The sequence below is a fragment of the Phycisphaerae bacterium genome (assembly GCA_019636475.1).
Taxonomy (GTDB): Bacteria; Planctomycetota; Phycisphaerae; order UBA1845; family UTPLA1; genus JADJRI01.
Window position 1 is genome coordinate 1 of sequence record JAHBXN010000015.1, and the last position, 57,671, is coordinate 57,671.

The 57,671-nt window shown below is 58.2% G+C and carries 54 protein-coding genes and 1 tRNA gene; 31 read left to right on the top strand and 24 right to left on the bottom strand.

All coding sequences use genetic code 11. From position 1 onward, the window contains the following. Nucleotides 1-235: 235 nt before the first annotated feature. From KF841_16430 to KF841_16465, 8 genes are all read left to right on the top strand, one after another. Entirely contained in the window at nt 236-1,072 is an 837-nt protein-coding gene (locus KF841_16430; GenBank protein MBX3396943.1) for a sugar phosphate isomerase/epimerase, read from the top strand. Nucleotides 1,073-1,161: 89 nt separating this feature from the next. Beyond that, on the top strand, nt 1,162-2,478 hold the full coding sequence (locus KF841_16435; protein ID MBX3396944.1) for an alkaline phosphatase family protein: 1,317 nt from the start codon (nt 1,162-1,164) through the stop codon (nt 2,476-2,478). 143 nt (nt 2,479-2,621) lie between these two features. After that, entirely contained in the window at nt 2,622-3,347 is a 726-nt protein-coding gene (locus tag KF841_16440) for an ABC transporter ATP-binding protein (protein ID MBX3396945.1), read from the top strand. Between the two features lie 72 nt (nt 3,348-3,419). Beyond that, on the top strand, nt 3,420-4,589 hold the full coding sequence (locus KF841_16445; protein MBX3396946.1) for an ABC transporter permease: 1,170 nt from the start codon (nt 3,420-3,422) through the stop codon (nt 4,587-4,589). Nucleotides 4,590-4,625: 36 nt separating this feature from the next. After that, nucleotides 4,626-5,810: an ABC transporter permease gene (locus KF841_16450; protein MBX3396947.1), complete on the top strand. Its 1,185-nt coding sequence runs from the start codon at nt 4,626-4,628 to the stop codon at nt 5,808-5,810. Between the two features lie 52 nt (nt 5,811-5,862). Continuing rightward, a complete protein-coding gene (locus KF841_16455; protein MBX3396948.1) occupies nt 5,863-7,035 on the top strand; it encodes an ABC transporter permease in 1,173 nt (390 codons plus the stop codon). Between the two features lie 3 nt (nt 7,036-7,038). Beyond that, nucleotides 7,039-8,208: an ABC transporter permease gene (locus KF841_16460; protein ID MBX3396949.1), complete on the top strand. Its 1,170-nt coding sequence runs from the start codon at nt 7,039-7,041 to the stop codon at nt 8,206-8,208. Nucleotides 8,209-8,234: 26 nt separating this feature from the next. Further along, nucleotides 8,235-9,476 (top strand): efflux RND transporter periplasmic adaptor subunit, encoded by a 1,242-nt coding sequence (locus KF841_16465; GenBank protein ID MBX3396950.1) that lies wholly within the window; start codon nt 8,235-8,237, stop codon nt 9,474-9,476. Between the two features lie 314 nt (nt 9,477-9,790). Here KF841_16465 and tpx read toward each other — a convergent pair whose 3' ends face one another. Further along, nucleotides 9,791-10,303: a thiol peroxidase gene (gene tpx / locus KF841_16470; protein MBX3396951.1), complete on the bottom strand. Its 513-nt coding sequence runs from the start codon at nt 10,301-10,303 to the stop codon at nt 9,791-9,793. Nucleotides 10,304-10,551: 248 nt separating this feature from the next. Here tpx and trxA point away from each other — a divergent pair, with 248 nt between their 5' ends. Beyond that, nucleotides 10,552-10,881 (top strand): thioredoxin, encoded by a 330-nt coding sequence (gene trxA, locus KF841_16475; GenBank protein ID MBX3396952.1) that lies wholly within the window; start codon nt 10,552-10,554, stop codon nt 10,879-10,881. 57 nt (nt 10,882-10,938) lie between these two features. Here the strand turns inward: trxA and KF841_16480 are convergent, their stop codons facing one another. Together KF841_16480 and KF841_16485 are read right to left on the bottom strand one after the other, a co-directional pair. Continuing rightward, nucleotides 10,939-11,934, bottom strand: coding sequence for an ATP-grasp domain-containing protein (locus tag KF841_16480; GenBank protein ID MBX3396953.1), 996 nt, complete (start codon nt 11,932-11,934; stop codon nt 10,939-10,941). A gap of 59 nt (nt 11,935-11,993) precedes the next feature. Then, complete coding sequence (locus KF841_16485; protein ID MBX3396954.1) at nt 11,994-13,040, bottom strand: putative zinc-binding metallopeptidase; 1,047 nt, start codon at nt 13,038-13,040, stop codon at nt 11,994-11,996. A 176-nt stretch (nt 13,041-13,216) separates the two neighbouring features. On the opposite strand from KF841_16485, the gene KF841_16490 reads away from it, so the two are divergent. From KF841_16490 to KF841_16500, 3 genes are all read left to right on the top strand, one after another. Next, nucleotides 13,217-14,470 carry an NADH-quinone oxidoreductase subunit D gene (locus KF841_16490; GenBank protein MBX3396955.1) on the top strand — a complete coding sequence of 418 codons (1,254 nt, stop codon included), beginning with the start codon at nt 13,217-13,219 and terminating at the stop codon, nt 14,468-14,470. Nucleotides 14,471-14,620: 150 nt separating this feature from the next. Continuing rightward, a complete protein-coding gene (locus KF841_16495; GenBank protein ID MBX3396956.1) occupies nt 14,621-16,261 on the top strand; it encodes an FAD-dependent oxidoreductase in 1,641 nt (546 codons plus the stop codon). Nucleotides 16,262-16,385: 124 nt separating this feature from the next. Continuing rightward, nucleotides 16,386-17,390: a class I SAM-dependent methyltransferase gene (locus KF841_16500; protein MBX3396957.1), complete on the top strand. Its 1,005-nt coding sequence runs from the start codon at nt 16,386-16,388 to the stop codon at nt 17,388-17,390. 9 nt (nt 17,391-17,399) lie between these two features. Here the strand turns inward: KF841_16500 and KF841_16505 are convergent, their stop codons facing one another. From KF841_16505 to KF841_16520, 4 genes are all read right to left on the bottom strand, one after another. Continuing rightward, the gene (locus KF841_16505) at nt 17,400-18,074 is read right to left on the bottom strand and encodes an amino acid ABC transporter ATP-binding protein (protein ID MBX3396958.1); all 675 of its coding nucleotides are present in this window, start codon (nt 18,072-18,074) and stop codon (nt 17,400-17,402) included. A gap of 108 nt (nt 18,075-18,182) precedes the next feature. Next, nucleotides 18,183-19,811 carry an ABC transporter permease subunit gene (locus tag KF841_16510; GenBank protein ID MBX3396959.1) on the bottom strand — a complete coding sequence of 543 codons (1,629 nt, stop codon included), beginning with the start codon at nt 19,809-19,811 and terminating at the stop codon, nt 18,183-18,185. 109 nt (nt 19,812-19,920) lie between these two features. Next, complete coding sequence (locus KF841_16515) at nt 19,921-21,396, bottom strand: NHL repeat-containing protein (protein ID MBX3396960.1); 1,476 nt, start codon at nt 21,394-21,396, stop codon at nt 19,921-19,923. A gap of 331 nt (nt 21,397-21,727) precedes the next feature. Next, entirely contained in the window at nt 21,728-22,204 is a 477-nt protein-coding gene (locus tag KF841_16520) for a hypothetical protein (GenBank protein ID MBX3396961.1), read from the bottom strand. Nucleotides 22,205-22,803: 599 nt separating this feature from the next. Between KF841_16520 and KF841_16525 the strand changes: the two genes are divergently transcribed. Beyond that, nucleotides 22,804-22,876: transfer RNA gene (locus KF841_16525), tRNA-Glu, on the top strand. Between the two features lie 3 nt (nt 22,877-22,879). On the opposite strand, the gene KF841_16530 is transcribed toward KF841_16525, so the two are convergent. Continuing rightward, nucleotides 22,880-23,218 (bottom strand): hypothetical protein, encoded by a 339-nt coding sequence (locus KF841_16530; GenBank protein MBX3396962.1) that lies wholly within the window; start codon nt 23,216-23,218, stop codon nt 22,880-22,882. 427 nt (nt 23,219-23,645) lie between these two features. Between KF841_16530 and KF841_16535 the strand changes: the two genes are divergently transcribed. After that, nucleotides 23,646-24,242, top strand: coding sequence for a phospholipase D family protein (locus tag KF841_16535; protein ID MBX3396963.1), 597 nt, complete (start codon nt 23,646-23,648; stop codon nt 24,240-24,242). A 78-nt stretch (nt 24,243-24,320) separates the two neighbouring features. Here KF841_16535 and KF841_16540 read toward each other — a convergent pair whose 3' ends face one another. Next, a complete protein-coding gene (locus tag KF841_16540) occupies nt 24,321-24,833 on the bottom strand; it encodes a VanZ family protein (protein MBX3396964.1) in 513 nt (170 codons plus the stop codon). Between the two features lie 326 nt (nt 24,834-25,159). Here KF841_16540 and rnhA point away from each other — a divergent pair, with 326 nt between their 5' ends. Together rnhA and KF841_16550 are read left to right on the top strand one after the other, a co-directional pair. Further along, nucleotides 25,160-25,606, top strand: coding sequence for a ribonuclease HI (gene rnhA / locus KF841_16545; GenBank protein ID MBX3396965.1), 447 nt, complete (start codon nt 25,160-25,162; stop codon nt 25,604-25,606). Between the two features lie 115 nt (nt 25,607-25,721). Then, entirely contained in the window at nt 25,722-26,540 is an 819-nt protein-coding gene (locus KF841_16550) for a class I SAM-dependent methyltransferase (protein MBX3396966.1), read from the top strand. Here KF841_16550 and KF841_16555 read toward each other — a convergent pair. Beyond that, nucleotides 26,457-27,059, bottom strand: a complete 603-nt coding sequence (locus KF841_16555) for a DUF4405 domain-containing protein (protein MBX3396967.1) — start codon at nt 27,057-27,059, stop codon at nt 26,457-26,459. The genes KF841_16550 and KF841_16555 overlap by 84 nt on opposite strands. A gap of 458 nt (nt 27,060-27,517) precedes the next feature. On the opposite strand from KF841_16555, the gene KF841_16560 reads away from it, so the two are divergent. From KF841_16560 to KF841_16585, 6 genes are all read left to right on the top strand, one after another. Beyond that, nucleotides 27,518-28,144 carry a hypothetical protein gene (locus KF841_16560; protein ID MBX3396968.1) on the top strand — a complete coding sequence of 209 codons (627 nt, stop codon included), beginning with the start codon at nt 27,518-27,520 and terminating at the stop codon, nt 28,142-28,144. Between the two features lie 8 nt (nt 28,145-28,152). Then, complete coding sequence (locus KF841_16565; GenBank protein MBX3396969.1) at nt 28,153-29,190, top strand: cytochrome c; 1,038 nt, start codon at nt 28,153-28,155, stop codon at nt 29,188-29,190. Between the two features lie 78 nt (nt 29,191-29,268). Beyond that, nucleotides 29,269-30,729, top strand: a complete 1,461-nt coding sequence (locus KF841_16570; protein MBX3396970.1) for a cbb3-type cytochrome c oxidase subunit I — start codon at nt 29,269-29,271, stop codon at nt 30,727-30,729. Nucleotides 30,730-30,825: 96 nt separating this feature from the next. Continuing rightward, on the top strand, nt 30,826-31,518 hold the full coding sequence (locus KF841_16575) for a cbb3-type cytochrome c oxidase subunit II (protein ID MBX3396971.1): 693 nt from the start codon (nt 30,826-30,828) through the stop codon (nt 31,516-31,518). Continuing rightward, nucleotides 31,518-31,829 (top strand): hypothetical protein, encoded by a 312-nt coding sequence (locus tag KF841_16580; GenBank protein ID MBX3396972.1) that lies wholly within the window; start codon nt 31,518-31,520, stop codon nt 31,827-31,829. The genes KF841_16575 and KF841_16580 overlap by 1 nt, the downstream gene beginning before the upstream one ends. 3 nt (nt 31,830-31,832) lie before the next feature. Next, nucleotides 31,833-32,006: a hypothetical protein gene (locus tag KF841_16585; GenBank protein ID MBX3396973.1), complete on the top strand. Its 174-nt coding sequence runs from the start codon at nt 31,833-31,835 to the stop codon at nt 32,004-32,006. Between the two features lie 33 nt (nt 32,007-32,039). Here the strand turns inward: KF841_16585 and KF841_16590 are convergent, their stop codons facing one another. Then, nucleotides 32,040-32,597, bottom strand: a complete 558-nt coding sequence (locus KF841_16590; protein MBX3396974.1) for a cysteine dioxygenase family protein — start codon at nt 32,595-32,597, stop codon at nt 32,040-32,042. A gap of 116 nt (nt 32,598-32,713) precedes the next feature. Between KF841_16590 and KF841_16595 the strand changes: the two genes are divergently transcribed. Continuing rightward, on the top strand, nt 32,714-34,078 hold the full coding sequence (locus KF841_16595; protein MBX3396975.1) for a sigma 54-interacting transcriptional regulator: 1,365 nt from the start codon (nt 32,714-32,716) through the stop codon (nt 34,076-34,078). A 37-nt stretch (nt 34,079-34,115) separates the two neighbouring features. Here the strand turns inward: KF841_16595 and KF841_16600 are convergent, their stop codons facing one another. The 6 genes from KF841_16600 to KF841_16625 all read right to left on the bottom strand — a co-directional run bounded on the left by KF841_16600 (nt 34,116) and on the right by KF841_16625 (nt 39,936). Beyond that, nucleotides 34,116-34,508, bottom strand: coding sequence for a DUF2237 domain-containing protein (locus tag KF841_16600; protein ID MBX3396976.1), 393 nt, complete (start codon nt 34,506-34,508; stop codon nt 34,116-34,118). Beyond that, nucleotides 34,505-35,149: a GNAT family N-acetyltransferase gene (locus KF841_16605; GenBank protein ID MBX3396977.1), complete on the bottom strand. Its 645-nt coding sequence runs from the start codon at nt 35,147-35,149 to the stop codon at nt 34,505-34,507. The genes KF841_16600 and KF841_16605 overlap by 4 nt, the downstream gene beginning before the upstream one ends. A gap of 224 nt (nt 35,150-35,373) precedes the next feature. After that, nucleotides 35,374-38,274: a M56 family metallopeptidase gene (locus tag KF841_16610; GenBank protein MBX3396978.1), complete on the bottom strand. Its 2,901-nt coding sequence runs from the start codon at nt 38,272-38,274 to the stop codon at nt 35,374-35,376. 2 nt (nt 38,275-38,276) lie between these two features. Beyond that, complete coding sequence (locus tag KF841_16615) at nt 38,277-38,690, bottom strand: BlaI/MecI/CopY family transcriptional regulator (GenBank protein ID MBX3396979.1); 414 nt, start codon at nt 38,688-38,690, stop codon at nt 38,277-38,279. Between the two features lie 231 nt (nt 38,691-38,921). Beyond that, a complete protein-coding gene (locus KF841_16620) occupies nt 38,922-39,407 on the bottom strand; it encodes a hypothetical protein (protein MBX3396980.1) in 486 nt (161 codons plus the stop codon). 163 nt (nt 39,408-39,570) lie between these two features. Further along, nucleotides 39,571-39,936 (bottom strand): STAS domain-containing protein, encoded by a 366-nt coding sequence (locus KF841_16625; GenBank protein ID MBX3396981.1) that lies wholly within the window; start codon nt 39,934-39,936, stop codon nt 39,571-39,573. Between the two features lie 110 nt (nt 39,937-40,046). Here KF841_16625 and tsaB point away from each other — a divergent pair, with 110 nt between their 5' ends. Continuing rightward, nucleotides 40,047-40,796, top strand: coding sequence for a tRNA (adenosine(37)-N6)-threonylcarbamoyltransferase complex dimerization subunit type 1 TsaB (gene tsaB, locus KF841_16630; GenBank protein ID MBX3396982.1), 750 nt, complete (start codon nt 40,047-40,049; stop codon nt 40,794-40,796). Here tsaB and KF841_16635 read toward each other — a convergent pair. The 6 genes from KF841_16635 to KF841_16660 form a co-directional block, all read right to left on the bottom strand. Beyond that, a complete protein-coding gene (locus KF841_16635) occupies nt 40,783-40,983 on the bottom strand; it encodes a hypothetical protein (protein ID MBX3396983.1) in 201 nt (66 codons plus the stop codon). The genes tsaB and KF841_16635 overlap by 14 nt on opposite strands. A gap of 56 nt (nt 40,984-41,039) precedes the next feature. Further along, complete coding sequence (locus KF841_16640; GenBank protein MBX3396984.1) at nt 41,040-41,573, bottom strand: NADH-quinone oxidoreductase subunit C; 534 nt, start codon at nt 41,571-41,573, stop codon at nt 41,040-41,042. A gap of 5 nt (nt 41,574-41,578) precedes the next feature. Further along, nucleotides 41,579-42,139 (bottom strand): NADH-quinone oxidoreductase subunit NuoB, encoded by a 561-nt coding sequence (gene nuoB / locus KF841_16645; GenBank protein MBX3396985.1) that lies wholly within the window; start codon nt 42,137-42,139, stop codon nt 41,579-41,581. A 71-nt stretch (nt 42,140-42,210) separates the two neighbouring features. After that, a complete protein-coding gene (locus KF841_16650) occupies nt 42,211-42,639 on the bottom strand; it encodes an NADH-quinone oxidoreductase subunit A (GenBank protein ID MBX3396986.1) in 429 nt (142 codons plus the stop codon). A gap of 48 nt (nt 42,640-42,687) precedes the next feature. Further along, nucleotides 42,688-44,898: a GreA/GreB family elongation factor gene (locus KF841_16655; protein MBX3396987.1), complete on the bottom strand. Its 2,211-nt coding sequence runs from the start codon at nt 44,896-44,898 to the stop codon at nt 42,688-42,690. A gap of 163 nt (nt 44,899-45,061) precedes the next feature. Next, nucleotides 45,062-45,811, bottom strand: a complete 750-nt coding sequence (locus KF841_16660) for a hypothetical protein (GenBank protein MBX3396988.1) — start codon at nt 45,809-45,811, stop codon at nt 45,062-45,064. A gap of 243 nt (nt 45,812-46,054) precedes the next feature. Between KF841_16660 and KF841_16665 the strand changes: the two genes are divergently transcribed. The 7 genes from KF841_16665 to KF841_16695 all read left to right on the top strand — a co-directional run bounded on the left by KF841_16665 (nt 46,055) and on the right by KF841_16695 (nt 55,524). Next, complete coding sequence (locus tag KF841_16665; GenBank protein ID MBX3396989.1) at nt 46,055-47,494, top strand: amidohydrolase family protein; 1,440 nt, start codon at nt 46,055-46,057, stop codon at nt 47,492-47,494. Between the two features lie 221 nt (nt 47,495-47,715). Beyond that, the gene (locus tag KF841_16670) at nt 47,716-48,885 is read left to right on the top strand and encodes an amidohydrolase family protein (protein MBX3396990.1); all 1,170 of its coding nucleotides are present in this window, start codon (nt 47,716-47,718) and stop codon (nt 48,883-48,885) included. 261 nt (nt 48,886-49,146) lie between these two features. After that, a complete protein-coding gene (locus tag KF841_16675; protein ID MBX3396991.1) occupies nt 49,147-51,150 on the top strand; it encodes a CocE/NonD family hydrolase in 2,004 nt (667 codons plus the stop codon). A gap of 28 nt (nt 51,151-51,178) precedes the next feature. Then, entirely contained in the window at nt 51,179-52,162 is a 984-nt protein-coding gene (locus KF841_16680) for an ATP-binding cassette domain-containing protein (GenBank protein MBX3396992.1), read from the top strand. Continuing rightward, entirely contained in the window at nt 52,159-52,968 is an 810-nt protein-coding gene (locus tag KF841_16685) for an ABC-2 family transporter protein (protein MBX3396993.1), read from the top strand. Before KF841_16680 ends, KF841_16685 begins: the two co-directional genes overlap by 4 nt. A gap of 3 nt (nt 52,969-52,971) precedes the next feature. Further along, on the top strand, nt 52,972-53,772 hold the full coding sequence (locus tag KF841_16690; protein MBX3396994.1) for an ABC-2 family transporter protein: 801 nt from the start codon (nt 52,972-52,974) through the stop codon (nt 53,770-53,772). Between the two features lie 144 nt (nt 53,773-53,916). Then, the gene (locus KF841_16695) at nt 53,917-55,524 is read left to right on the top strand and encodes a SpoIIE family protein phosphatase (protein ID MBX3396995.1); all 1,608 of its coding nucleotides are present in this window, start codon (nt 53,917-53,919) and stop codon (nt 55,522-55,524) included. Between the two features lie 25 nt (nt 55,525-55,549). Here the strand turns inward: KF841_16695 and KF841_16700 are convergent, their stop codons facing one another. Beyond that, entirely contained in the window at nt 55,550-57,022 is a 1,473-nt protein-coding gene (locus KF841_16700) for a hypothetical protein (GenBank protein ID MBX3396996.1), read from the bottom strand. Nucleotides 57,023-57,671: the final 649 nt, after the last annotated feature.

The window sequence follows — 57,671 nt, forward strand, 5'->3', positions numbered from 1 at the left end:
CGACGGGCGCCGCGAGGCGCCCTCCTACCCGATTGTTCATCGCGGATGTCACGTTCCAGGGATTCACGATTGATCGATTTGCTTTGGCAAAATATCCGGGCGGCGACCTGGGACCTCGGCCCACCGCCCACCGCCCACCGCCCACCGCCTGCGAACATGTGATTGTCCAATCTCTCCGAGTGTCCTCCCCAGCCCGATCTTTGGCAGATGGCTCGGCCGCCTTTATCATGCCCTCATGTCATTTGAACTCGGTTACAACACCAACGGCTTTGCGACGCATCGACTCGAAGATGCCATCAACGTGCTTTCAGAGCTTGGCTACGAATCGGTCGCCATCACCCTCGATTACCATGCTTTGAACCCCTATTCTCCCGACATAAATCAGCAGACCCAGGTCATCAGGCAGTTGTTGCAATCGCGGAACATGTGCTGCGTCATCGAAACCGGGTCGCGCTTCCTGCTCGACCCCTTCCGTAAGCATTGGCCGACGCTGATCACTGCCAATGAAGAGAATCGCAACCGGCGGCTGGATTTTCTTTACCGCGCGATCGAGATCGCCGCGGAGCTGGATGCCGAGGCGGTGAGTTTCTGGTCCGGTGCGGCCGACCCTCTTTTGTCGGTTGAGGATTCATGGAACCTGCTCGTTGACGGATGTGACGCGTTGCTCGCCAGAGCGGTTCAGCAGGACGTGTATCTCGCGTTTGAGCCGGAGCCCGGTATGTTCGTCGAGCGCATGGACCAGTTCGCCCGCCTCGCGGACGAGTTAAACCATCCGCGCTTCGGACTCACACTCGACGTAGGACATCTGCACTGCCTCAGCGACGGACTGCCCGCCAACCGAATCAGGGAGTTCGCTAACAGGCTGTTTAACGTCCACATCGAGGATATGCGCGTCGGCCGACACGAACACCTGCCGTTCGGCGAAGGCGAAATTCTCTTTGAACCGATCTTCACGGCCCTTCGTGAAACAAATTACGTCGGCACCATCAATGTCGAGCTCAGCCGCCACAGCCATGACGCCGTTGAGACGGCTCGATCCGCATTTGAGTTTCTCTCCAGATTGAATCGTTAGCGTGAATATCCCGCGTTATCCGTGGTCGATCGCCGGTGCGGCGACCTCACCGGACTTACGCAACATCTGACTTACACCGGTTTTGCCCTATGCCCACTCCATCGCTCATTCTCATCTCGATGCCTGGTCTGCGGCCGCGCGATCTCCAACACATGCCGCGACTCCGGCGAATGGCCGAAACCGGCGACTGCCGCGATTTTATTCCGTCTTTTCCGTGCGTGACTTCGCCCATTCAGGCAGCCATGGCAACGGGCAACCCCGCCTCATCGCACGGCATCATTGGCAACGGATTCTACCATCGCGAGAGGGACGCCGTTGAACTCTGGGTGGGCCGTAATGGGCTGGTTCAGGGCGGGCAAATCTGGGATGTTCTCGCGAGCAGAGGTGTCACTTCGGCGGCATGGCATCTCCAGAACATCAAGGACGCCGCGGCCACTTTCATCGTGACGCCGGAGCCCCGGCACCACGAGGACGGCCGCACCGAACTCTGGTGTTACTCCAAGCCCGATCATCTCTATGAGGACCTGCTGAGAGATCTCGGCCATTTCCCGCTGATGAATTACTGGGGACCGATGACGAGCATCAAATCATCGGAGTGGATCGTCAACGCGTCGCTCTGGTTAATTCAACGCGAGCGGCCGCAATTCAATGCCATCTACTTTCCCCATCTGGACTACGCGGCACAAAAATTCGGACCCGACCATCCCGCGGCTGCGGCGGCATGCCGCGAGGCCGACGAGCAAATCGGCCGGCTCGTCGATGGCCTCTCGGCGATCGGCCTGTCTGACGCGGCCTTTCTCGTTGTCGGTGAGTATGCCATTACCGATGTGTCGCGTGTCATCTATCCGAACCGCCTGCTTCGGGACGCGGGCATGGTCAAGGTGAATTCCCGTCCGGATGGCGAATACCTGGTCACGAGCGAAAGCCTCGCCTTTGCAGTCGTCGATCACCAGTTCGCGCATGTGTATGTGAAGGACCCCACCGACATCGATGCGGCCGCTGGCATTTTTGAGGGCATGGACGGCATTGCCCAGGTGCTCGTCGGCGCGGAGCGCGCAACGGTCGGCGTCAATCATCCTCGTAGCGGCGAAGTGGTTTTGATCTGCGAGCCCGACACATGGCTTGCCTATTACTGGTGGTTCGACTGCGATTTCGCCCCTCCTTTCGCCCGAACCGTCGATATCCACGCCAAACCCGGTTATGACCCGGTCGAATTGTTCATTGACATGCCCGCCCGCCAGACTCCGCTCGATGCGACACGGGTCATGGGCAGCCACGGCGCGCCCGCCGAGTCGCCGGAACAGTTCGGAGCGATCGTCGCGTCCTTCGCAGCCATGCTGCCGCTGGAAGGTCCCGTGCGAGATACCGACATACGCAGTATGATTGATCAGGCATTTCTCGGTTAGTTCGGCCGCGTGAACCTGAAATAAATAGCGGTTTCCTCATCCATCCGCTCGCGGACTGGAGTCTTTCATTGGTGCAAGGACGAACTCCGCCTACAATATCTTCTGTGCGCGACATTGCAGGCCCGCTGGATGCGGAGGTTTGAATGAACGGAACGGACATCGAAGTACGCGATCTAAAGAAGGTTTACTACAAGGATCGCATGGAAATTCCGGTCTTGGATGGACTTAACCTGACGATCGGCGCCGGCGAGTTCGTGGCGCTGATGGGTCCGAGCGGTTCCGGCAAATCAACACTCCTGCATCTGGTCGGCGGGTTGGATACCGTCACCGGCGGGAGTGTCCGCGTCGGTGCATCGCACCTGGAGAACATGAGCGAACGTGAAAGAACCGCTTGGCGCAGCCGGCACATCGGATTCATCTTTCAGATGTATCACCTGGTCCCCGTTCTGACGGCCGCGCAGAATGTCGAATTACCGCTGCTGCTTTTCAAGATGCCGTCGCACGAACGCAAGGAGCGTGTAGCCACCGCGCTCTCGATTGTCGGCTTGGGCGACCGTATGGATCACCGGCCGAACCAGCTTTCCGGTGGTCAGGAGCAGCGCGTCGCAATCGCGCGGGCGATCGTGACGGACCCCGATGCCATACTGGCGGATGAGCCCACCGGCGATCTGGATGCCAAAACATCGGAAGAGATTCTCGAACTTCTGAACCTCCTGAACATTGAGTTCAACAAGACGATTCTGATGGTCACGCACGACCCGCGTGCTGCCGGGCATGCAAGCCGGACCGTCCATCTGGAAAAAGGCGTTTTGGAGCGCGAAGAGTTTAACACCAATCGCCCGCATATCCGTTCAACGACTGCGGTCTAGTCTTTTTCCGAACCAGCATGACACAAGCACAGGCAATCCGCCGACCTTGGGCAATTCGCCGGGACTGAAGGCATGACTCTGACATACGTCCTGATGCAGAATCTACGCCGCAATCCGTTGCGAATCGGATTGACTGCCGTCGCGTTCGCCCTGCCGATGGCGATATTTGTCGCAGCCATCTCTCTTGTCGTGGCGATGGCGCAGGCCGCGGCCAGCATGGAGAAAGAGCTGCGTCTTGGCGTCCATCACAAGACCTCGCTTGTGAATGCTTTGCCGGAGGGCATGCGACGAAAAATCGAGGCGCTCGATCCTGACCGCCGACGATTGACCGCCGTCTGTGGCATGCGATGGTTCGGCGGCCGTGTGCCGAATACTCAGAACACGTTGACGAGTCTTGCGGCCGACGCGGACACCTTTCCGATCGTCTATTCAGACACGCACATGCAGCCCGCTGAAATTGACGAATGGAATCGAAACCGTCAGGCATGTGTGGTGGGCATGAGTCCCGCCGAGCAGTACGGCTGGAAAGTGGGAGATCGAATCACGCTTGAAAGCACGATACCACCCTACACGCAGCTTGAATTCAAAATTGTGAAGGTGCTTCAGAACAAGGAACGTGCCAATTTCTTTTGGTTCCGCCGCGATTTTCTGGTCGAATCCTGGAAGGCGCTCAACTACGACGATCCCCGGTGCAATATCTTCTGGGTCAAATGCAAATCGGCAGACGACATGCACTCCCTTCAAAAGGAGATCGATGCCCTCTTTGCCAACACGCCCGATGAAACCAAAAGCGAAGACGAAAACACCTTCGGCGCGAACTTTATCCAGGCCGCCGGAAACATCCCCGGACTCATGCAGGTCATGTCCATTGTCGTGGTCGTCGTCATTGCGATGGTTGCCGGCAATACGATGATGATGAGCTTCCGCGAGCGAACACGGGAGTTGGCCGTCTTCAAGGCGATCGGATTCCAATCCGGCCGGGTGTTCCGAATTGTGCTGGCCGAGAGCGTATTGCTCGCAGTCGGCGGCTCGCTGGTCGGAATTCTGCCCGTGACGCTCTATTTACTCTGGTATCCGATCAAGTTGCGGCAGGCTGGACCTGTCGGAATTCTGGAAGTGTCCTGGATCGCGGTGATCGGCTCGATGGTGATCGCCCTGCTTGTCGGCCTGCTTGCGGGCTTCTGGCCCGCCTTTCAGGCACTACGGCTTCGAACAACGGATGCCCTGCGCCGCGTTGCATGATCCCGGGGCGAGCCCAGAGCGTGAAGGAAATTACGAATGGCCCTGCCGGTCAATTACCATTGGAGAAACCTGTTTGTCCGAAAGGCGACGACCGTTCTCACCATCCTGGTCATCGCGGCGGTCGTCGGCGTCTTCACATGGATGCTCGGATTCCGATCCGCCGTGCAAGGCTCGCTCGATGTCGCTGGTGACCCGCAAAAAATCATCGTCCTGAAGAAGGGCGCGACGGCAGAGAGCAACAGCGCCATCACGATCGAGGATTTCAACAAACTGACGCAACTCTCCGCTGCCGAACGTCAATCCGCGACGGGCCAGGTCCTTCTCAGCCCGGAGATGATCGTTCAGGTGAACCTGCCTCGACTGCGCGACGGCGGCGCGACATTTGCCAACGTCGCCGTACGCGGCGTGACGGAAGATGCCTTCGCGGTCCATCCCAATGTTCGGCCATTGGGACCGCGATTCTCCACCGCCGAGCGCGAGGTTATCGTCGGACTGGCGGCGTCCAGGCTTTTTGGAGGTCTGAAGATTGGTGACGTCGTCAACCTCGGTTACGGCGGCGATCGCGGTTACAAAGTCGTCGGATATTTCTCGGCCGACGGCGGACCGATGGAGAGCGAGATCTGGGGATACCTGCCTTCTCTGATGAATGCCTACAATCGTACGATGTACTCGTCAGTGTCCCTGCGGCTCGCGACAGGCGCCGATGCAGATTCCGTAATCGCGACGATTGACGGTCCGTCGATTCAACTGGCGGGCAAGACCGAAAAGGACTACTGGGCGGAACAGACGACGCTCATGCAGTTTTACCTGTCGGTTGTCGGGGCGCTGGTAGGCGTCATGTCCATGGCAGCCGTCTTTGCCATCGCAAACACGATGTACTCCGTCGTGGCCGGTCGCACGCGGGAAATCGCGATGCTTCGAACGATCGGTTTCGCAGGACGACAGATTTTGACCGGCCTTGTCCTGGAATCCGTCATGATTGCAATCCTGGGCGGCGTGCTCGGCTGCCTCGGGTGTGCCGCCTGGCTGCAATTTGCCGGTAATACGAAGGATATGTTCGGAGCGACCACCTTCTCCTCGCTCGCATTTGAAATACATCTCACGCCGCTCATCGCGATCGGCGCAATGACGATGGTCACCGTCCTGGGCGTTCTCGGGGCGTTAATGCCCGGTTTACGAGCCGCCCGAATTGAGGTTCTTACCGCACTCCGAGAAGTTTGATTCCTTCAGTGGCAAGTGCCCGCTTCGGCACCCAAAATCCCATAGAGTGACAGTGAATCTTCGAATCATCTACCTCTATCGCAATCTTGCCCGAAACCCCCTTCGGACGGTTTTGACCTGCTTTGCGGTCGCACTCCCCATCGTCATCTACGTCATGTCGATGTCGGTTGTGGATGGAATCGGCCGTTTCCTTGACAACTCCACCCGGCAGCTTCGGCTGGCGGTCACTCAGAAAACCTCAATTGTGAATCCTCTGCCGGAGGGCTATCGAGCCAAGATCGAATCGCTCGATCCATCGAAGACGCGCATCACAGCGGCTTGCGGCCTGAGATACATTGGCGGTCAACGAAAAAACGATCCGACGCCGCTTTCGACGCTCGCCGTCGATCATGACGCGTTCGTCGCCGCTTTTCCCGAGCACAATCTGACACCCGAGGAAATCGAAGCATGGTACAAGGACAAACAGGCCATCATGATCGGGCGCGGAACGGCTGGCGACATGGGTTGGAAGGTCGGAGACCGCATTGTCATGCTGCCGTCGATTCCGCCATATCGCGAAATCGAGTTCAACGTCGTTTCGACGCTTCAAAATGCGACGGACATCGTAACCAACTGGTGTCGTCGAGATTACTTCGAGGAAATAGCCAAGCAGGAGGGCGCGTTTCCTGGACAGGTCACCTTCTTTTTCGTGAAGTGTGCAACGCAGGCCGATCTGGACTTCTATCGTCAGGAAATCGACCGCCTGTTCGCCGGGTCGCCGGACGAAACCAAGACCCAGGACGAAAAAACCTTCATGAACGAGTTCATCACTCAGCAGTTCGATTTACCGACCAACCTTTCTCTGCTGTCCGCGCTGACGGTGTTTGTCGCGGTCATGGCGGCAGCGAACACCATGAGCATGAACTTCCGCGACCGCATCAATGAGATGGCAACGTTGAAATCGCTGGGCTTCGGTGGCGGATTTGCATTTGCCTTGATCCAGACCGAGAGCCTGTTGCTCTGCGGGCTGGGCGGCCTGATCGGTACAGCCGGCCCTTTCCTGGCTTTTCGTTATACCGCGCTGAAAAACTGGTCTGTGCCCCTGATTCAATCACTTGAAGTCCGCAATTCCACCTGCATGAAGGGAATGGCGATTGCGCTGATCATCGGCGTCGTTGCCGCGATGTGGCCGGGCTGGCTCGCATTTCGAATGAAGGTGGTGTCGTCACTTCGCGATCTGGGATGACCCATGGTCCTGCCTGTCACATACAACTGGCGGAATCTCTTCGTGCGAAAGCTGAGCACCTTGCTCACGTTTGCCGTCGTCACCATCGTCGTCGGCGTCCTTGCAATCCTTCTTTCATTTGCCGAAGGCATCAAGGCTTCCCTGCGGGCCAGCGGTTCGAGCCGGAACATCCTGGTGTTGAAGACCGGCGCGACGGCCGAAAGCACGAGCATGATCAGTCCGGACGAGTCGAGCAGGCTTCTCCAGGTTCCGGGCATCGCCCGCGATCAGAGCGGCGCGCCGTTGATCAGCCGAGAGTTGTGCGTGCAGACTTCCATTCCGCGCCGCAACAGCGGGAACATGGCCAATGTGGCGGTACGCGGTGTCGAGCCGATCGCAAAACAGGTGCACGAGGAAATCCGGCTGACCCGGGGTCGGTGGTTTAATGAGAGCTCCCCGGAAATCATCGTCGGCAAAGCTGCGGCAGATCGATATGCCAACCTGGAAATAGGGGGAACGATCGAGCTCGGCCGAACATCGAGCACCAACTACACGATCGTCGGAATCTTCGAAGCCGCTGGCGGAGCGCTCGAAAGCGAGATTTGGGCGTCGCGAACCATGCTCGCTAACGCGTATGGGCGCTCATTTGTTTCGAGCGTTCTGCTGCACATGCAGGACGGCGCCGACATCCAGGCAGCAATTGATTACATCCGAGGACCCGCCGTTCGGCTCACGTCCAAAACTGAAACCGACTACTATGGCGACCTCTCCTCCAAATCGCTGGAAATCGTGACGCTGACGACCATCCTGATCACTCTGATGGCCGCAGGCGCAGTATTTGCCGTCGCAAACACGATGTACGCCGCGGTCGACGGCCGCCGCCGTGAAATTGCCATGCTTCGCACCATCGGCTTTACAAAGGCCGCAATACTCACCTCATTTGTCATCGAATCGCTGATGATTTGTCTCGTGGCATGCACATTTGGACTGCTCGCGGCTTCATTTATCAGCGGATCACGTCAGGATTTCTTATCGGACACCACCTGGACGGTCCTTGCCTATGAACTCCGGATCACGCCGACGATTGTCGTGTCCGCCTTATCTGTATCGATGCTCGTTGGAATCATCGGAGCCATCGCTCCGGCCGCGAAGGCGTCCAGAATCAGCATACTCGAGGCCCTGCGTAAAGCCTGATTTCCCGCTACAATCGTAACAGACCTATGTCGACTCAACCGGATATCCGCGCGCAGATTCGATCGCTCACCATCCCCAAGGAGCAACGACCTGCCGCGGGCAAACCCGAGCAGGCAGCGAAGACTCGATCATTCACCTGGCTCTACGTCATGCTTGCGGTCGCGGCTGCGGCTTTCGTGGTCTACCGCTATGTTCCGGTCGAGTTTGCGTCTTCGATCTTCTCCGGGTCTTCGACAGCCGCGTCTCCCGTTACATTCGTGACTGTCACAGAACGAGCGGCGGACGAGCCGATACCCGTCCACACTGCGTCGGGAAAAATCGTGTCCGACCGCAAGGTCAGCGTGACGACGAAGGTCTCCGGACAGATCACTGAACTTCTGTTCGAACAGGGCGACAAAATCGTCAAAGGGCAGGTGCTTGCTCGGATTGAGCGCGTGCTGCCGAAGGCCCGCCGCGATGAGGCGGCTGCAGCGCTGCAAAAATCGATGGCTGCTCTCGAGTTTCAGAAAGTCAACTTCGAGCGAGTGAAGAAGCTTCACGACAGCGAAAACGCGCCGGACATCGAGTTCGCCGAGGCTGTTCGCGCTCTCGACGAAGCCCAGGCACAGGTTAAACAGGACCAGGCGACTCTGGAATATGCCGAAAAAGTTTTGCGGGATTGCGAAGTCGTTGCCCCGATCAGCGGCGTGATTCTTGAGAGGAATGTCGAAGTCGGTGATTTCGTGGCGGCCGAGGGCGGCATCGGGGCGAACGCCAACGCGCAGTTCGGCACGATCGCGGATATGTCCGTTCTCCGGGTCGAAGTCGATATCAGCGAACTCGACATCTCGCGGATCAGCCGAAACATGCGATGCCGCATCACACCGGACGCCTACAAGAATCGCCGCTTCGACGGCTATGTTATGTGGATCGATCCGGGCGCGAATTACTCCAAGGCGACGGTTCAGGTCAAGGTGCGAATTGAGAATCCCGACGATTCGCTGCGTGTCGAAGGCGTGGCACAGGTTGTGTTTTACTCTGATGAAACAAACTCCGGCGGCAGCGGCACGGGAAGAATCTGGATTCCGTCCACAGCCTGCGCGAGTTCCAATGACGGCAAATCCGGACGCGTCTTTGTCTTGATCGATGGACATCTGAAAGCCACGGCCGTGACACTCGGCGCATCGGCCCCAGGCCAGGTCGAGATCCTGAGCGGATTGGCGGCCGGGCAAAACATCGCGGCCTCAGACGTCGAGAAACTCAGCGACGGGCAGCGAATCAAAAATTAGCCCGGCTTACCCCCGCCGCCGGCATCCAGCGAGTTGAAAACCACCGGGTCGCCGACTGTCACGGGCGGTCCGCGGAAAAACATCAAAGCACGAGGAAAGTCGAAGTGCCCGGGAGCGCACACTCCGCGCATTAACCCTGTGGAAAATGAAACCGCCCATCTTCCGGCAGGAAGACAGGCGGGTCTGATTAAAGTCACTTGAACCGGCTCGCGTCGAATTGCCGCCCACGCGCCTTGCGGGAGCAGCGGACAGCAGATGCCGGAAGCCGGCCCGCTTCGGATTCTCGCAGGCATACCATCGGCCTGCAAAGAGAATCAGCCGGCGACCTCCTTGGCAACCTTCAGCACGGCCTCATAGTTCGGATGCTCGGCGACCTCTTTCACGTACTCAGCATACTTGATCTTGTCATCCGAGCCGACAACAAAAGCTGCTCGGCAGTTGATGCGATGTTCGGGAATCAACGTGCCGTACTTCCTTCCGAAGTCCGCGTGCTTGGCATCGCTCAGGACCTTGAATTTCGTTGTATCGATGCCTTCGGCGCCGCAGAATCGAGCCATCGCCACGGGCAGGTCGAAGCTGATCGTATAGAATTCAACATTCGGAAGGTGTGCGATTTCCTTGTAAAAGCGACGGGTCTGTTCGGCACAGACCGGCGTATCGAGCGACGGCACCACGCTGTAAATCCGAGTCTTGCCTTTGCCCTCTGAGAGCTTCCAATCGGTCACCAGATTGCTGCGAACGACGGCATCGGGCGCGATATCGCCGACTTTCAGTTCCGGACCTTCGAGTGACAGTGGGTTGCCTTTGAGCGTACAGGTTCTGCTCATGTTCCGTTCTCCGTTCTGCTGATCAGGTGTTGGATTCTTCGTACGGATCTCGCGATGTAACGCGGGGAATCGTAGTTGCATCAGAAGAGATGGTCAATGGTTTCGATGCGCCGAACGCCGCGATCGGCCTTCAGGGTGCTGCGTTTTGACTTGCGGGCGTCGGATTACTAGAATCCCGCCCGAAACATGCGAATTCACGCAGGCGATGGCGCCTGCCGGAGTCTGACAGAATAGCAGGAGTTACTGCCATGGCCGGCCAGAATACGCTTACATTCAGCGACAGCAATTTTGAGCAGGAAGTTCTCCAATCCTCAACGCCGGTCCTTGTGGATTTCTGGGCCGAGTGGTGCATGCCCTGCCGGGCGCTGGGACCCGTCATCGACGAGATCGCCAATGACTACGCCGGAAAGGTGAAAGTCGGCAAGCTGGACACCGACAGCAATCAGGAAACATCCGCTAAATTCGGAATACAGAGCATACCCACCGTACTGGTCTTCAGGAATGGTGAAATCGTCAAGCGATTCAGCGGACTTCGCCCCAAGAAAGACCTCGCTGCCGCGCTCGATGCAATCATCTGATACCGTAGCGCCAACCACCTGCAACAGGTTGAGAAATCTCACGTGAAGACTGAGAGGCTATTCCAGTCCCGCGTGATAGCGCGTTCCGAGTTGAATGATCCGGGTCAGGAGTGACTCATAATCGACACCGGCCATCAGCGCCGATTCCGCGAATTCCTCATCAATCGCGATCTGCGGATTAGGATTTGACTCGATGACATACACCCGCCCGTCCGCGGTCATGCGCAGATCGATTCGCGCATAGCCGCTCTGGTTCAGCACGCGATAGGCTCGCTTGCATAGATGGATGATCCGCTTTACGTCGGACTCCGTGAGATTCTCAGCCGCCCCCGTCTTCAGGCCGATTCGCTGCTGATAATTCGTGTCCCATTTGATCTTGCTGGTCGCGATATTGGCGGCTCCGTCCGGCAATTTCTCGAAGATCATCTCCCAGATGGGAAACGCCTCGATTCGCTGATTTCCCAGTAGCGCCACGTACAGCTCTCGTCCCTCAACATACTCTTCAATGATGGCGTCATTGGAGAGTTCATGATGAATGAAAGCGATCCGCTCGTTGAGCTTCTCGTCGTCATGCACGACCGACGCCTGCGCAATTCCCACCGAGCCGTGAGCCGTCGCGGATTTGACGATCAGCGGAAACTGCATTCGCGCAGGCCGCCTTGTCTTCTTCAGGTACGGAACCACGTAAAAGTCCGGCACGAGGATGCGATGATGCCTCAGAATCTTCCGTTGCAGCGCCTTGCTCGTGGCAAACAGAAGGCCGCGAGGATTGCAACCCGTATACGGCTGGCGGATTAATTCGAGATAGCCCAGCACATAGGGCACGTAAAAGTCCAGCCCGCGAAATTCCTCGAGCAGATTGAAAACGACATGTGGTTTACGGATGCTGATCGCCTCGCGGATGACATTCAGCTCGCTCGCGACTACCAAAGGCTCCGCATCGTGCCCCAGGCGTTTCAGCGCCTGCAGGACATGGTACTCCGTCTTGCAGGACATCATCTCCTGCTCGCTCAGGCCCGCGTCGCTCTTCGGCGGAACGCAGCCGGCCTGCATCATGACCGAAATGCGGAGCTTCTTGGGCATACACAAACGACTGGAAACCGCGATCGCGCCTACAGCATCATGCGATGCCGTCCGTCATGTATGTAATTCATCGTCTTAACCGTCAGCAAAACCGTAGCTTCAATCTCCGTGTGAGGTTGCGTGCGTGTGAGTCGAAGATTCAGCTTGCGACATCGATCTATCATCTGCTTCAGAACCTGATCAATCGTGTATTGATAGGCATCTGTCCATCGCGCCACAATGCGTCGTGTCTGGCGGCGCATCCGCTGCAGGAAACGCGCAGCCGACTCATTTGAGGCGTACTCCGGCGAATCTGAAAACAGCTTTCGCAGGTCACGATCGAAGAAATCCGGCAAATCAGTGCCATAGCGGCGGCGCTTCGCATCGTAATGAGCCTGCAATGTGAGTGTCAGCTTCTCCACTGGTTCGGTTCGTCTTCGAGACCGAACCGTCGGTGGCTGTCCGGCCAGTTCCTTCATCAAGGCATCGACATATCGCAGCTTCTTCAGCGCCGGCCAGTTGCAGTATTTGCGCTCCCAGTCCATTCCCGGCGTCAACCACACGGCGAACGTCTCCGCAAAATCCTCCGCCGGATGGCTCTGGGCGTACCAGTCCTCGATATGAAATACATAGCGGCGGCTGTGCGGCTTCGGCTGGTAGAACTCGGGATAGCTCTTCGACCACGAGCCGAAAACCTTGCGATAATCCCGACGCTTATGAAGCCGATACCCGTTATCGATCGCGTGGCCGACCTCATGCCGGATGATCTTCAGGCACGACTCGGCTGATTCCCCTTCGGCCAGCAACATGATCTTGCGTTCCAGTTCCGTCAGTCGCGGATGCGCCAGATAAAACGGTACCGCGATGCCCGGAACGCCATCAGGGGTGAACCATTCCGTTGATAGCCAGAAATGCGGCCGGAACTTCAGCCCCCGGCTCCGGAGTTCCGTGAGCACCTGCCTGATATGCCCCTCCACCGGAGTCCCACTCAGTGAAAGCCCCAGATCGCAGAGCCGCATCGCCATCAGCGACTCGTCGGCGAACTCAGCCCACGAATTCTGCGCTGCCGGTTGGTTCTCTTCGATCGGATCGGGCATCAATACGCCACCCAAAATGGGATCATCGCTCCTCACTCATCGATGCTAACGAATTGTGCCGTATTCGTCACCTTGAGCGGGCGGACGAGATACCACCCCTATCGCCTCCCCCACTGTCGCCCGGACCGTGCTTTCATTAGAATCGGACCCAATACAATCGGAGGAGATGTCTGCCCATGGCCACCATGCCCCAATTCGCCCCCACCCGCCTCGAACGCGAGGATGTCGGCGGAGACCTGTGGACCCTCAACTTCGGTCCTCAGCACCCGGCGACCCACACGACCCTGCGCCTCGTGCTCGAGCTCGACGGCGAATCGGTCGTCGCCTGCACGCCGCACATCGGCTATTTGCACAGCGGTTTTGAGAAGCTGGGCGAGCATCTCGACTACAACCAGTACGTCGTCGTGACCGATCGTATGAACTACATCAGCCCCATGGCCAACAACATCGCATGGCACACTGCCTGCGAAAAACTCTTCGGCATCGAACTCACACCGCGATGCAAGGTCCTACGCACCATCATCGCAGAGCTGGCGCGACTCCAGGATCACCTGCTCTGCCTCGGAACGGCCGGGCTCGACCTTGGCGCGTTCACCAGCTTCCTCTACACGTTCAACGAGCGTGAATACATCTACGACCTGTTTGAGGAAATCTGCGGCGCGCGATTCACGACGAGCTATACGCGCGTCGGCGGCCTGATGCAGGACATTCCCGATGAGTGGCCTGACCATGTGAACGCCTTTCTCAAGCGTCTGCCCAACGCCATCAACGATTTCGAATCGCTTCTCACACGCAACCGGATCTTCGTCGAACGCACCAAAGGGATCGGCGTCATTACCCGGGAGCAGGCGATCGCATGGAGTTGGACCGGCCCCTTGGCGCGAAGCGCCGGCGTCCAGCGCGATCTGCGAAAAGACGAACCCTACCTCTGCTACGCCGACAACTGGGACGGCAAAGGCTCCAGCGGCGTCGAGTTCAAGGTACCGATCGCAACCGGTGGCGACGTCTACGCTCGCTATCTCGTCCGACTTGAGGAGATGCAGCAATCACTGCACATCCTCAGACAGTTGATTGATAACATTCCGAGCGGGCCGGTCAATGTCCTCCCCGATGTGAAATCAACACTGCCGGACAAACGCGAGGTATATTTCTCCATCGAAGGACTCATCCACCATTTCGAAAAGATCATGTGGAACCGGGGATTCGAGCCGCCCGTCGGCGAGGCCTACGGTGCCAACGAGACCGCAAACGGCGAGCTCGGATTCTATCTCGTCTCTGACGGTGGCAACCGCCCCTATCGCGCCCGTTGCAGACCCCCGAGCTACATTAACTACTCCGTGTTCGAACACCTCGTCATCGGCCATTCGATAAGCGATGTCGTCGCGGTCCTGGGCAGCCTGAACATCATTGCAGCAGAGCTTGATCGGTGATCTTCGGACCCGCGCTCTACGAATGTCAGACATCTCTCCCGGGTGATCCGGCCTGACGACGCAAACGTCATCTGATCAAATTCGCCCGAGTCGCCGCTACGTGCCGGGCTTCGATTGCCTATCGAATGCAGAACACGAAATGATCTCCCAATGACCCTCCTGCTCCGCAATCTGACGCTCAGCCTCGACGATGACGATTCGATGTTGCGCGACCGCGCAGCCCGCCGGCTCCGCATCGCGCCCGATGCCATCCGGGAATTCGTCATCGTTCGACGTTCCATCGACGCGCGCCGGAAGGATCGCATTCAATTCGTTTACAACGTGGAACTGGCGCTCGCCGGCGGCCCGAGAGACGAATCCCGCGTCCTGAAGCGACTTCACCGCACCGATGTCGCCCCCGTGCATACCGCGATTCCGCGACCACTTCAGCACGGTCGAGATCCGATTGCGGACCGTCCGATCGTCGTTGGCTTCGGACCGGCCGGCATGTTCGCCGCCTTATGGCTCGCCCGCCACGGCTACCGCCCGATCGTCATCGATCGCGGCCAGCCCGTGAAGACGCGACACCGCGACATCCTCCAGCGATTCTATCGCCTTCATGAGTTCGATCCCGAAAGCAACCTTCTCTACGGCGAAGGAGGAGCTGGAGCCTACAGCGACGGGAAGCTCTACACGCGCGTCAACGATCCTCACATGCGCGACATCCTTCAGGTGTTTGTCGATCACGGCGCGCCGCACGACATACTGGTCGACAGCCGTCCCCATCTTGGCAGCGATCGCATCCCCACGTTGTGCGCCCGCATTCGCGCCACCATCATCGCACACGGCGGCGAGGTCCGATTCGGAACCCGTCTCGACCGGATCGAAATCGTCGACGGAGCAATCAAGTCGATCCGATTGTCCTGCACGACGCCCGGCGCCAGTCCACCCGAAACCCTAAGGCCCGGTGCGCTGCTTCTGGGCCTGGGACATTCCGCCCGCGACACCATCCGGATGCTCGTCGCGTGCGGCGTACAGGTCGTCGCCAAGCCGTTTCAATTGGGAGTTCGGGTCGAGCATCCTCAGTCACTCGTGAATCGGTGGCAGTACGGCCCGTCATGCGGTCATCACAGACTACCCCCGGCTGAATACCATCTCGTTGCCAAGGGTGCTGCCGCCGAGTTGGGCGACGTGTACAGTTTCTGCATGTGCCCCGGCGGTCTCATATTGCCCACCAATGAGAGTCCCGGGCTGATCGCAACCAATGGCGCAAGCGGCGTGCGTCGAAATCAGCCCTTCGCGAACAGCGGAATCGTAATGACCGTACCAATCCAGGCCATTCAAAATGACCCAATTCGAGGGTTGGAGTTCGTCGAACACTGGGAGCGCACGGCGTTTGAACTGACTGGGCGCTCATATCGGGTACCGTGCCAGCGGGCAGCCGACTTTGTAGCCGGGCGAAAATCCGAGGGCCGGCCGCCGGAAACCAGCTATCCACTTGGCGGCGCATGGACTTCAATGAACGAGATTTTGCCGAACGATGTCGTGCAGTCCGTTCGACGCGCGCTGGCCGACCTCGACGCACGATTGCCCGGCTTCGCCGGCGATGAGGGACTCGTCACCGGTCCCGAATCCAGGGCCAGCGCCCCGGTCCGAATCCCACGCAACCCGGACACCCGCGAAAGCGTCTCCACTCAGGGACTGTTTCCCATCGGAGAAGGCGCGGGCTATGCCGGCGGCATCATGTCTGCCGCGGCCGACGGCGTGGCGACAGCCGAAACTCTGATCCGACGATTTGCACCGCCGATATAACGACAAGCCGCCAACGAATTTCTTGAATGCTCCGCGCCTTCGCATCGACCGGCGAATCTCGGTCTGCTACAACGGGCCGGGGCGAGTCACGAGAACCGATCGGGCGGTAATCGGAGTTCAAAAAATGGGATCAGAATCAACAACATTCGTTGCCCGCAACGCCACGATCGAAGACGCCCGAATGCGAGCGGATTCGGTCCTGCGCGACTGGCGCGGCCGTGGAAAAATCGCCGTCTTCGCTGCCGGTGCCCACACGGCCAAGATTCTGCCGATCCTCGAAGCATATGCCGATCGCATCGCGGGCATGATAGACGATTCGCCGCTTCAATGGGGGCGTCGTGTCGGGCCTTGGAACGTTGAGCCCGCATCAAAAGTAATTGACGGCTCGGTATCGGGAATCCTCATCTCTTCGGATGCGCAACAGGAAGCGCTGGCCGCTCGTGCCCGCGCTGAATTCGGCCGCGACTGCGCGATCCTAACGCTCTACCCGCCGAAAGACGCGGATCCCGGCGCGCCGCATCTTCCGTTTACCGGAGAACGTGTCACCGCAGAGGCACTGGAACAGGTCGAGATCGGCCATCGGGTCCGATACTATTGGGCCTTGCAGCATCTGGGACGCGACGAAAAAGTCCTCGACGCCGCCTGCGGCAACGGCTACGGTTCGAAAATCCTGGCGGACGGTGGGTGTCACGTCCTGGCAATCGATATCGCGGAAGATGCGATTGCGTTCGCTCGCCACTACTACGGGCACGAGCGAATCGACCATATCTGTGCATCCATCGACGACGCCGCCACAAGTGACCTCGTTGCAGGACACGGACCATTCGACAGCGTGATCTCATTTGAAACCATCGAGCATCTGCACGATCCGAGCCGTTTTCTGCATGCAGTGTTCAGTGCCTTGAAACCCGGCGGTTGTCTGTATTGCTCGACACCCAATGGAGATCACATTCCCGTCGAGGATTCAAAATTTCACGTGAAACACCACACATGGCGTGAAATGCGCGCGCTCCTGAATTCCATCGGATTCATTGCTTTCGAATGGTTCGGCCAGGAAGGATTGCAGATTCTGCGTGGTCGCGCAACGGAGCGGCAGCGTTATTGCCTCTATCACGCGCGCAAGCCTTGAGCGGCTCCACTAGTCGACATGCGCGAGCAGTTCCCGCGTCAGCGGATGGGTGGATGTCTCAAAAACCTGGCGCGGCGGCCCGGACTCGACGATCTCGCCTTGGACGAAAACGTGTACGCTGTGTGCTGTCTTGTTGACAAAGCCCATTGCGTGGCTCACGACCAGCATCGTCTGCCCTTCATTCGCAAGATCAGCAATGACCGAAAGAACCTCAGCCGTCATCTTCGGATCGAGCGCGCTGGTGGGCTCGTCGAAGAGAATGACCTCCGGTTCATTCGCAAGGGTCCGCGCGATCGCCACGCGCTGCTGCTGCCCACCGGAAAGAGTTCCCGGTCGCCGATCCAGAAAGTCCGACAACCCGACACGATCCAACAGTTTCTCCGCGCGCGCCGCCGCCTCCTCGCGAGCCATGCCAAGCACATGTAACGGGCCCGTCATGACGTTTTGCAGTACGGTCATGTGCGGAAACAGGTTAAATTGCTGAAACACCATGCCGACGCGGCGACGAAGCCGAAGCATCCCTTTGCTCGATGCGGGATGCCGTCCGGAAGGCACGCCTGCATCGGCGACGTGAATCGTCCCGGCATCAAAGGACTCCAGTCCGTTCAGGCATCTCAGTAGCGTGCTCTTTCCGCTGCCCGATGCACCGATCAGTGCCGCCACCTCGCCGCGCTCCACACGCATTGATACGCCGCGAAGTATTTCACGTGTGCCGAAACGCTTGAATAATCGTTCTATCTGTATCAAGTTCAGAATGCCTCACGACCGTGCCGGAATCCGGGCGATTTGCGATCAGTGGTGGACCTCGCCCGCCATCACTCGCTCCAGGCGCCGTGCCACGAGTGACAGTGGATAGCTCATCAGCAGGTAAAGTAACGCCGTCATCACCGCGAGTTCGATCCGTGCGCCCGTGCTGTTTGAGAGGATATTGTACTGCTTTGTCAGTTCAACGACCGCAATCGCTGAGCAGATCGAGGTATCCTTGAAGAGTGCGATGAAATCATTGGTTACCGGGGGCAGGGAAATCCGAAGCGCTTGCGGGACAATCACGATCCGCAGCGCCTGCGTGCGAGTCATACCCAGCGCCAGCGATGCCTCCATCTGTCCGCGCGGAATCGCCTGCAAGCCGGCGCGATAAATTTCCGCTTCATACGCCGAGTAATTAATTCCCAAACCAATAACGGCCGCCGTCACGCGATCGAGCCCGCCGATTCCGATAGTTCGGAGCAATTCAGGCAACAGGAAGTAGATTACCAGCAGTTGCAGCATGACGGGGGTTCCACGCAGAATCTCGACGTAGAAACTCAATCCGACGCCAAGCATCTTCGGCCCATACAACCGGCCAAGCGCGACGAGCAGGCCAAGAATGACCGCGATCGGCATGGCCAGGAATGAGAGCTTCAAAGTCGTCCACGCCGCTTCGATCAGCACCGGAGAATAGGTGACGAACGCGCGCCAGCCCCGGACGCTTTCAATGCCAGCCGATTCGGGCCGGGCGTCCAGCAGCCCGTCCTGTGTTCCATTCCAGAGACCGTACTTCTCATAGACCCGCCGCAATCGACCGTCACGAAATGCCGACTCGATGGCACGGTCAATCGCTTCAATCAACCGTGTCTCCCCCATTCGGGCAAACATCACGTAATATCCGCGACCGACCGGATCACCGACGAATCGCAGGTCGCGTCCCTGCGGCAGAGTTCGATAGAAGACTGCAATCGGCAGATCCTGGACCGTCGCGTCGTCGACGCCGGAGGCGGTTTGCAGCATCGCGTTGGTATTGCCGTCATACTCGACGAGCGTCACGCGATCGCCGAACCGACCGCGCACATACGTCGCTGCGGCGGTGCCCTGCATCACACCGATCTTCAGCGCCTCTCCCGGCCGCCCGACTAGGTCGTCCCATGACTGGATGCGCGCGTCGCGCTTCGACGCCAGCAGTTGAAGTTCGTAGATGTAGTAAGGCCGGCTGGCGAGCATCTGGCCGGCTCGCTGCGGAGTCCATTCGTAGCCATTCAGGATGATGTCGATCTCGCCGCTATCGAGAAAGTTTGGCAGCGTGTTCCAGTCAGCCTGATGAAACTCGGCGCGGACGCCCAGTTCCTCGGCGATGATTTCAGACAACTCCACTTCGAAACCGATCATCCGGCGCGGATCGTCCGGATCGGGATAAACGTAAGGACCGCCGCCCTCCTCATCGCCACCCCAGATCAGTTTTCCTCGAGCGCGAACATCATCCAGCGCATCAGCGCGGGCGTTTCCCGCCCCGAGGATCAAGACCAGAATCCCCGCCGCCAATGCCACGATCGCGGAACCGGGAAAGAGGTGCGCCACATGGCCGACGGGATGCACGGATCGCCGCGCCACATACCCGCCGGGCCGATGAAATCGGCATACTGCAATTTCCGAGAATAGACCTCGCAACGACGATTGCACTCCTTTGCCCTGATACGATAGCAATCGCCGGCGCGATCTCAATAAAAAAGCCGGCGAATCTCGATTCACCGGCTTTGAAAGCGTAATGCCGTAATGATCAACGCGCTGCCGCGTGGGACGACCGCGACGACCTGCCGCATCGACGTCGTGTGGACCGCCGAACAGCAGCGAGTCCGGCAAACATCATCGGAGCAAACATCATCGCGCCGTCTCCGCAGACGCCGCACAGCGGCGCCTCCGCGCCGGGACCGTCGTTGTTGTCGTTTGCATTGTTGTTTGCGTTGCCATTTCCATTGCCATTGCCGTTATCGTTGTCGTTATTGTTGTTGTTGTTGTTGTTGTTGTTTCCGTTGTCATTTGATTCGGCGATCTCGTAGCGAAGCACCCGATTGTTCAGCCGATCACCGGCATAGAGATTGCCATCGGCATCGGTCGCCACGCCACCAACGTCCTGCAGACTGTTCGCGCTGACGCCGCCCTTGTTGGCCAGCTTGGTCGTGAAATCACCGTCCTGACCGAGCACCCGATCGGCCACGCTGTTCGTTTCGGGCGTTTCGAACTCCAGTATCCGATTGTTGATGGCGTCCGCGACGTACAGATTCCCGGTCACAGGATCGATTGCGACATAGACCGGCCCGTTCATGCTGGAAGCCGACACGTCCGGATCGTTTGCATTCCCTCCGCTGAAATCCGCCTGGCCATAGACGCGCGTCGCGTTCATATTGTCCGTGAGCGGCGGCTCAAACCGCAGCACGCGGTTGTTACCCTCATCGGCGACATAAACATTGCCGTCCGAATCCACGCCGACCCCGATCGGATTATTAAGTGTATTGGCGCCCGGAACCGGATTGTTGTCGTCCTGGTTTCTTTGAGCCTTAGTCAAATCGACTTGCCCGAGCACCGTATCCGCCTGTTCATCCGTATTGACCGGATCAAGATACACGACCACCCGGTGCAGGAAACGATCGGCAAGATAAAGATTGCCCTGCGCGTCCAGTGCGATGCCGTCCGGGTTTCCCATGTTGAATGCGTTGGCGTTCATGGCATTTGCCTGGTCGTTCTTTGTGAAATCCCCGTTCTGGCCGAAGACCTGAACGGCTTGCATGCCGTTTGTGATGGGCGGATCGTAACGCAGCACGCGCTTGTTGCCGGAATCGGCGACATAGACGCGGCCGTCCGCGTCCACTGCGACGCTTCGCGGGTCGAAAAGGGTTGTCGCGTCAGGCGCATTGTTGCCCCGATTGCTATCCACATCGGTAAAAGTCGCCTGTCCCAGAACGATGTCCGCATTGTCGCCACTTGCGAAACCGGCGGCGCTGGGCCAACTCAACACCCGATTGTTCCCGGAGTCAGCGACCCACAATCGACCGGACGAATCGACAAACAGCCCACGATTTCCGTTGAGACTTCCGGCGCCTGCGCCGCCCTGGTTGATCCCGTTGGTGCTGAAGTCACTCTGGCCGATGACTGCATCCGCTGTGGCATCTTCCGGCGCAGCCCATACGGGGCTTGCCGCCGCTCCGATTGCAAGCAGGGCAATCAGACGGATGATTCGATTTCGCATCACTTTCATCGTTTGCTCTCTCCAAAGATTCTCTCGCAGCCCAAGTTGGATGGGATTGCGCCTCACATCAGATAACGAAAAATCCAACAAACGACCTTCTCCTGTAGTCTTGCTCAGTGTTTCTCAACGGCTCACAACCAAGGACCGGGCAGTTGGGACAGCAACTGCCGCGCCGGGGCGCTCCGAATTCCCAAAACACGTGTTTCATCAGGAAATGCACGACCAGCCGACCGCCGGAGATCGAAATGTGGTAAAGAGCGGGGGATTTTACCCAATTGGGGAATTTCGCAATCGGGGGTTACACCCACCCACCAGCAACCGATTCAGTGACTGGCGCTGGTTAAGATCCGGCGGGACGCGCTTTGGAGACCAGCGGCTCGATGCATACCGCATCGCCCTGTGCGGCACATTTTCCAGCTGCTGATCGTTGTTGCAGGAGATTGATAATCGCGTTGGCCCCCCGCCGAACCGCCACGGCTTTCAGGGCGTTGGTCGCGTCGGTCGGCGTTCGATAGCCCTCGACGAATACCGCTTCGACCTGACGAACGATTTCGTAGCCGGCGACCGACGCCGTCGAGCTGGTCGCGATAATCCCACCCGCCATCAGCCGATCTGATTCCATTTCCTCGTCGCTGTGGCCCCCATAGTTCTGGAGCTTCGGATGAAGTGTCACCGGCTTGCCGCGACGTCGAACGGCGCGGACGAGTCGGCCGACGAATCTGGTCAATCGCTGTAGCACGAGCAAAGCCGCGAGGGCGGCAACAATGAGAATCAGCAGCGGCTTGTTGTTCTGGAGCCAATCCAAGAGGGCTTGCATGGTCTGGTATTCTAACGTCCGGCCTTTTTTCTCAAATGCCGCGTCCGCAAATCCGCGCTCGCGTGGCAATAAGGTCGCGCGCCACGGCCCATGAGTGCGTCAGCTTGCAGAAACGCGGATTACCGGATCGCGGCGAGTTGATTTTTCCCGTCCCAGCCACCTAAAGAATGTCATGGATTAGAGGGCGGCGGGTATTGCGACGCCGGAGATTGAGATTCGGAAAACCAGCCAACCTGCGTACCGGGGGAACGCGCTAACGATGTGTCGGAGCTGCGGGTTCGGATCCGCAAGAAAGCATTCGCCTCTCTAAAACCTGCCCCCTGTCAGGCTGGTCCCCCTGACCAGCCTGTTCATGCCCCGCAGCGATCGAGGCCCTCTCGATTGCGCCATCGTGACGTCGCGTCGAATCACTCATACTCGGCGCGACGTTTTTTTGTCCATTCAATCTACCAGATGATCGCGAATGAGGCCGATTCGGCTTTCCCCGGGGTCGGACCTTTCTCATTCCGAATCGCTCTTGCCAGAACGGATTCGGTGGTCTTTAATACCCGTCCCCCTTAAGTCATCCGAGGCGGATGAATCGCCCCGGACGCACCCAGGCCCCCATCGTCTAGAGGCCTAGGACACCGGCTTTTCATGTCGGCGACAGGGGTTCGAATCCCCTTGGGGGTGCTTTCAGACGAGCCCTTCAGGCCCCACGGCTTGGAGGGTTTTTTTGTTTTTTGGCGACGACCCGACCGGCGCCGCCTCGCCCTCGTCCTTTGCGAACCAGGTCGATCGCTCATCGCCCCGTCTGTCGGTCGTTTCGCCGGCTCCCGGCTGATTCACACGGCGACAGACTTCCCCGGCGTCGTATGACTCTTTCACAGATCGCCAGAGGCGGCGATTCATCACGAGGAAGACTGCCATTGCAACGGCACTCGGAAGCACGATCGGCGGTACCGGGCCCGCATAGGTTTTCATGGCGAAGATTACCGTCGCGGCAGCGACCGCACTGAACAATAGTCCGGCCATTGAGTGCTTCAAGCCAATCTTCGTCTGAGCCCTCATGCAGTTCCCCCTGAAAGGCCACCGGCCGGACGCGGCGTCTCTCAACACCTATCGGCCAAAGCGAGCCGGGAATATCGTTCCAGCCTGCCGGCCGCGGTTGCAGTCCGTCTGTTCAAACATACAAAACGCGCGCGTCCAATCGCGATGGGAGTTGTTATCAGCCGTCCTCCGGTGGGTCCGAGTAGTTTTTTTCTGGACAGGCCTACGGCACCCGATACCATGCCGAACAGTGTCGGGTACTCAATTTTGGTGCGGGTCCATTGCAGGCCGTCTCGCAATTCACTGGCCGCATAGACGGCGTCAGCGATCAGGCCCGGACTGCCGGACAACGGTTGACGAGCCTATCGCGGGCAATGACGGGCTGAGATTTCATTTCAGGAGAGAGTAAGGCATGGATATGAATTGCGGGTATCAACGCGCATCGAGCCGATTCGAAAGGGGTCTCTTTTTCGGGCTTCCGGTGTTTACAGTCGTTGCATTGGCGCTGCTTTCGATCGGGGCTTCGGCGGGTCCGGATAAGCCAGGCAAGCGGTCCATCGAGATTGATGCGGTGTTTTCTCCCGGGGGCGGCTGTGAGGAGCGCATCGCCGAGGAACTGGCATCGGCGGAACAAACAATCCGAATTCAAGCGTACTTCTTCACGTCAAAGCCGATCACGAACGCCGTGGTGAAAGCCAAAAAACGCGGTGTGGACGTCTGCGTGATACTCGACAAGTCTCAGGAGAAAATGACGTACGGCAGCTGGCGAATCCTCCGGCGCGAAGGCGTTCCCGTCCACTTTGACGCCAAACATGCGACAGCGAACAACAAGGTCATCCTGATCGACGACCGCACTGTCATCACCGGCTCATACAACTTCACGAAATCGGCCGAGGAGAAGAACGCCGAGAACATCGTGATTATCAGAAACGCGGACGATGTGTTCGAGAAGTTCCTGAAGAACTTCGACGAGCATCTGAAACACTCCAGGAAATACAGCGGATCCTGACCACAAAGGACCATTTTCCCTTGTGACTTCGAGCGACCGCCGTCAACACGCGGTGCACGTCGAGAGGTGGGCGGATTCTCAAAGGCGAATCGTCAATGTCATGGAGGTCGCCTTGTCAGGGCTTTCGATTCGCATGGGACTGGCTGCCAGGCGCCGAATGATCGCGGCGAGTATCTGCGTCAGAATGTTCACGAGGGTCGCGCCGACCAGCGCGCCAAACATGTTTGTGCAGATGTCGATCGCACTCGGGTAGCGGCCGGGAATAAAGACCTGAGCCCATTCGATTCCGAAACTCAGAATTCCCGCGGCTGCAATGGCGGCGGTGGTCGCCCAGGCCCGTCGAACCCACGTCGCGGCTGTCGCCCAGAAAATTACGCCGGCCGGCACAAACATCATGACGTTGCCGATTACATCGCGAGCGCAAGTCGGCTCAAAACTGATAAAGCGAATCCCGTCGATAAACGACACCTTCGGCGGCGTCCGGTCAAAGGGCATCGGCATTAACGTGCCGAAGCAGATGCCGGCAATGGCCAGCACGCAGAAGATCATCGTCCATTGCCGGATCAATCTGGTATGCGATCGGCTCAACATCGTTCACCCCCGCATCACGCTCGGACAGACTCCTGCTGAACAACGAGGCAATCCGCGCTCCTCTCAAATCCGCGTTGCCACCGGACGACCGGTAAACGTCCATGGGGCCTCGCGACCTGCACACAAACGCCGTAAATACGTCACTGCGATTCGGGTATTGACCAGACGGGATGTGACAGCGCGGTGACTTTCGGCATCATTCGTATATCTTCGCTGAACGGGTCGCGGCGGCACCGCGTCGGATAATTGTTCATTCCCGCGGGTGGTCAGAGCGGCTTGCGGCCTCGGTTCCGGAGTGGGTGCGCATCCGCTACCATTTCGTCGCAATGAAACAGGTCATTATTTATACAGACGGGGCATGTCACGGAAATCCCGGCCCGGGCGGCTGGGCGGCCATTCTGGTGCATGGCACGGCGCGACGTGAAATCTCCGGGGCCGAGCCGGCGACCACCAACAACCGCATGGAAATCCGTGCCGCGATCGAAGCGCTCCGTGCACTCAGGGAACCCTGCGCCGTCGTGCTCTATACCGATTCTGAGTACGTGTGCAAGGCGATGAGCGAGTGGCTGCCGAAGTGGAAAGCCAAAGGCTGGCGCCGCGGCAGAGAGCCGCTGAAGAATGTGGACCTGTGGCAACAGCTGGACGAAGCGGCCTCGCGTCATCAAGTGAAGTGGATGTGGGTGCGCGGTCACGCCGGCCATCCCGAGAACGAACGGTGCGATCAACTGGCCAACGAAGCCACTGCGGCTCTGCGCGACCGCAGTTCAATCTGACGTGACGGGACGTCGCTCCTAACAGCGTGTTGAGTTGCCGATCGAGTTGAGAGGACGATTCATCGTGCATTGCGTGCTCTTCAGTCTCTTTCGTGCGATCTGGCGGATGTTTCGGATGCTGCTGCCGCGCTCGTGGCGAAGAGCTATCGAGTCCTCCACGTTTGCCGGCGGCGTACGTACCACGCTTGGACAAACGAAACAGGAATCTGAGCTGGCGTATTGGCGCAGCCAGCATCGGCAAGGCGGCGGCGTACTGCGCCGTGATGACTACTATCGATCGCTGACGCTCCAAATCGCGGATTGGCAGGATGCGATTCACGTCACAGGCCGCGTTGTCGTTGATATTGGCTGCGGGCCGCGAGGATCGCTGTGCTGGATGAAGCAGGCGCGGCTTCGCATCGGCGTTGATCCGCTCGCCGATGCCTACCGCGAGTTGGGAATAAGCGATCAGCCGATGACTTATCTCGGCGCGGCCGCAGAGCGCCTGCCGCTTGGCGACGAGACGGTGGATATCGTACTGACGGTAAATGCACTGGACCATGTGGATAATGTGGATCAGGCATGTGCGGAAATTCGCCGGATCCTCAAGCCCGGCGGCCTATTTATCGGGTCGATTAACCTGCGCGAAGTGCCGACAGCCACTGAGCCAAGTATCGTGACGCGCGAGCAGGTTGAATCCAACCTGATTGGCGGCTGGCGTATCGAGCGACTGCGTGTCTTCCCGGAATGTGATGTGCCCGGCGACGCTTATCGCTATGCCCGACAAGCCCCCCCGCCGGGTTACCGTGCTGAAATGATGGTACTTTGGTGTCTTGCAAGGAAACCGGAATACGGTCCGCTTGCGGAGCAGTCAGCGACCTCCGGGGCTGCGAATCACGCAGAACTCGGCCGCTGCGATAACGATGCCCATCAGCGTCAGAACGACGATCAGTAGAGCCACTCCCCAGAGCGTCCGAGTTGATTCCGTCAGGGCGACGCGACGACCGAGGGCTTTGGAGAGTCTGCTCGTCACGAAACCGCATACCCAGTTCCAATGCAGGATGAGGTGAATCAGGACAAGAACGGCAAAGACGGCGATCGTGCCGCTGAGGATCTTGATCCAGCCGGTGTATGTCAGACCCCACAGGGTCGTGTCGGCGGCGGAGGCGGGTTCCGGTAGAATGAATTGAACGATCGCCGCAGCAATGAGCACTACCATGAAAGCGATCAGCATGACCCCATCCAAAATGAAGTTGATCGCGCTGGAAGAAAGTTTCCGCCCGGGGCGGCCTGCTTCACGGGTCGGCTCGCGCGAATCCGAAGGCGTGGCGGATTTCGGAATTTCGCCGCTGTTCGTGAGTTGAGACACGCCTGCTAACATCAAATCGGCCGGCACCTTTGACGCAACGGTCGTTTGAGACTTTACGCATATCGGCGGATTCGACTCCAACGGCGTGATTGTGAAAATGGGCATGATTTCAAAGTTCCTCGTTCGGCGGATGCCGTCGCCGGGGATGGGCACCGCTCTTTTTCAGAGTGCGATTTCGCATTTCGCGTTCCTGCCCTTAATTGGACGTCTGGTCGGTCTTTCATCTGTGAATCGACACTCCGCGATGGAGGTCAACGCGAGGGCTGTGGAATTTCCCGCGACCATGGGTGGCAAATCGCGCAAGGCATGTGACACTGCATCCGCTGTAGTGGATCCGGCTGCGGCATAGAAATTGCTGTTGGCTGCCCCGCGGAATTGCTTGGCAGCCAATTTCCGCATTGTACACGCTTCATGCTTCAGCTGTCCGGAGTCGTCTCGAATGAAAATCGCGGCGTCTGACTGAATTTTCGGTTGATTCCTGGACGGAAGCGATTATTTTTTCCGCAGCATTTCGTCAATCGGAGAATCAGATCGGCCTTCGCAATGCGATGGTAATTGCCAAGATGGACAACGACGCAACCCGCATCAAACTGCAAGAGCTAGATGAACTGAAGTCCCGGATTGCTGCGCTCGAATCGGAAGTTACCTATTCCGGCCGTCGCGACGCCTGGGTACCCAAGCAGTATTACACGACCTACCACCTTCTGGCCGGTATGGTGCTCGGGTTGATCGCGGCGGCAGCGAGCCTGCTCTACAACGCAATCGGCGCGACTTTGCTTGGGAAAAACACACTTGAGATCATTCGGGTCTATCTCACGTTTCCGATGGGTGAAAAGGCGCTCTCGTACGATTCGGTGGAAAACGGATTCGCGCTTGCGGCGGGCTGCTGCCTGTATCTGGCCACGGGGGTGATCGGCGGAATTCCGTTTCATCTGATACTGACGCGATACTTCAGCAACGCAAAATTCGGCAGACGGTTTCTGGTCGCAACGCTGCTCGGCGTGGGTGTCTGGATCGTCAACTACTACGGCATCCTGATCTGGTTGCAGCCGATGCTGATCGGCGGAAACTGGATCGTGGAGAAGGTGCCCGTCTTCGTCGCGTTGACCACGCATCTGGTATTCGGCTGGACGATGATGCTGGTGGGGCATTGGGGCGCATTTATTCCGCCGGCCCCGGAGAAGGAGTGAATCTGGTGATGTATCGGCGTTGGATCTGTGTCGGCGCGACATGCCTCGTCATGGCCGCTGCGTGGAGCGGTTGCGGCACGTCCGAAGACGACGGCGAATACGCAAGACCGCAAGACACCGGCCAAGCGCGCTCACACCACATCACACTCGTTGAACAGGGCCGACTGGCTTACGCGACTTATTGCCTCGGCTGCCACGGAGAAAAAGGTGACGGCAACGGCGAATCGGCCAAATTCTTCAGCCCACGTCCTCGCAATTTCACGCTGGGCGAGTTCAAGTTCAGCTCGACGCGATCCGGCGAATTGCCAACTGACGATGACTTGCGTCGCACCATTCGCAACGGCCTGCGAGGCAGTGCGATGCCACCGTTCGATCGGCTGCAGGAAACCACGATCGATGCATTGATCGCCTACCTGAAGACGTTTTCTCCCAAGTGGAGCGAGAACGCACCAGCGAAGTCGATCCCCTTCGTGAATGATCCGTACTTCGGCGAGGAGGACCTTTCCCCGGCCATTGCTCGCGGCGAGTTGATCTATCATGGCTATGCGACATGCTGGACGTGTCATCCATCGTACGTCAGCGGCGAGAAGATCAACGAGTATCGGCGAGCGATCAACGCGCAACCTTACGATGCATTCCGCGAGAACATGGATGACTCCGTCGGAAAGGAAAATACGCAGGGGGAACTCATTTATCCGCCCGATTTCCGACGGGACTTCGTTCGATCCGGCATGAGTGTAAAGGACATCTATCGTTCGATCGCGGCAGGTATCACCGGGACGGCGATGCCGACCTGGGTCGATTCAATGGAACTGCCCAGTCCGAAGGCCGGCGAGCCGCCACTGGTTGAGCCGCCTGATCTCTGGGCAGTTGCCTACTACGTTCATGATCTGATAAAGCGCCGTCCTGCGAAACTTCAAAGCGGAGAGTTCGTCATTCGAGGGCGGAAGCGTGCGATTTATCTGCATGGCGAACCGCCGAAAACCACTGCCGCCCCGGCGAAGGAAGAGGACACTCAGACGGAGCCGACGGACTTCGGTTTCTAGGCATCGGCAGAAGCACAAAGCCGCGTTGACCGAATTGAGTTGAAGCCGTCGCGGTCAATCGAATCCAGGGAAGTGATAATGGCAACAGCGAGTGGCGGAGCGGGAAGAGCAGGCGCAGTCTCATTCCCGAGCGATACATCCAATCTGGTAAACCAGAAGCTTGTCCTGTATTTCATGTTTGCCTCTCTGGCGTACGTGATCGTGGCGATGCTGGCGGGACTGCTGTTCTCACTCCAGCTACTGAACCTGAATCCGTTTGCCGGAGTCGAGTTCTGGTCGCCCGGCCGATGGCGGCTGATTCACACGCAGGGTGTTGCCTACGGATTCATTGCGAACGCGTTTCTTGGAGCGCTGCACTGGGCCGTGCCGCGCTTGACGCTGCGTCCGGTTCTCAGCGAAAAGCTATCATGGTTCATCTTCATCGCGTGGCAGTGCATTGTTGTCGCCACGGTTGCCGGGCTTCTGCTTGGCGAAGCACAGGCGCTTGAATGGGGCGAAACGCCGGTCTGGATTGACCCTGTCGCCCAACTTGGATTGATCCTTGTCGCGATCAATTTTCTCACGCCGATTTTCCAGACAAAAGGTCCAATGTACGTCACACTGTGGTACCTGATCGCGGCGTTCGTATGGACGCCGCTTGTTTACGGCATGGGAAATTTCATTCCGGAGTATGTCATCGGCGGTTCGGCCGCCGGCGCGATCGGCGGCTTGTTTATCCATGATCTTGTGGGACTGTTTGTCACGCCGATCGGCTGGGGGTTGATGTATTATTTTGTTCCAATCATCCTGAAAAAGCCTGTATGGAGTCATGGTTTGTCGCTCGTGGGCTTCTGGGGCCTCGCGTTCTTCTATCCGCTGAACGGCATCCATCATTTCCTCTACAGCCCGATTCCGATGTTCCTCCAATACGGCGCGGTCATTTCGACCATCGCTGTCGAGTTGGTCGTCACCACGGTGATCATCAATTTCTTTGCGACCATCCTCGGTCGGGGCGACGCCCTTAGAACGTCGCTGCCGATTCGCTGGTTTTATATTGGCATGGTGTTCTACTTCACGACCTGCCTACAGTGTTCGTTTCAGGTCACGCTCACTTTTCAGAAGATCATTCATTTCACGGACTGGGTTGTCGGACATGCCCACCTCGTCATGTTTGGTGTCTTCGGCTTCTGGATATTCGGCATGATGACTTATCTTCTGCCGCGAGTGATGGGCGCATCCGGCTGGTACCGTCCCCGCTGGAATCACTGGCATTTCTGGCTCAGCGGAATCGGTATGCTGATCATGTTTGTGGACCTGACCATTGCCGGCCTCATTCAGGGATTTTCCTGGCGCGATCTCGCTCCATGGGAGGACTCGATCATCGCATCGCGGCCGTTCTGGTTGCTGCGAACGATCACTGGCACCGCGATCATCGCGGGGCAGTTTTTCTTTCTTGCGAACACCTGGATGACATGGCGGCACATGCGGGGAGCGCTGCCGTCCCCCAGACCGACGCCGCCGACGGAGACGCCCGGCCGAACAGAGCCGGTGTTGAGCTAGCAAATCGCGGATGGGTCGAATGGACGTCGCGTTGGATGCCAGTCGCGAACTGAAAAAACAGAGAACTGAGAAGCAGCAACTGGAAATCAGGATCCCATGTTCGAATCGAAATCAGGTGTATTTCTTGTAGCCGGTCTGGGGTTCTTCATCCTGGCCTTCGCAGTGATGGGGCTGGTGCCGATCGTGATCTATCACGACGAACCGGAGCTGTCCGTCAAGGAGTTGGCGGAGCAAGGCATCATTCACGAATTCGTCGAACTGGCCGAGAAGTTCCCCGATCAGTTCAAGGAGCATTTCGGCGAGGTAACCACCGACAGCTTCGCCGCTGCGCTGAAGCGGGGCCACAAGATTTACATTGGCGAGGCCTGCTGGCACTGCCACAGCCAGCAGATTCGTCCTGTTTCGAATGAAGACATCCGGTGGGGACCGCGTTCGTACGCCGCTGAGTACCAGAATGTGCTGCAGCGTCCAGTGTTGTTCGGCACGCGCCGTGTCGGTCCTGACCTGATTCGCGAGGGCGCTCGAAAGAGCAATGATTGGCACATCGCGCACTTCTATAAGCCGCGGAGCGTGGCGCCGGTATCAGTGATGCCGGAATATCCGTGGTTCTTCGACAAGTACGGTTATCCAAATCGTGATGGAATGGCAATCATCACCTACATACAATGGCTTGGGAGCTGGCATCAGGACTATCCGTACTGGCGCGGAGAAGGTCCCGGCGGCGGATCGACCATGCCCGCGGCCTCCGCCGAGAAAACGGCTTCCGCAGTCGCAGAGGGAGTTGAATAATGAATCGCCTGGCAGAATCCCGCTCCAAGCGCATCGCCCTGTTGACGATGGCGATTGTGATTCTCGTACCCGGCGCGTATGGATTCGGCGAAAAGCTCGTCCAGTTCATCCGGACCCTGAACACCGAGCAAGGTGCGGGTTTCACGCTGATCCCTATCTCGAACTATTTTCTGGTGGCGGCCGGCATGGCCTGCATGTTGATCTGGGCGATCGCCCACGGCATGTTTCGGGATATTGAGGCGCCGAAATACGACATGCTGGAGCGAGAAGAGGAACTGGATCGCCGCGACGGCATCCGCTGGAGCAAGTGAAAAATGATCCCCGATACCGCCGACGGCTCGACGCCGCAGGACGAAGGCCGCTTCCACACGTATACGACTCACCGAATCCCCTGGTTCGTCCGCGCGATATGGATCGGCTTCTGGATCGGCGCGATCTGGTACGTTATTCGCTATGCGATTCCGATGGCGAAGACATTCTATGAATAAGGGTCTGTCGAGAGGTTCCGGAGGCAGTTGACTTCACCATGGCAGGTCGCCGACAACCCCGCCCAGATCATACTTCTTCGACTCCACAATCGCCGGCGAGTAAACGTGTAGCGTCACGAGATTGACACCCTCCGCTTCACGATTGGCGACCAGATGCAGATCATCCTCATCGACCTGGGTGATTCTGCCTGGCGTGAGTCGGCCAACCTTGTTCACGACGAGCTTTCCGTCGTCTCGTTGCTGAAATTGGACTTCCGTCGCGGCCCCCTGCACCACGCGGACGGCACAATTCGATCCACCGTGATCGTGTATCGGGCTCTGCTGGCCGCTTTTCCAGCAAAGCACCAGCACCTCATAATTCGATCCGACTCGGACGCGATTTCGCAGGTAATGATCCTCACTGAAGGATATCGCTTCGCCGAGATCCTGCGTCGTCACCTCCAGCCGATTCAGTAAGGGCTGTAGTACCTCGGCCGGCACGCGCTCGGCCTCGGAGAAGGAATCGAGTCGATCAATCAATTCAGACAACGAGAGCGAGCCAACCCCGTCCAGCAGGTCCTGCAACGCCGGCCTCTGTGCGTCCTGATTCACAGTTTCCTCGTTTCGAGGCAAGAAGGAGAAATGCGACTCTCGGGTGTAAGAGGCCGGGTAGGTTGACATAGGGTGTCCGAACTCTCCAACTGGGTTGAAACCGGCACTGCAATGACATGCGCGAAGACGGGTCCGAGTTCCTGTTGGCTGTCCGCCGTGTTGTAGAATCCGGAGATGTCAGCACGGCCGCCGTCCCGCTTTCGATCAAATCAGGATATCCAGCGATCCTTGTGCTTTCGTCCGACAGTCGTCGGATAGATCGTGCCGTGGTTGCCACACTTGCGGAGGCGCTTTCCGCTCCTTTTTCGGCACTACTGGAAAACGACCGTCGTCTTCGGGAACTTGAGTCGCTTCGCGAGGCGGCCGAGGCGGATCGGCGCACGCTACTGAGTCGCCTTGGTCGTCGCGAAATCGGAGACCATGTCATTGGAGCCGATACCGGGCTGGCCAATGTCCTAAGCCGGGTGGATATCGTCGCCGGCAGCGATGTGCCCGTACTCATACTCGGCGAAACCGGCACGGGGAAAGAACTTGTCTCTCGCGCAATCCACACGCGATCCCCTCGACACGCGGGCCCTTTCATCCGCGTCAATTGCGGCGCGATTCCTCATGAATTGATCGACTCTCAACTCTTCGGGCACGAACGCGGAAGCTTCACCGGGGCCGTGGACACTCATCGTGGCTGGTTTGAGAGAGCCGATCACGGGACGCTGTTCCTTGACGAAATCGGAGAACTGCCACCGGCAGCACAGGTTCGTCTGCTTCGCGTCATGCAGGACGGCCTTGTCGAGCGAGTCGGGGGGCGCAAGACGATCGCCGTGGATGTTCGCGTGGTGGCTGCAACTCATCGTGATCTGCACGCGATGGTAAAAGCGGGACAGTTTCGTGAGGATCTGTGGTATCGAATCGCGGTTTTTCCGATTCATATTCCGCCGCTGCGCGAACGTCGCGAAGACATCGCGTCGCTTGCTTGTCACTTCGCTGAACGCGCCGCGACGCGATTTGGCCTCGCGCTTGTGATGCCGTCGCCGGAAGACATCCGACAATTGATGCGTTATGCGTGGCCGGGCAATGTACGAGAGCTGGGTACAGTCATCGACCGAGCCGCCCTGCTGGGCAACGGGAAACGGCTCGAAATCGCACTGTCGCTAGGCGGTCACACATCCAGCGAGCCGATTCAATCGTCACTTCCCAGCGAGGAAGCGATCGCCCCAAACGCATCGCCGATAAGTCACGAGGCCATGGCCGAATTTACACCGGCCGTGAATCCAGACGCTACCAGCAACGAGCCCGTCTCAGCCATCGAGCCGCTTAACGATGCCATCCGCCACCACATTGAATCGGCGCTCGAGAAGACGCTTGGGCGCGTCGAAGGCCCGTTCGGCGCCGCCCGGCTGCTTCGGATCAACCCGCGAACTCTTCGATCGAAAATGAGGAAGCTGAAGATCGACTGGCGAACGTTTCGGCAGTCGGAGGCTTGAGGCCGGGCCGGCCTGCGAGGTTTGTGACTGTGGGAAGCTATATGTCCGCAGCATGCTTGCGAAGCACCGGCAATGGAACGCACGCCAGGGCGGCCTCGTTGGTCGCTCCGAGCACGGCATTCGGCGCGACTCCAGCCTGTTGTGCTTCAACCCACCTTAATGCGCAGATGCACCATCGATCGCCTGGTTTCAATCCCGGGAAACCCTGCTCGGGTCTGGGCGTGGATAAGTCATTCCCGCGCGCCTTGCTGAATTCGAGAAACTCGGCCGTCATGACGGCGCAGACTGCATGCAGACCGAGATCTTCGGGCCCGGTCTCGCAACACCCGGTTCGATAGAAACCGGTGCGGGGCGCCATCGAACACGACTCCAGCGGTCCTCCGAGGACGTTGCGCTGCGGCGCATCGGATTCGTCATTTCTCCGGATCATCGGCTGCCTCGGTTTCTGCGTCTTGTCGCGCGCGGCGCGAAATCTGGCAACGACCTCTCCACGGGATATTTCGCTTCGAATTCCGCAGCCAACATGCCATAAATCAAATGATCGACGTAGCGCCCTCGGACGAAGCCATGCTGCCGCTGCCGCCCTTCCAGCGTGAAGCCAATTTTCTCGTACGAACGAATCGCTGCCGTGTTGAAGTCCCATACGCCGAGCTGAATGCGATTCATATTCAACGTGCGAAAGAGATAGTGAAGCAGCAGTACGGTGGCTTCGCTACCAAGACCCTGATTGCGCGACTTTGAATCACCCACGGTAATGCCGAACTCGGCGGTGCGGTCCTTCCATCGGATGCCGCGGAATCCGGTGACACCGATCGGACGATCACCGATTTTCAGGACGATTGCGAAGGCGAAACTCGTCTCGTCCGTGCCGTTTGTCTCAATGAACCGCTGCTCAAACGCCTGCGTAATCGGCCAGTAGCGTTCCAGATTCTCGCGGGTGTTCTCCGGCGCGAACCATTGCCGCAGCAATCGCTCGTCGGACATTTCCAGAGGCCGCAGATAGATGCGCCGACCTTCGAGAAATAGAATTGGAGGCAACTTTTCGTTCGGCATGATCTCCGGTCCACCCATCCGCGTCCATCGGCATCACACCGTCGGTGGTTCAGTGCGCATGATATTGGGTCGGGCGGTGAAACGGAAGGGAAGTCCGGCCGCAAATGGATCTGGCGGAGCCGGGACGCATCAACTTAGAGAGCTTCCGAGACGTGCGTTCACTCCGAGAGACAGGATTACGCGGTACGGGCCGACTGAGAATATGGGCCTTGGCGACATTATCGCCAGATTCTGCAAGAAACTTATTCACTCGCGTCGCGAGCTTCCGGTGCCAGTTCGGATTGCGCGGGCACCGTCATGCCGTCCTGGCGAATCCTATAGGCTGACTCACGAAGAACCTGTGCTGCACGCTCGATCTCGGCAAGCTGATTCTCAATCGATCCAAGATCCACGTCCGTCGAGCCGGTGTAAGTTGATTCACTCCGTTGTGCAAGCGATGCTCGAAGCGTTTCCATCCTCGCCTTCAACAAACCCGCCATCGCGGTATATTCGGCCGCCCGCCTTTCGAGGATGTCAGGTGTATCGGCATTCTTCAACTGATCGGCTCGTGGCCAATCCGCTCCCGCGGCGGCCATCAGACGATACGCGTGCTCCATCGCCTTCGCCTCATTCCTCCGCGAACGGGCTTCGCGTTCAACAATCGCCGCGGACTCCGCGAGCCTGTACGCATCGACAGCGGGACTTGCGTTGATCCAACTGGCCTGATGATTGATCGAACCGAATCCGGCAATCGGTGCGGTCGTACCAAACAGGCTCTCGCTGGACAGATCGCCCGCGCCAAGCGGAGCTTTCGTCGGATGAATCATCTCGACGAAGTCGGCGATAATTCGCTGGGTCATTTCATTTCCGTGGATTCGAAGATCGTTGCCATGTACCTCCGCGAGTACCGGCACGTCCGAGCGAGACATCAGCGCTTTCATCGCTTCCAACTTGGAATCGGGCAACTGGTAGCTTTCGATGCGATCTTCCGCGCTTGCAGTAATCAGTTCGACAAACGCGGCGAAGGCCCGATGCTGTGCGGCGGTACCGTTGAGTGTAATTCCATTCGGCGATTCAACCACGCAGGGAGGCACATCCGACAGAGCCATCAGATTCCAAAGCGCTTCGCGACGGCCTGCTGGAATAGCATAATCGCGGCCATACACCGGAGTCTCGATGACCACTGCCGGAATTGCCGGCTCGCTCGGGGCCACTGGAGCAATGCCTGCAATGGCGGGACTCCTCACGCGGCCATGAATGGTTGACGCGAGACCTGGCAGGATCTCAGCGGCGTGAGCACTCGACGACGAGGCCCCTCTCGCATTGAGCAATTCGGACAGCCGCTTCAGTTCCATGTCCAACCGAGCGATTTGCGCGGCCAGTTCGACATAACTGTCATCCGCCGCTGAAGAGGGTGCAGACTTCGCAGCCGGTGTGGTTAACGATGGAGGCGCGAAAGTCAACGGTGCAGGCGTCGACGGTTCCGACAGGCTGGACGGCCGGGTTTCATGGACTGGCTTGGCGACGCGTTCGGCACCGTGAGACAGATGCGAACGATCAGGCGACACGAGCCAGCCAATCGCCAGGATGCCGGCGGCAGCCACGAATTGAATGCGGGACCGATTCGGGGATACGCGTTGAGTCATCACCATGGTCAGTCTCCTTGCGAATCGTCGGGTGCGCCCCGACGTCATTCCGATCGCGCCAACCGGGGCAGGCGCGACGGGCGGATTGATGAATTGTTTCGTCTGAATCAGTGCTTCCGCATAAGCGCGGCGTCCACCCGGCTGGAGCCATGTTACCCATGCGTCGCAACAGTATTCCGCCTCCTCCTGAAGGCGACCCCGAATCCACCACACCAGAGGATGCCACCAGTAAACGGCGCCGATCCACGATTCGAACCGACAGATCCAGTGATCGTGGCGCCGGAGGTGCGCCAATTCATGACAAAGTACGGCTCGCCGGGCGGCCTGATCCAGCTCACGCCACAGCTGGATGGGCAGAATCAAAGTCGCCGGCCCGTCAAACCAGACCATTGGAGAGACGCGGTCTTCAACGACGATCGTTCGCGGAACGCGTGTCAATCCAACGGCACGGGCCGCCTGCTCAACACCCCTGCGCACATCGGCCGGCGCTTCGACACCGCGTTCAACAATTCGCCGGAACGCACGGCCGCGACGCACACGAAGCATCAACACGACAGACATGCCGGTGATCCATATCGGCAACGGAATTGCCGGAAGGCGAGTGACCGACTCCCATGCCTTCGCCACAGGCCTGATCCAATTGCGAATTTCCGGTGCGAATACGAACTCGCCATAGCGGGCCAGGCCGGAGATCATGTCAACGAACCAAGATTCACGTCGGAGACCTTCCGGGACGTCTGAAGTTCGCATCAGCGGCGCCAATTCCTGAGAGCCCGGATGGCCCTGGAAAATTCGGCGAGCCTCGATGCGAGTCAGTCCGACCGGGGCGGACCATGCGGCGACTTGAAAATCCGGCTGAACGGGCTCAGTCGATTGACAAGCATCCGCCGATGCCACAAGTTCGGCATCACAGATCGAAGGCGACCGCCAATGATCCTCAGCCGGTTCGCAATCCGCCGGTTCGGGCATTGGACGGTCGACACCCTCGGCGGAACCGCCGGACCGCGTCATTCGTTCATAATCTTCTCTGGTCGAGTAATCGAGGGTTGTGGTTGTAAAGGGGCGAACTGTTCCGAGCACGATGATGGAAGGATCGGGTCGCGAAGTGACGGATTCGATCTGCGGCAGGTCGGACTCGCTGACGCCGGAGACAAGGCGTTCATCGGTACCTCGGGATCGCGGCAGTTCGATCGAGTCGCCTGTTCGGGTATCGCAAACACGTTTCGAGGCATCTGCGAACGATCCCGAATTGCTGTCCACCTTTTCAAAAAGGACTGGAGGCAAGGCGCTTCCAACCACCAGCCACAGAAGCAAGGCCAACCACAACGTATGTCGCGTTGTCGGACTTACCGTGCTGCGTCGCGCGACCAGTGCAACGAGCGCCGCAAGCGGAATCAGTACGAGTCCGTTTTGCCAGAGCGAGGTCGACCAGTTCGAAACAGCCAACGCGATCGCTACGACGGCGATCGGCAGAATTCGGAACACTCCGGCCCAAGGTGCCTTGGCGATGCGAGTCATCGTCAGCCCTCCGATTCGGTGCTATCCGGTTTGCCTTTGCGATCAAGGCGATCGACCAATTCGCGCAATTGATCAATCTCGTTCGCGGAAAATCGCTGCGTCTTAATCAGCTGCAAGACCAATTCGCCCGCTGCGCCGTCGTACAACTGCTCAACAAGACTCTTGAGTCGGCTGCGCCGAATTCGATCGCGCGTGAGCGCCGGACGATATATATATGCCATGCCTGATTTGTCACTGGTAACAACGGATTTCTGTTCCAGTCGCGTCAGGAATGTCAGCACGGTTGTGTACGCGATCCTGCGGCCCGAACGGTGCAGATGGGCGTGCACCTGTCTCACAGTGGAAGGTCCTTCATCCCACAGGACGCTGAGTACCTCCAACTCGGACGCGCTGAGATCAACGGGTTTTTCAGGCACTTAATCTCTCCAACCAACTACAGCTGTCGTAATGCTACTACATTAGTCGGAGGATTTCAAGTGTTTCCCCCAGGAAATTATGAAATCCGCGCGAGGAATCATCGCGGGGCCGATGGGCTTGGCAGGAATTCCGTGAAATTCATTCGGGAGAGCGAAAGCGCCGGCAGCGTATTACGTTGCCGCACCCGGCGGCAGACCGGCGCGGTCCCGGCCAGGTCTGATCGTGCGAGATCAACCTGACGAGGATTCACTGACTGTCGCGATGATGGCATCGAGCGCATCCTGAAGCGCCGGATCATCCTGCGAACCGGACACCGTGATGAAAAGGATGTTACCGCTCGAAAGGACCGTGCCGGCGACATAGCTCACTCCGACGCCATCAATCGTCACTTTCTTGCGATCGAATTCGAAACCCTGGCTGTTGGTGACGTTGCCGAGGTTCTCGCTGGCAACGCCCTCCTGAACCTCGCCATTCTGAGGCGAATTGACCTGCACAGACGCGAATCGCTGCGTGGCGCTATCTCGATAGCCGACGTTTGCCAACGACGTTGGATTGGCTACAACGCTGGAACATGTAAACGGCGCGGGAACCGTGAGCGAGAAGCCGAAGAGGCTGCCGTCAAGATCATTCGAGCAGAGGAGGGAGACGCCCTCACCTGTGCAGCCGCCGAGAGTCAGTACGGACAAACAGATCGCAAGACCGTAGTAACGAATCATAGAAGCTCCTAATCAGTCCGGGCGAGGCGACAGCGTCGCCTAAGTCTGTGATGGGATTCCTTGAAAATGCCGTGACCTGGAATTCGCAGGACCCTGCGGGGGGGGCAGAACGTTAATTGTATGATCCCCGCGAATCGTGACCTTTCCCCCCCATTGCGGACGCCTAGGTCACATGGACGCCGAAATGGGCGAGCGCTTCCTTGTCGGTGGGAAAGAATTTGAAAATCTTATCGAGGTTGGTGATGGTGAAAAGTTTCATCAATTCCTTGCGCAATGAGCACATCACCATTTGGCCGTTGATCGCCTTGGCCTTCTTGCTGAGATTGAGCAGCACGCCAAGTGTATGAGACGCAAGAAACTGGACGTTCGTGAAATCGAGGATCAGCTTCTGCTTGTTCTGCTTGTCGGTCAACTCGTACAATTCCTGGCCAATCTGATCGATGACGCGCATTTCGAGAATCGAGGAATCCTGAAATGTGACCACGGTCACATCGGCATAGCTCTGGATGACCAATCTGGCGTTCGCCATTCGCGAAACCCTTTCGTACCAAACTGAATTGTTCCGTCGGGCGTTTACCCCGCAACGTCGGCGGGCTATCCTAATCCAATCGGTCGAATGAGGCGACGCCCTGCATCCGCATGAATACGACAAAGATCATTGCAATCGAGACATCGGGTCGCTGTGGTTCCGTCGCGCTTGCTGAGGGGCCAACGCTGCTGGAGGAAGCCTTGTTCGCGGCCGACCAGGAGCACGCGCGAGATCTGCTGCCGATTATTGATCGACTTACGCGAAACCAGGGATGGCACCCAGACCATATCAACCATTGCTATGTATCGATTGGGCCAGGCAGTTTCACAGGCCTGCGCGTGGCTGTCACGTTCGCACGACATTTGGCGATGACAACCGGCGCCAAGATTTGCGATGTTCCGACGTTGGATGTCGTCGCCCGCAACGGTCTCGACCTGAAGCCCGTCCCGAACCAACTGGCGGTGGTACTGGATGCGAAGCGCCGACAGGTATTTGGCGCCATCTACGAACTCGAAGGCGACGGCTACCGACGAGCGATCGGGCCGCTCCTGATCGAGCCGGCCGCCCTGCTGGCCACGGTGACGCGCGAACTTGTCGTAGTCGGCGAGGGCGTGCCCTATCATGAAGCGGCACTCCGAGCAGGTGGTGTGATCATCGGCGAATCGGCCGCGTGGCGTCCGCGGGCGGCGCAGGTCCATCGTCTGGGCTGGAACGCCGCTCAACGAGGCCAGTTCACGGCTTCCAACGAACTTGTGCCGATGTATGTTCGTCGGCCCGAAGCGGAAGAAATCTGGGAAAAGCGAACTGGAGCCGGGCAGTCGGTCGCGGAATCCGCGACAAAGCCGATCATACGAAGCTGAGAAGCAAATCGCGAATCAGAGTATTAATCGGAAGTGTGATGGACGAGAAGGCCCATCGCAGGCCGAAAAGCCCCAGTTCCTCACGACAGGCGGACACCTGCATGGCCGAGCCAACCGTGAGTACCGCCATCGCTATCCATTTGCGGCGATAAAGTCTTGCCATACGGTTTTTGAGAATCGGCGCCATCTGAATTACTCTCCGGCGAATCGCGGTGCATACAGCGCGACCGCGAATTTCGCGTCTCATGCGCTGTCGCGTGTGACGACTTCGTAATTTTCCCGTTCGCCCCGGCCTCGTAAGGGGTAGTCCTTGCGCAGGGGGTTTGCCTCAAATCCGTCCCACGTGAGAATTCGGCGCAAGTCGGGATGCCCTTCGAAGACAATTCCGAACATGTCATAGACTTCCCGTTCCATCCAATTCGCGCCAGGCCAGATCGGAGTCACCGACGGCAACGCCAGGGCGGGTTCGTTGAGAAAGACCTTGATCCAGAGTCGGTGTCCGTGCGTAATCGATAAGATCGAGTAGTTCACGCCAAATCGATCAACCGCGCCGGGGAAATTCAGATAGTCCACACAGGTCAGGTCGATCAGTTGTTCGAAGCGGCACGCGGAGTCATCATGAAGCCAGGTCATGATCTCCACCAGGTCCGACGGCACCACGCGCAGATAGAACTGATCCCCCGGCCCGCTGGCCCGCATCATCAGCGGAGCGGCCTCGTAGTTGCGGCCGGGGAATTTTGCGTTCAACGCACTGGCAATGTCGGCTGCACTCGCCATCGTCCTTAACCCTTCGACACCGACTGAACATTCAATTGATATGTCGGCTCCACCACCATGCGCAGGCCGCGGCCACGCGACGCGCTATCCCTAATTCCGTCCTTTTCGATTTTTCGCTGGATCGCCATGACTCCCTCGATCAGCGTCTCGGGTCTCGGCGGACAACCCGGTACATACACATCGACCGGCAGGAACTGATCGACACCCTGAACGACCGCGTAGGTATCGAACACGCCGCCCGTGGAAGCGCAGGCACCCATCGAAATCACCCATTTGGGCTCGGTGATCTGTTTGTAGATGCGCTGGAGCACCGGCATCATCTTGATTGCGACGCGCCCGGCGCAGATGAGCAGATCACTCTGACGCGGACTGAAGCGCATCACCTCTGCGCCGAAACGGGCCAGATCGTAACGGCTGGAAGCCGTGGCCATCAGTTCGATCCCGCAGCACGCCGTCGCGAACGGCAGCGGCCAGACAGAGTTTTTTCGTGACCAGTTGATGCCGTTCTTTCGGAAGAAGTCCACCAGGTCGGACAGTCGCGTGGTGAGCGTGTCGCCCCCGGTCATGTTGTGCGGATCAGTCTGATGCTTCTGCATAGGATCAATCCTCGCGAACTAGCGAGCGGGCTGCGGCGCGATTATTGATAGTCAAGGATGCCCTTGCCCCATTCATAGAGCAGCCCCAAGACGAGGTACGCCGCGAAGATCATCATTACCCAGAACAGCATCGGCAGGCTGGCTGCGACGGCCGGGTCGGTTGAACCCTGCGCATCCAGAAACGCCATGGCCCAGGGGTACATGAAGATCAATTCCACGTCAAAAATCAGGAACATCATCGCGACAAGGTAAAACTTCACATTGAACCGCCGCCGGGCGTCACCGATGGCGGGCATGCCGGATTCATATGAGGAGTCCTTCTCAGAGCCGACGCGCTTTTCCTTGGGCACGAAATGGGTCAGCAGAAGTATGATCACGCCGACCGCTGACACGCCAAGCAGCAGGATGCCGATCGGTCCGTACCCCAAGTCGCTCGCTGCTAAGACTGGTTCGAGTGCTTCAGTGGCCATCGCCGGAATCCATTTTATCAGTAACATCAACCGCGGACGTTCAGGGCATTAGTCCGCGGCGACCGTGATTTCCGTGATTTCATACTCCGCTTCCGACTTTCCATCAAACGAAAGGCGCACTTTGTCTCCGAGCCGTTGCCCGAGAATCTGCCGTGCAATCGGGGTCTGATAGGAATACATCCTCCGGTTCATGTCGCCATCGCCAACGCCCATGATCATGAGCGAAATGGAGTCGGAACCGGAGAGACTTCTCAGCACCACGCGCTGCCCGATACTGACGTGATCGGTCGGCACCTTGGCCGGATCGATGAGCTTCGCCTTCGCAAGCTCGGCATTGATTTTTGCGACCCGAGCGCGAAGCAGATCGCGCTCTTCGAGGGCGTACTTATACTCCGAGTTTTCGCTCAAATCGCCACGAGAAGCGGCTTCGCCGATTGCCTTCGCGTTTTCCCGCATTTTGACATTGACGATCTCGTCCAATTCGGCTTCCTTGGCGCGAAGACCATCCGAACTGAAGTAAAGTGAGGATTCGTCATCCCATGCCGGCACCTCGACCTTGACGTAGAGCTTCGGAAATGCATCGCTCAGCATGGAGGTCATCTCGGCCTGCACGCTGGGGCCGAGGCCCTCCGCTCGCTCAATTTGACGCCGGAAAGCCTGAGCCATCGAGAGGTCCATGAGTTTCAGACACTCGCGGAAACGACCGTAGTTTTTTGCGCCGATTCCGCTTCGCACCTTGGCTCTCATTTCATTGACGGTCTGTCCGGCCGCCTTGCCCTCCGAATGCCGGGCCGGTCCGACGATCGTCAGAATGATCCCGAACAATTCCAGGGCCGGCGGAATTGGGAGCGGCAGGTTCACGGCAGGCCCCTTCCAGATCCACATAACGGCGTCGGTATGGCGACCAGGATCAGACAAGGCTCGCTCGACGATGTTCACCAGCAATTCGCCGCGACCGGCCTTCTCAACTCTCTTCGCAAGCGTGTCGCATTGACCCGCTGGAGCATACAGAATCATTTCGGCGAAAAACTCCGGCCACTTTTCGGGGAATGCCTGTTCCACAACAGTCGCTGCCAACCCCCAAAGCCGAGCATCCGGAATCGCGGCGATGTCGGATACCGGCGCCTCCGACGTTCGAATCATTTCGATCGCCGTACCGTGCGCTGTGGTGGATATCGGCAAGCCGTCGGACGCGAGGCGTTCGATCACGAGGGCCGTCGCGAAGGCATTTTCATGATCGTGGTGGCGACGGAAGCGGTCGATACGATCCGTGAGCGACTTCTGTACGCGATTGAGGAAATCGGCGTCCGGCTCTCGCTGGTGCGATTTCGAATCGCGGAGGTATGCCTCAAGTATCTCGAGCCATTGTCGCGGCTGATCGGCCGAGGAAAAAAGCGACCATGCCTCCTGTTCCGGTGACTGACCGACCGGGTCGTAGATGAGGAACATCGGCGAACGACCCTCAATTCGCAGATTAGGCGACTTCTTGAGAGCATTTCGCAGCTTGTTCCACCAATCTGTCCATTTATTCGACGGAAGGTACCGCGGGACAAGCAGCAATTTGATCTGGTCGCGATCGATCTGATTGCGGTGACAGCGGCATATTCCGATCGCGAGCTTGACCGGGTCTTTCTCAAGCAGTTCCGCAACACGGCTGGGGTTCAACTGTTGCAGGACAACGAAGTCGTTCTCGTCAGCGGGGTCAAAATCGTTCACCAATTCGGGCAGTGGTAAAGTGCGTTTACCCCGCGAGGTCCGGAGCGTGAACTCTTCAGCCTCAAAATCCGCCTCGACGATCTGCGCGGCCTCTTCTTCTGCTCGATGGCGGAGGTATGCGCCTTCGGCCAACCGCAGGCCCACGTCAAGATACCGCAGTGCACGGCGTACCGACTTCCCAGCCTGAAGGCCGGATTTCTCCACCCATCGTTCCAGATCGGGGTGCTCGCTATGGGTCTGCTTATAAAGCGAAAGAATCTCGCTGCGGAGTTGCTCCCCATCCGGCAAACGTAGCAAGAGTCCGCGACCCAGTTGGAGTGCGTCCCGCGCGGAGTACTTCTCCTTCATCGTGGACAGCCAAGCCCAGCCCATCGATTCGGCCAATTTGCCCTGGCCCGCTTCGACGGCCGCGTCAATGACGCCAAGCAATTCGTCGGGCTCCGTCACCGGCTCGGCAATGACCGATAACCATTCGGATTCGACCTCAGGCCAGCGTTTTGCGTTTGCGTGTGATTTGAGCTCGTCGTATCCCATCAGCTTCACCCTGACACCTCGCTAAAACGCAAGATTGTCGCAGAGATCGGCCGACTTGTCGAGACGCACCGCTCCAGGGAGCGCCAAGGGGCGTGCACCACGCATCGAACGTAACGATCGATCGATCAGACCAGAAAGGTCTTGAACCGACGAGTGGGAGAACGGCGATTCTCTATGGCTTGCCCGCAATGCCGGCCGCCACCTGATCCCTCATCGCCAGATAGGTCCGGTGCTTTTCCTTGGTCGGATCAATGCGAACGATCTCATCGAGAAATTTGTTCGCCTTGGTGTAATCCTTCTGGTCAATCGCTGCGCGCGCGTCGTCCATGAGCTTCTTCACCCGCTCTTCCCGAGGGGTCACCTTGCCCATGTCCTCACTGACGTAGCCTGTGATGTACTTGACGATCGCGACGCTGCCGTAGGTCGCTCCGCCGAGAATGCCGACGATAATGAGATACTTCACGAAGGAATTGCTGAAGAAGCTTCCGGCCGCGTCCGCCGCTTTGGTTGCCACGGTGGGCTTCGATTTAACTCCTTTCTCAAGGAGTTCGTCCTTCTTTTTCTTCTTTTCGAGATCGGCCGGCGCTGCTTTGCCGGCAAGTTGATCATAGCTAGCGATCAGCTTCTGCTGTTCCTGCTTGTAGGCGGCCTCTGCCTCCGCAGTCATTTGCTTTTGCTTCTGGGCAGCCTCATATTTCAGCAGGGCCGCTTCGGCATCGATTTTCCCTTTGTCAGCCCCAGCCGACTTCGAGGCCGATTGGCTAACTCCGGAACTTGCGGTAACAGCGGACACCGACGTGTCTCCCGCAGCACCCGGAATCCGAATAACGGTCTTGCATTCAGGGCAGCGCACCTTCTTACCAGCCATCTCGTCTTTGGCTTTGAACTTCTTGCCGCATTTACAGCTTACAACAACTGACATCTTATGCACTCCGGTGCGGGAAGATCATACCGAGGCTGAACAGGTGTTCGGCGTGCAGTGCCCTGGCGGGTGGTTCCCTGAGATTATTCCGCTGGATCGACCTGATTGCAAGGCTGAGTCCGGCAACGAGTTGCGGCTGTAGGACTCCCTCCTGGTTCGGAAACTGGCTTTCAGGATCGCGGGTGACAATCTCGGGCGTCGGGAAGCATATCGGCCGTTGAGGTTTAGAGGCCGATGGGCGGAATGGCGACCGCGATCCCCCGTTCCAGCCTAGATGAAAAATGGTTAATATGCTCGGTTTCCGTCCGTCAGGTCAGGCGGATTTCAGCGCTGAAGATCGGCGCGGCTCTGGGAGGCGTAAACGTGCGGGTACTTCTTTGTCCCCTTATCGGGGCACTGTGTGCGGCAGTTACCGTTCAGGCGCAGGAGCGTCCGCGTGCCTTCGTCGGCGCTCGCCTTATTCCCGTCTCTCAGCCTGAAATTGAGAGCGGCACGCTTATCATTCAGCGCGGGAAGATTCTTGCGATCGGCCCGAAGGACCAAATCGAGCTGCCGGAACGAACTGAGGTCATAGACGCATCCGACAAGGTCATCATGCCTGGTCTGGTCTGCACGCACAGCCACGTCGGCGGCGGCTGGGGCGGCGACTCCAGTTCACCCATTCAGCCCGACTGCCGAATTCTGGATTCGATCAACGTACGGGATTCAGGATTGCTTAAGGCTCGTGCCGGCGGACTGACAACGCTCAACGTCATGCCAGGCTCAGGGCACCTGCTGAGCGGACAGACCATTTACATTAAGCTGAAGGATGCTCGTACGATTGAGGATTTGGCAATCCGCGACGAATCCGGTGCGATCCTCGGCGGCATGAAGATGGCAAACGGCACCAATTCTCGTGGAAACGCACCGTTTCCGGGAACAAGGGCCAAGGCCGCCGCGCTCGTTCGTTCGCAATTTGTTAAGGCACAGGCCTATCGCGACAAACTCAAGCGGGCCGAAACGGAACCGGACCAGGCTCCTGAACGCGATCTGGCGATGGAAGGACTCGTGGACGTGCTCGAGGGGCGTCGCATCGTACATTTCCACACACATCGCCACGACGACATCCTGACCGCGATTCGACTTTCGCAGGAATTCGGATTCAAGGTCGTGCTGCATCACCTGAGTGAAGGCGACATCGTTGCAGATGAAATCGCGAAGGCCGGTGTGCCGTGTTCGATCATTCTCGTCGACAGTCCGGGTGGGAAGCTCGAAGCGATGAATCTTAACTTCTCGACCGGCGCCGCACTTGAAAAAGCCGGCGTGCTGACCGCGTTTCACACCGACGATCCAATCACTGATTCGAGGCTGTTTCTTCGAATGGCGGCCCTCGGCGTACGGGGAGGCATGTCTCGACAAAAGGCGATCGAGGCGCTGACGCTCGCTCCAGCCAGAATGATCGGACTGGACGCGCGAACTGGTTCACTCGACGCCGGCAAGGACGCGGACTTCATCGTACTCACGGGTGATCCGCTCAGTGTGTATTCCAAGGTGCTGCTCACCTATGTCGAAGGCCGAAAAGTATTTGACCGCAGCAATCCCAAAGACCGCCTGTTCGCGGTGGGCGGGTACGGCGCTGGCACAGATCACATCATGATTATGTGCTGCGGCGAAGATGACCATACTCATGGAGACGGACAATGACGCCTGTTCGTGCCGCTTGGCTGGCATCCGCTGCGGCAATTTTGTTTTCAGCGATGGCCGCTGGACCCGCTAGGGCCGCCGAGCTGATCGCCATCCGCGGCAAGACCGTTTACACGATGGCCGGCGCGCCGATCGCTGACGGCATCGTGTTGATTCGTGACGGCAAAATCGAGCGTGTCGGACCGGCGGCGGAACTGGCTGTGCCCGAAGGGTACCGCGTCATGGATGCTGCGGTTGTGACACCAGGTTTGATCGACGCTCACAGTGTCGTTGGGCTTACCGGCTATCTGAATCAGCGGCAGGATCAGGAACAACTCGACCGTTCCGAGGCCATTCAACCTGAACTGCGCGCGCTGGATGCGTACGATCCGCAGGAGCGACTCGTCGAGTGGCTGCGCGGATTTGGCATTACCACCCTGCATACGGGTCATGCACCCGGCGAAATCATCAGTGGACAGACGATGATCGTCAAAACCGCGGGCCGAACGGTCGATGAGGCCGTTATGGTGCCGACCGCGATGGTCGCGGCGACGCTCGGCGATTGGACCGTGCATGGTGATGGCAAGGCGCCCGGCACTCGCTCCAAGGCAGTCGCCATGCTTCGAGGCCAGCTCATCAAAGCGCAGGCTTATGTCAAGAAACAAGACTCAGCCACAAGCCAACCCGCCACCGTATCAGACGTCGACGGCCCTGCAGAAAGCACGCCGACTTCCGTCACAGATGTTGCCGGTGCCGCGACGACCCAACCGGAGCCTCCCCCAACTTCGTCTCCGGCCGACGAGGGAGCGAAAGTAGAGAATTCAAAGAAACCGAAAGAGCCACCGGAGCGCGACCTTCGAATGGAGACGCTCGCGCGAGTGCTTCGCGGTGAGATTCCAATGCTGGTCACCGTGCATCGCGCGGCCGACATCATCACGACACTTCGGCTCGCTCGCGAGTTCAATATCCGCGTCGTGCTCGATGGGGCATGCGAAGCTTATCTGGTGAAATCTGAAATCAAGGCCGCCGGCGTGCCGGTGATCTTACACCCGACGATGATGCGCAGCGGCAAGGGCCTCACGGAAAACGCCAGCATGGAGACCGCCTCGATCCTGAAGATCGAAGGCATTCGATTCGCATTACAGAGTGGTATGGAGTCGTACGTTCCGAAGACACGCGTCGTGCTGTTTGAGGCTGGCATTGCTGCGGCAAACGGACTGCTGTTCGAAGATGCCCTGGCTGCGATTACGATCGATGCCGCCAGAATTCTCGGTGTGGACAATCGAATTGGGTCACTGGAAACCGGCAAGGATGCGGATATCGCGCTTTATGATGGTGATCCATTCGAATACACGTCACATTGCGTGGGCGTCATCATTAATGGCAAGGTCGTCAGTGAAACCGCGCAATAAGCGGGCAGCCCGATCCCGGGGGCGCCAGAGCATCGCGTGCCTATCGTTGCAAATGCACATGACCGCGCGGCGAACATGTTCGCCGCGCCGATCCGATTCCCGCACATGTTAAATCAGATTCCCTTGATGCGCACCGTATATCCCGACTCTCGATCCGACCTCCAGATGGCCAACATCAACAAGAGAACTTGTGCGCGGCCCCCCTTGCCCGCGCGCGGACGCGGCTTCCGAAGTCTTCGCGGCCTCGACCTTAGGCTCGCGATGAGGAGATGCGTGCATCAGTCGCTTGCCTGTCTGCCAACACTTCTTGTTGCACTGACCTGCCTCACTTTCGGAGCCGGCTGCGCTTCGAGTGGTGCGGAGCGCACCATTCAGACTGGTGAACCGGATGCGGCCACGGGGATCACCTCCGCGGAAGCAGACGACACCGAATACTTCAAAACGCATTACGAAAAAAAAGAATTTCGCCTGCCCGTGCGTGATGGCGTCGAGCTTTTTACTCAGGTCTATTCTCCGCGGGATACATCCAAGTCCTACCCGATCCTGATGATTCGAACGCCCTACAGTTGCAATCCCTACGGCGAATCGGAATACAGCCCGCGAATTGCACCGCATATGGATTATGTGCGAGAAGGGTACATTTTTGTTCGACAGGACGTTCGAGGCTGCTTCATGTCCGGCGGCGATTTCGTCGACATGCGACCCCATGTAGAAGAAAAGAAATCCCCAACCGACGTCGACGAGAGTTCAGACACATACGACACCATTGATTGGCTTGTTTCGAACATCCCAAACAACAATGGCCGCGTTGGAATCTGGGGGATCAGCTATCCCGGATTCTATGCTGCCGCCGGCATGATTGACGCCCATCCGGCCCTCAAGGCCGTGAGCCCGCAAGCCCCGATTGCGGACTGGTATTTCGATGACTTTCATCATCACGGCGCGTTCTTTCTACCGCATGCTTTTGGCTTTATGTCGTCGTTCTGCAAACCGCGAAAAGGATTAACGACGCAGTGGCAGGACGGCATCGACTACGGAACACCCGACGGGTATCAGTTTTTTCTGGATCTGGGCCCTCTCAAGAATGCGAATGAACACTATTTTCATGATGAGCTGCCCTGCTGGAACGATATTATCACCCACCCCGACTACGACCAATACTGGCAAAGCCGGAATATCCTGCCGCACCTGAAGAATGTCGCACCGGCTGTTTTGATCGTTGGGGGCTGGTTTGATGCGGAAGACCTCTACGGGCCGCTTAAGATCTATCGAACGGTCAAGCGTGAGAATCCGGGCGTAGTCAATTCGATCGTCATGGGGCCCTGGCCGCATGGCGGTTGGTCGCGAACGGAGGGCAACCAGCTTGGCAACATTCACTTTGGCGGCGATCACTCGGAATTTTATCGTCGCGAGATCGAACTGCCCTTCTTTCGACATCACCTGAAGCAGGTGCCGGATCCGAAGCTGCCCGAAGCGTTTGTTTTTGAAACCGGCGCCAACATCTGGCGCCGCTTCGACGCGTGGCCGCCCGCACATGTGCAGACTGCGGTGTTATATGCCGCCCCGGACGGATCATTGGCATGGCACGCGCCGGAAACCAAGCTGGACGACCGCACGATGCCATCCGACCGGGAAACCGCGGCCCCCCTGTTTGATGAGTTTGTCAGTGATCCCGCCAAACCCGTGCCCTTCAGCGAAGAGATTACAACGCGAATGACGCGATCCTACATGACGGATGACCAGCGGTTTGCGGCTCGCCGCCCCGATGTCCTGGTTTATCAAACCGATCTGCTCGAAGACGCAGTCACGATTGCCGGACCGATCCTGGCGGACCTCTGGGTTTCGACTTCGGGAACGGATTCGGACTGGGTTGTGAAGCTGATCGACGTATTCCCACCCGATGCCGAGGACACGCCGGTGAATTCGCGTACGCGGCCGATGGGCGGATATCAGATGATGGTTCGCAGCGAAGTGATTCGCGGACGCTATCGCAACAACCTGTCGACACCGGAGCCATTCACACCAGACGAGCCGACGAATATCCGCCTTGAGCTCCTTGACATCCTGCATACGTTTGAGCCCGGCCATCGTATCATGATCCAGATTCAGTGCACTTGGTTTCCACTGATCGACCGCAATCCCCAGAAATTCGTCGAGAACATCTACATGGCGGATGAAACGGACTTCATCAAAGCGACGCAGCGGGTGTATCGCTCGACAGAATTTCCGACCCGATTCGAATTCGGACTGCTGCCATCCGAGTAGGCGGACGTTCACGAAAGTTTGAGACGCAATGCCGCAAATTGATGTCCACCACTTGACGAAGACCTTCTCTGTGCCTGAGCGCGAGGGCGGCTTCAGCGCTTCGGTCCGCAGCATTTTCCGGCGGCGCTACAAAGAAGTTCGCGCGGTCAACGATATTTCGTTTTCGATCGAAGCCGGCGAGATTGTCGGATTTCTCGGCCCGAACGGCGCTGGGAAGACCACGACGCTGAAGATGCTATCCGGTCTGCTCCACCCAACCAGCGGCGACGCTCGCGTGCTGGATCACACGCCGTGGAAACGTGAGAGCAGCTACCTGCAAAAGATCAGCATGCTCATGGGACAGCGTTCCCAGTTGCACTGGGACCTCCCCGCGATCGATTCGTTCCTGGTGCATGCTTCGATCTATGGTCTGCCGAAAGAGCAATACCAGAGATCGCTTGACGAGTTGCTCGAACTGCTCGAGCTGCGTGATGTAATCAAGAAGCAGGTGCGGTCCCTGTCACTCGGCGAACGCATGAAATGCGAGATCTGCGTGTCGCTGCTGCATCGGCCGTCAGTGCTGTTTCTCGATGAACCGACCATTGGCGTCGATATCGCCATGCAGGCCCGCATTCGTGAGTTCATACACCACTATAATCGCGAGCATGGCGCAACGATCATCCTGACGAGCCATTACATGGCCGATGTCGCCGCCCTCTGCAAACGGATCATCGTCATCGATCATGGCAGGATTCTCTTCGACGGATCGCTGTCCGACCTGTCGCGAAAACTTGCACCCTTCAAGGTTATCAAGATTGACCTCGATCGTGACTTTGACGGATACGATCTTGCGACTCTGGGTGAAGTGCTGACCCAGGAACCGCGCAAGCTCGCTCTGCGCGTGCACAAAAGCGCGGCGGCAGCCGTCACCGCAAAGCTGCTGACCGATTTGGCGGTTCAGGATCTGACGATTGAAGACCCGCCGATCGAGGATGTCATCTCGCGCGTGTTCAAGGGAGCATCCACCTCATGAAAGCCTCGATGCGCGCATTGGGAGCGCACCTTCGGGCGCACCTGGCGGTGATGATGCACTACCGAGGCGAAGTGCTGCTCTGGAGCATCTGGGGCATCGTCAATCCGGCCGTGTTATACGCCATGTGGTCGGCTGCGGCAGGCGGCAGCGCAAGTCATGAAATTGCCGGTTACGACCGCGGTGGTCTGGCGGCTTACTTCCTGATCATGATGATTGTCGGCCACCTGACCGGCGCGTGGGACGTCTACCAGATGGGCTTTTTTGTCCGCACCGGCGCCCTGTCGCCGATGCTGCTTCAACCTGCGTTGCCGATGTGGCGATCCGTCGCGGAAAACCTGGCGTACAAGGTTGTCACGCTGATGTTCACGATTCCGGTCTGGATCATCTTCGCGTGGGTCGTTACTCCTCACTTCCAGCCGACCGCGTGGAGCATATTGCTCGGTGTCATCGCATTGACGCTCGGTGCGATTCTCGCCTTTGTCCTCTGCTATGTTGTTTCCCTGTTTGCGTTCTGGGCACCGAAGATTGACGCACTTGGCGAAGTGTACTTCGGACTGTGCATGTTCCTTGGCGGTCGGTTCGCACCGGTCGAGGCGCTGCCCAAGCCGATCGAGAGCCTTGCTCGAATCATGCCGTTCAAATGGATGTATGAATTTCCGACCGAGCTCTTCATCGGCGGGCGATTGACGCCGACGGACGCATGCATCGGATTGTTGATTCAATGCGGCTGGATCGCGGTCTCAATTGCCGCATTCCGGATTACCTGGGCAGCGGGCCTCAAGCGCTATACGGCGGTGAGCGGATAGACCATGACGCGAGCATTCTCACTGGTCTGGCTGTTTGTGCGCGTCAGCGTTCAGAATTTTGCCGCATACCGTTTTGAGTTTTATTCGCGGCTTCTGGTCTCAATCGGCCATCTCTGTGCCGAGCTCCTGACTGTCTGGACGGTTTTTTCCAACACCGGCGAACTTCGCGGTTGGAAGACGGATCATATGCTGGTTCTGGTCGGTGTGTTTCGAATCGTCGCAGGGGGCATTCGCATGTTCATCGTACCGAACATGCGCCGGGTCATGGAGGATATTCGCAACGGAACGCTGGACTTTGTTCTGCTTAAGCCGCTCGATGCCCAGTTTCACGTCAGCGTTCGGGAATTTGTCTTCTGGCGGATCACGGACGTTGTCTTGGGCGGATCCGTCGCGGCCGTCGGGTGTTATCGACTGCTCGGCGCCATTCCGTTGGATAAGCTCGCCCTCTTTGTCCTGATGATGGCGGCCTCATTCGCGATCGTTTATGCGATATGGCTCGCACTGGCTGGCGTGTGCTTCTGGCTCGTGCGGCTCGAGAATATCGAGATGATCTTCTGGAACGTGTTTGAGGCCGGCCGCTATCCCGTACAGATCTATCCCGCCTGGCTGCGCTGGGGGCTGACCTATCTCATTCCGCTGGCTTTCATTACGACTTTCCCGGCCGCCAGCCTGCTCGGAGATTCGGCCACCGGGATCACGACGACCGTGCCGATTGTGGCCGCAGTCCTTGCGCTCGCGGCGTTTGCCGGCGCTTCGTGGCTTTTTCGCGCCGGATTGAAGCGGTACGCCGGCGCCTCGGCCTGATTTCGTCACAAATTTGATTGCCCGCATTCCGACCACGACGTATTATTTTACCGGGTCGCCGGTGCCCGGTCGCCATGTCTTTGCCCGCGGGAGCCGTGACGTCCGCACATCATGGCATCGCACGAGAAGTAGGAGGTCGTCACGATGCGACTGATGATTCTCGAGAACCAGCGGTTGCGCAACAGTCTGAAAATGGAGGGATCGGGCCTCATCACGATCGGCTCTGACTCGCGGTGTCATGTCCACCTGCCCGACCCGCGCCTCGGCAAGCACCAAGCTAATATCCTTCAGGACGACGCCGGTGAATGGTGGCTCGAAGTGCTCGAGCATTCCGTCCCGACCTGCCTTAATCGCGCTGTGCAAAAAAACAAAGCCAGGCTGCGACACGCGGACGAGATTGAATGCGGCGAGTTCTCCATCAAGTTCTATCTTGATCCGGACCGCAGCCGCGAAGAGCTTCATCACGATCGGATCATGGCGATCGCAAAGAGTCACGCTGAGAGCCTCCCGCTCAACTCGATCATACTGAAGGACGAAGTGGATCTCTCACTGACGCGCGACCAGTTGGAAAGGGTTGCCCGCCTCACGCTGGCTCTGAATGATGCCGCCCACGCCGGTGAGTCGCTGCCGCTGGTGCTGGCCAGCGCGATTGACATGTTCGCCGCCCGCCGGGCCTGGATCGCCATTCGATGCGCGGAGAAGGGCACGTTTGATTGGGCGCTCGGCCAGTCGCAGAACGGAACGCCAATCGAGCGCCCCCGATTCAGCGAGATAACCGAACCTCGCTGCATCAAGTTCGCTCATCATATCTGCACGCCTCAAGCACCGGATCCGATTGTCGGCGCCGCCATGGCTGTACCGATCGTCGGCACGAAATTCACCCTCGGAATGTTGTACCTCGAAGTCGATCCGGCTGATCCGATCTACGACGAAAAATCGCTGATCGCACTGAAGGCCTTCGCCTGCGCCGCAGCCATTCCCCTCGAGGCGGTTCTGAATCGAATGACATCGAGTCGCAGGTCGGCTGCCGCGACTGAACTGACGGTCGCTCGTGCAACGCAGGATGCCCTCACTCCCAAGGCCCTTCCACAGTGGGATGAGATGCAAGTCGCCGCTTATCGTCGAATCGGCGAACAGAACTGCACGGACCTCTACGATGTCATCCAGCTTCGCGATAAAACCGCGGCACTCCTTCTCGCGCGTGTGCATTGGCCGCTGCATCTCGTGCCCTGTAAATTCGGCGAGATTCGAGCGGCTTTCCGGTCGGCCGTGCTTTATGGCGAAGCACCGCATCTCTTTGCGCGAGCGCTGAATTGGATGCTGGACGACGGCAATGTCAAGACGCGAGTCGATCTGGCGGTCGCACGCGTATGGCCCGGCAGCGGCAAAGTCCACCTCTGCGTCGCCGGCTCTCATGTGATTGCCGGCCGAGTCCAATCTGACGGAACTGCGGAGCGAATCGCAACCGGCCAGACGCCGGGCGTTGGACAGGCCCGTGGCACCCCGTTCGAAGTGGTGCCGCTCCTGCTCGGCGAAGGTGACTCGTTCGTCCTCGCAACGGATGGCGTCGAATCCGCCCGCAACGCGTCGGGACAGGCGTTCGGCATCGACGCGCTGTGCGATATTGTCTGCGACGGGTTGGGAGACACACCGAGCCACGTACTCAAGGAACTGGCGACTGATCTGGATGAGTTTCTTGTCGGTGGCGAGAGCCCGGAAGACACGACAGTCCTGCTGCTGCGTCGTGGCTGATTAATTCGCCGGCGACCCTGCCCATCTATCGAGACTTGCCCGATTCTGCTTCGGACGCCTGCTGCTTTGTTGAGAGGACGGTCGGCAGCCGTTGCTTGAGCTTCTCGAATATCGCAGCCAGTTCCTGTTCTTCTCGGCTCATTTCCGGCGCGGAGTTCGACGCATTGGATGACTTGAGCTCCTCTGCGGGCGCAGCCTTCTGTCCTTGTCCGCTGTCCGATTCACTCTGCTTCCGCATTCTCTCGACAATCGGAGCGGCCGACTTCCGGCAGTCCTTTAGAATAGCCCAGGCGGCATTGACCTGCTCATCTCGCAGACCGGGCGTCAGTGGGCTTGTACTTCGACTGAGCGGCAGCGGTGTATGTCGGATGATCCAGCGGCGAACGTACGCTTCCCACAAGTCCGGCTGATGTTCCACGCCATCCAGTCCGTAAGACTTGTCACTGAAATTCCACCATGCCGGATATCGCGTGTCGCGGTTGAAGCCGTTTCGCTGCCAGAACGCCTGAAGCAATTCGTTATCGTACTGATCCTGAATCTGTTGCCACTGATCTTCCTCGACATGCCCCCCTCCACCAATGTATCGAGCCCGCTGGTAACGAAGCCCTTCGTCGTAACGAAAGTGCGAGGTAATCATTACACCCGGCGGGACCTCCCAAAGATCCGGATCCAGCCGCTTCGGATGCTCCGGACGATCAAATTCCGCGTGCTCGATCACATATTGATTACTCCCGCCAATGACAGGAAACACTGACTCGGAAGACTTGATCCACCAGCGGCCGTCAAATTTCTCGTGTGTATTCAAGGTGCGAGCGACGTGTTCCCGCTTGCCATTCTCGTCAACCATGTATTCGTTTATTTCCAGAATCGCGTAGTCCTTTTCCGGATCAATGGTATATATCGAAATCGATCGCCGAAGGTCGGATTCGTCATGGCCGCGAATTTCTTGCTTTAGAACGTGGATATTCTCTTCAATCGTTTCCGTCCACTTGGTTGGATATGGATTCGATTGAAATCGACGAAGCATGTCCATCGGTGAACTCATGCGCTGATCCGCACCATACAGGCCGATGCATCGCGGGTCGGTAAGCGTTTCTGAAATCACGACACTCAGTCCATCAACATGAAACAGTAACATTCCGTTACTGCCCTCGCAGCGGCTCCAGACTTCCTTTGTCGCCCGATTCCAGATCGTCAATTGGTCGGCGCATGCGTCTTTTACGCCGATCATCTTTCGACCGGTTTGGGCATCCTGAACTCGAATGCCGTCTTCATCGCCCTTATTGCGCCAGTACAGATCATCGCCGCTGATTCGAACGTCAAATCGCATGGATCGCCCGGCAATGCCCGGGTGATAGTCCTTCCGGTGGTATGAGATAAGAGCCGTGCGCGGCTTCATTCTCGCTTCGAATGCACGAATAAAGGTCTCGGGGATTCGGGAATCGTCGGAATCTCCGATCGACAACACGGCCAGCATGGCGGTCGCAAGCATCAACATGGAACTACTCCTTTAAGCCGCCTAAATGGAGCAAGCTCAGTATGCAGGATTGTAGAAAACGCATGATTTCGACTCGAACGCAAAGATCCGTGTCACGAATGACTCGGTGTACAATTGGGTCGACGGCCCGACACGTTTGTAGTCAGACCTGATCCAGGCAGCACGGTTGGTGACAATTAACATAATAGTCACCCCAGAAGCTGATCTTGATCCTTGGCAAACATTGGATTTGTTCGGAAAATGGGTTGCATCGCGCTTCCAGATTCTCGTTTAGACAGAAAAGCACAGCTCGACAGAGGATGTACTGTCTGGAATAGCAGACCCCGCACGGAATCTCGATGCACTGACCTTCCGGCCGCGGGAGACCCGTATCCTCGAAGACAAGTTCCTCGTGCGCAATCTGCTGAATCCAGACCCCGGTGCAGGTCGAGTTCGTTTCACACTGACACGGACCGATCGCAATCAGGTATTCGTGATTACAGTCAGATTCGTCGTAATTCCACACACAGACAAAGTCCCCCTCGCCCCAGCACCATTGCGGCGGACAAGAGGCTCTTGCGGCGCTGCCGCCCCGGCCTGGTTCAAGCCCCACGAATAAGAGCAAGCAAGAGAGAGAAAGGGTAACGTGTGTGGCGTGCAACTGATCGTC

Coding starts and splice junctions, on each gene's coding strand:
- KF841_16430 (MBX3396943.1), top strand. CDS start 236: ATGTCATTTGAACTCGGTTACAACACCAACGGCTTTGCGACGCATCGA.
- KF841_16435 (MBX3396944.1), top strand. CDS start 1,162: ATGCCCACTCCATCGCTCATTCTCATCTCGATGCCTGGTCTGCGGCCG.
- KF841_16440 (MBX3396945.1), top strand. CDS start 2,622: ATGAACGGAACGGACATCGAAGTACGCGATCTAAAGAAGGTTTACTAC.
- KF841_16445 (MBX3396946.1), top strand. CDS start 3,420: ATGACTCTGACATACGTCCTGATGCAGAATCTACGCCGCAATCCGTTG.
- KF841_16450 (MBX3396947.1), top strand. CDS start 4,626: ATGGCCCTGCCGGTCAATTACCATTGGAGAAACCTGTTTGTCCGAAAG.
- KF841_16460 (MBX3396949.1), top strand. CDS start 7,039: ATGGTCCTGCCTGTCACATACAACTGGCGGAATCTCTTCGTGCGAAAG.
- KF841_16465 (MBX3396950.1), top strand. CDS start 8,235: ATGTCGACTCAACCGGATATCCGCGCGCAGATTCGATCGCTCACCATC.
- tpx (MBX3396951.1), bottom strand. CDS start 10,303: ATGAGCAGAACCTGTACGCTCAAAGGCAACCCACTGTCACTCGAAGGT.
- trxA (MBX3396952.1), top strand. CDS start 10,552: ATGGCCGGCCAGAATACGCTTACATTCAGCGACAGCAATTTTGAGCAG.
- KF841_16480 (MBX3396953.1), bottom strand. CDS start 11,934: ATGCAGGCCGGCTGCGTTCCGCCGAAGAGCGACGCGGGCCTGAGCGAG.
- KF841_16485 (MBX3396954.1), bottom strand. CDS start 13,040: ATGCCCGATCCGATCGAAGAGAACCAACCGGCAGCGCAGAATTCGTGG.
- KF841_16490 (MBX3396955.1), top strand. CDS start 13,217: ATGGCCACCATGCCCCAATTCGCCCCCACCCGCCTCGAACGCGAGGAT.
- KF841_16495 (MBX3396956.1), top strand. CDS start 14,621: ATGACCCTCCTGCTCCGCAATCTGACGCTCAGCCTCGACGATGACGAT.
- KF841_16500 (MBX3396957.1), top strand. CDS start 16,386: ATGGGATCAGAATCAACAACATTCGTTGCCCGCAACGCCACGATCGAA.
- KF841_16505 (MBX3396958.1), bottom strand. CDS start 18,074: ATGCGTGTGGAGCGCGGCGAGGTGGCGGCACTGATCGGTGCATCGGGC.
- KF841_16515 (MBX3396960.1), bottom strand. CDS start 21,396: ATGAAAGTGATGCGAAATCGAATCATCCGTCTGATTGCCCTGCTTGCA.
- KF841_16520 (MBX3396961.1), bottom strand. CDS start 22,204: ATGCAAGCCCTCTTGGATTGGCTCCAGAACAACAAGCCGCTGCTGATT.
- KF841_16530 (MBX3396962.1), bottom strand. CDS start 23,218: ATGGCCGGACTATTGTTCAGTGCGGTCGCTGCCGCGACGGTAATCTTC.
- KF841_16535 (MBX3396963.1), top strand. CDS start 23,646: ATGGATATGAATTGCGGGTATCAACGCGCATCGAGCCGATTCGAAAGG.
- KF841_16540 (MBX3396964.1), bottom strand. CDS start 24,833: ATGTTGAGCCGATCGCATACCAGATTGATCCGGCAATGGACGATGATC.
- rnhA (MBX3396965.1), top strand. CDS start 25,160: ATGAAACAGGTCATTATTTATACAGACGGGGCATGTCACGGAAATCCC.
- KF841_16550 (MBX3396966.1), top strand. CDS start 25,722: ATGCTGCTGCCGCGCTCGTGGCGAAGAGCTATCGAGTCCTCCACGTTT.
- KF841_16555 (MBX3396967.1), bottom strand. CDS start 27,059: ATGCCCATTTTCACAATCACGCCGTTGGAGTCGAATCCGCCGATATGC.
- KF841_16560 (MBX3396968.1), top strand. CDS start 27,518: ATGGACAACGACGCAACCCGCATCAAACTGCAAGAGCTAGATGAACTG.
- KF841_16565 (MBX3396969.1), top strand. CDS start 28,153: ATGTATCGGCGTTGGATCTGTGTCGGCGCGACATGCCTCGTCATGGCC.
- KF841_16570 (MBX3396970.1), top strand. CDS start 29,269: ATGGCAACAGCGAGTGGCGGAGCGGGAAGAGCAGGCGCAGTCTCATTC.
- KF841_16575 (MBX3396971.1), top strand. CDS start 30,826: ATGTTCGAATCGAAATCAGGTGTATTTCTTGTAGCCGGTCTGGGGTTC.
- KF841_16580 (MBX3396972.1), top strand. CDS start 31,518: ATGAATCGCCTGGCAGAATCCCGCTCCAAGCGCATCGCCCTGTTGACG.
- KF841_16585 (MBX3396973.1), top strand. CDS start 31,833: ATGATCCCCGATACCGCCGACGGCTCGACGCCGCAGGACGAAGGCCGC.
- KF841_16595 (MBX3396975.1), top strand. CDS start 32,714: ATGCGCGAAGACGGGTCCGAGTTCCTGTTGGCTGTCCGCCGTGTTGTA.
- KF841_16600 (MBX3396976.1), bottom strand. CDS start 34,508: ATGATCCGGAGAAATGACGAATCCGATGCGCCGCAGCGCAACGTCCTC.
- KF841_16605 (MBX3396977.1), bottom strand. CDS start 35,149: ATGGGTGGACCGGAGATCATGCCGAACGAAAAGTTGCCTCCAATTCTA.
- KF841_16610 (MBX3396978.1), bottom strand. CDS start 38,274: ATGACTCGCATCGCCAAGGCACCTTGGGCCGGAGTGTTCCGAATTCTG.
- KF841_16620 (MBX3396980.1), bottom strand. CDS start 39,407: ATGATTCGTTACTACGGTCTTGCGATCTGTTTGTCCGTACTGACTCTC.
- KF841_16625 (MBX3396981.1), bottom strand. CDS start 39,936: ATGGCGAACGCCAGATTGGTCATCCAGAGCTATGCCGATGTGACCGTG.
- tsaB (MBX3396982.1), top strand. CDS start 40,047: ATGAATACGACAAAGATCATTGCAATCGAGACATCGGGTCGCTGTGGT.
- KF841_16635 (MBX3396983.1), bottom strand. CDS start 40,983: ATGGCGCCGATTCTCAAAAACCGTATGGCAAGACTTTATCGCCGCAAA.
- KF841_16640 (MBX3396984.1), bottom strand. CDS start 41,573: ATGGCGAGTGCAGCCGACATTGCCAGTGCGTTGAACGCAAAATTCCCC.
- nuoB (MBX3396985.1), bottom strand. CDS start 42,139: ATGACCGGGGGCGACACGCTCACCACGCGACTGTCCGACCTGGTGGAC.
- KF841_16650 (MBX3396986.1), bottom strand. CDS start 42,639: ATGGCCACTGAAGCACTCGAACCAGTCTTAGCAGCGAGCGACTTGGGG.
- KF841_16660 (MBX3396988.1), bottom strand. CDS start 45,811: ATGTCAGTTGTTGTAAGCTGTAAATGCGGCAAGAAGTTCAAAGCCAAA.
- KF841_16665 (MBX3396989.1), top strand. CDS start 46,055: ATGGCGACCGCGATCCCCCGTTCCAGCCTAGATGAAAAATGGTTAATA.
- KF841_16670 (MBX3396990.1), top strand. CDS start 47,716: ATGGATGCTGCGGTTGTGACACCAGGTTTGATCGACGCTCACAGTGTC.
- KF841_16675 (MBX3396991.1), top strand. CDS start 49,147: ATGAGGAGATGCGTGCATCAGTCGCTTGCCTGTCTGCCAACACTTCTT.
- KF841_16680 (MBX3396992.1), top strand. CDS start 51,179: ATGCCGCAAATTGATGTCCACCACTTGACGAAGACCTTCTCTGTGCCT.
- KF841_16685 (MBX3396993.1), top strand. CDS start 52,159: ATGAAAGCCTCGATGCGCGCATTGGGAGCGCACCTTCGGGCGCACCTG.
- KF841_16690 (MBX3396994.1), top strand. CDS start 52,972: ATGACGCGAGCATTCTCACTGGTCTGGCTGTTTGTGCGCGTCAGCGTT.
- KF841_16695 (MBX3396995.1), top strand. CDS start 53,917: ATGCGACTGATGATTCTCGAGAACCAGCGGTTGCGCAACAGTCTGAAA.
- KF841_16700 (MBX3396996.1), bottom strand. CDS start 57,022: ATGTTGATGCTTGCGACCGCCATGCTGGCCGTGTTGTCGATCGGAGAT.